This window comes from Butyrivibrio sp. NC2007 (assembly GCF_000421405.1).
Lineage (GTDB): Bacteria > Bacillota > Clostridia > Lachnospirales > Lachnospiraceae > Butyrivibrio.
The window spans coordinates 1-57,671 of the sequence record NZ_ATWY01000001.1 but is presented as its reverse complement, the minus strand read 5'-3'; the positions used below and the strand labels follow the sequence as shown (position 1 = coordinate 57,671).

The 57,671-nt window shown below is 42.0% G+C and carries 45 protein-coding genes, 1 rRNA gene and 1 pseudogene (1 of these 47 running past the window's edge); 5 read left to right on the top strand and 42 right to left on the bottom strand.

Annotated elements, in window-relative coordinates:
* The 9 genes from G632_RS0100235 to G632_RS0100195 all read right to left on the bottom strand — a co-directional run.
* On the bottom strand, positions 1–19 hold the 5' portion of the coding sequence (locus G632_RS0100235) for an ABC transporter ATP-binding protein (RefSeq protein WP_022767024.1). 1,730 nt of this gene lie to the left of the window's left edge; only the first 19 of its 1,749 coding nucleotides appear in the window; it begins with the start codon at positions 17–19; its stop codon lies beyond the left edge, outside the window.
* Positions 20–250: 231 nt separating this feature from the next.
* Entirely contained in the window at positions 251–4,855 is a 4,605-nt protein-coding gene (locus tag G632_RS20780) for a class B sortase (protein WP_022767023.1), read from the bottom strand.
* A 152-nt stretch (positions 4,856–5,007) separates the two neighbouring features.
* A complete protein-coding gene (locus G632_RS0100225) occupies positions 5,008–5,469 on the bottom strand; it encodes a cellulase family glycosylhydrolase (protein ID WP_155828824.1) in 462 nt (153 codons plus the stop codon).
* A 26-nt stretch (positions 5,470–5,495) separates the two neighbouring features.
* Complete coding sequence (locus tag G632_RS0100220; protein ID WP_022767022.1) at positions 5,496–6,113, bottom strand: regulatory protein RecX; 618 nt, start codon at positions 6,111–6,113, stop codon at positions 5,496–5,498.
* A gap of 85 nt (positions 6,114–6,198) precedes the next feature.
* On the bottom strand, positions 6,199–7,278 hold the full coding sequence (gene recA / locus G632_RS0100215; RefSeq protein WP_022767021.1) for a recombinase RecA: 1,080 nt from the start codon (positions 7,276–7,278) through the stop codon (positions 6,199–6,201).
* 213 nt (positions 7,279–7,491) lie between these two features.
* Positions 7,492–8,022: a hypothetical protein gene (locus tag G632_RS0100210; RefSeq protein WP_022767020.1), complete on the bottom strand. Its 531-nt coding sequence runs from the start codon at positions 8,020–8,022 to the stop codon at positions 7,492–7,494.
* Positions 8,023–8,049: 27 nt separating this feature from the next.
* The gene (locus tag G632_RS0100205; protein ID WP_022767019.1) at positions 8,050–8,448 is read right to left on the bottom strand and encodes a GerW family sporulation protein; all 399 of its coding nucleotides are present in this window, start codon (positions 8,446–8,448) and stop codon (positions 8,050–8,052) included.
* A 23-nt stretch (positions 8,449–8,471) separates the two neighbouring features.
* Entirely contained in the window at positions 8,472–9,443 is a 972-nt protein-coding gene (locus G632_RS0100200; protein WP_022767018.1) for a hypothetical protein, read from the bottom strand.
* A 15-nt stretch (positions 9,444–9,458) separates the two neighbouring features.
* A complete protein-coding gene (locus tag G632_RS0100195; protein ID WP_022767017.1) occupies positions 9,459–9,797 on the bottom strand; it encodes a hypothetical protein in 339 nt (112 codons plus the stop codon).
* A 137-nt stretch (positions 9,798–9,934) separates the two neighbouring features.
* Between G632_RS0100195 and G632_RS0100190 the strand changes: the two genes are divergently transcribed.
* Positions 9,935–10,996, top strand: coding sequence for an HD-GYP domain-containing protein (locus tag G632_RS0100190; RefSeq protein ID WP_022767016.1), 1,062 nt, complete (start codon positions 9,935–9,937; stop codon positions 10,994–10,996).
* A gap of 3 nt (positions 10,997–10,999) precedes the next feature.
* On the opposite strand, the gene G632_RS0100185 is transcribed toward G632_RS0100190, so the two are convergent.
* From G632_RS0100185 to G632_RS0100120, 14 genes and pseudogenes are all read right to left on the bottom strand, one after another.
* The gene (locus G632_RS0100185; RefSeq protein WP_022767015.1) at positions 11,000–12,439 is read right to left on the bottom strand and encodes a peptidoglycan D,D-transpeptidase FtsI family protein; all 1,440 of its coding nucleotides are present in this window, start codon (positions 12,437–12,439) and stop codon (positions 11,000–11,002) included.
* Entirely contained in the window at positions 12,420–13,793 is a 1,374-nt protein-coding gene (locus G632_RS0100180; RefSeq protein ID WP_022767014.1) for an FtsW/RodA/SpoVE family cell cycle protein, read from the bottom strand. Before G632_RS0100180 ends, G632_RS0100185 begins: the two co-directional genes overlap by 20 nt.
* Positions 13,794–13,801: 8 nt before the next feature.
* A complete protein-coding gene (locus tag G632_RS0100175; RefSeq protein WP_022767013.1) occupies positions 13,802–16,075 on the bottom strand; it encodes a peptidase U32 family protein in 2,274 nt (757 codons plus the stop codon).
* Between the two features lie 41 nt (positions 16,076–16,116).
* Positions 16,117–16,524, bottom strand: coding sequence for a cell division protein ZapA (gene zapA / locus G632_RS0100170; protein ID WP_022767012.1), 408 nt, complete (start codon positions 16,522–16,524; stop codon positions 16,117–16,119).
* Positions 16,525–16,717: 193 nt separating this feature from the next.
* Positions 16,718–17,749 carry a Holliday junction branch migration DNA helicase RuvB gene (ruvB, locus tag G632_RS0100165; RefSeq protein WP_022767011.1) on the bottom strand — a complete coding sequence of 344 codons (1,032 nt, stop codon included), beginning with the start codon at positions 17,747–17,749 and terminating at the stop codon, positions 16,718–16,720.
* On the bottom strand, positions 17,749–18,369 hold the full coding sequence (gene ruvA / locus G632_RS0100160; protein WP_022767010.1) for a Holliday junction branch migration protein RuvA: 621 nt from the start codon (positions 18,367–18,369) through the stop codon (positions 17,749–17,751). Before ruvA ends, ruvB begins: the two co-directional genes overlap by 1 nt.
* Before the next feature lie 56 nt (positions 18,370–18,425).
* Positions 18,426–19,298 carry an HAD-IIA family hydrolase gene (locus G632_RS0100155; RefSeq protein WP_022767009.1) on the bottom strand — a complete coding sequence of 291 codons (873 nt, stop codon included), beginning with the start codon at positions 19,296–19,298 and terminating at the stop codon, positions 18,426–18,428.
* A gap of 49 nt (positions 19,299–19,347) precedes the next feature.
* Positions 19,348–20,550 (bottom strand): ion transporter, encoded by a 1,203-nt coding sequence (locus tag G632_RS22560; RefSeq protein ID WP_022767008.1) that lies wholly within the window; start codon positions 20,548–20,550, stop codon positions 19,348–19,350.
* A gap of 623 nt (positions 20,551–21,173) precedes the next feature.
* Positions 21,174–22,487: pseudogene (locus G632_RS18345) on the bottom strand (DEAD/DEAH box helicase); the annotation flags it as partial.
* Between the two features lie 18 nt (positions 22,488–22,505).
* On the bottom strand, positions 22,506–23,048 hold the full coding sequence (pgsA, locus tag G632_RS0100140; protein ID WP_022767006.1) for a CDP-diacylglycerol--glycerol-3-phosphate 3-phosphatidyltransferase: 543 nt from the start codon (positions 23,046–23,048) through the stop codon (positions 22,506–22,508).
* A complete protein-coding gene (gene rimO / locus G632_RS0100135) occupies positions 23,032–24,399 on the bottom strand; it encodes a 30S ribosomal protein S12 methylthiotransferase RimO (RefSeq protein ID WP_022767005.1) in 1,368 nt (455 codons plus the stop codon). Before rimO ends, pgsA begins: the two co-directional genes overlap by 17 nt.
* 1 nt (position 24,400) lies before the next feature.
* A complete protein-coding gene (gene rpoZ, locus G632_RS0100130) occupies positions 24,401–24,700 on the bottom strand; it encodes a DNA-directed RNA polymerase subunit omega (RefSeq protein WP_022767004.1) in 300 nt (99 codons plus the stop codon).
* Between the two features lie 45 nt (positions 24,701–24,745).
* Positions 24,746–25,369 (bottom strand): guanylate kinase, encoded by a 624-nt coding sequence (gmk, locus tag G632_RS0100125; RefSeq protein WP_022767003.1) that lies wholly within the window; start codon positions 25,367–25,369, stop codon positions 24,746–24,748.
* Positions 25,362–26,249 carry a YicC/YloC family endoribonuclease gene (locus G632_RS0100120; protein WP_022767002.1) on the bottom strand — a complete coding sequence of 296 codons (888 nt, stop codon included), beginning with the start codon at positions 26,247–26,249 and terminating at the stop codon, positions 25,362–25,364. The genes gmk and G632_RS0100120 overlap by 8 nt, the downstream gene beginning before the upstream one ends.
* 226 nt (positions 26,250–26,475) lie before the next feature.
* Here G632_RS0100120 and G632_RS0100115 point away from each other — a divergent pair, with 226 nt between their 5' ends.
* Positions 26,476–27,975, top strand: a complete 1,500-nt coding sequence (locus G632_RS0100115; RefSeq protein WP_022767001.1) for a tagaturonate reductase — start codon at positions 26,476–26,478, stop codon at positions 27,973–27,975.
* A 107-nt stretch (positions 27,976–28,082) separates the two neighbouring features.
* On the opposite strand, the gene trpS is transcribed toward G632_RS0100115, so the two are convergent.
* Positions 28,083–29,084, bottom strand: a complete 1,002-nt coding sequence (gene trpS, locus G632_RS0100110) for a tryptophan--tRNA ligase (RefSeq protein WP_022765591.1) — start codon at positions 29,082–29,084, stop codon at positions 28,083–28,085.
* Positions 29,085–29,205: 121 nt separating this feature from the next.
* On the opposite strand from trpS, the gene G632_RS0100105 reads away from it, so the two are divergent.
* A complete protein-coding gene (locus G632_RS0100105; protein ID WP_022767000.1) occupies positions 29,206–31,008 on the top strand; it encodes an Rqc2 family fibronectin-binding protein in 1,803 nt (600 codons plus the stop codon).
* 61 nt (positions 31,009–31,069) lie between these two features.
* Here the strand turns inward: G632_RS0100105 and G632_RS0100100 are convergent, their stop codons facing one another.
* The 8 genes from G632_RS0100100 to G632_RS0100065 all read right to left on the bottom strand — a co-directional run bounded on the left by G632_RS0100100 (position 31,070) and on the right by G632_RS0100065 (position 43,578).
* On the bottom strand, positions 31,070–34,096 hold the full coding sequence (locus tag G632_RS0100100) for an InlB B-repeat-containing protein (protein WP_022766999.1): 3,027 nt from the start codon (positions 34,094–34,096) through the stop codon (positions 31,070–31,072).
* A 152-nt stretch (positions 34,097–34,248) separates the two neighbouring features.
* Complete coding sequence (locus G632_RS0100095) at positions 34,249–35,910, bottom strand: putative polysaccharide biosynthesis protein (RefSeq protein ID WP_022766998.1); 1,662 nt, start codon at positions 35,908–35,910, stop codon at positions 34,249–34,251.
* A 12-nt stretch (positions 35,911–35,922) separates the two neighbouring features.
* Entirely contained in the window at positions 35,923–37,368 is a 1,446-nt protein-coding gene (gene glgA / locus G632_RS0100090) for a glycogen synthase GlgA (RefSeq protein ID WP_022766997.1), read from the bottom strand.
* A gap of 60 nt (positions 37,369–37,428) precedes the next feature.
* Positions 37,429–38,634, bottom strand: a complete 1,206-nt coding sequence (gene cbiD / locus G632_RS0100085) for a cobalt-precorrin-5B (C(1))-methyltransferase CbiD (RefSeq protein WP_022766996.1) — start codon at positions 38,632–38,634, stop codon at positions 37,429–37,431.
* A gap of 285 nt (positions 38,635–38,919) precedes the next feature.
* Complete coding sequence (locus G632_RS0100080; protein WP_022766995.1) at positions 38,920–39,210, bottom strand: hypothetical protein; 291 nt, start codon at positions 39,208–39,210, stop codon at positions 38,920–38,922.
* Between the two features lie 307 nt (positions 39,211–39,517).
* The gene (locus G632_RS0100075; RefSeq protein WP_022766994.1) at positions 39,518–41,335 is read right to left on the bottom strand and encodes a C1 family peptidase; all 1,818 of its coding nucleotides are present in this window, start codon (positions 41,333–41,335) and stop codon (positions 39,518–39,520) included.
* Positions 41,336–41,346: 11 nt separating this feature from the next.
* Positions 41,347–41,976 (bottom strand): C39 family peptidase, encoded by a 630-nt coding sequence (locus G632_RS0100070; RefSeq protein ID WP_022766993.1) that lies wholly within the window; start codon positions 41,974–41,976, stop codon positions 41,347–41,349.
* A 12-nt stretch (positions 41,977–41,988) separates the two neighbouring features.
* The gene (locus tag G632_RS0100065) at positions 41,989–43,578 is read right to left on the bottom strand and encodes a hypothetical protein (RefSeq protein ID WP_022766992.1); all 1,590 of its coding nucleotides are present in this window, start codon (positions 43,576–43,578) and stop codon (positions 41,989–41,991) included.
* 107 nt (positions 43,579–43,685) lie between these two features.
* Between G632_RS0100065 and G632_RS18340 the strand changes: the two genes are divergently transcribed.
* Both G632_RS18340 and G632_RS0100055 read left to right on the top strand, forming a co-directional pair.
* Positions 43,686–45,584, top strand: coding sequence for a TaqI-like C-terminal specificity domain-containing protein (locus tag G632_RS18340; protein WP_196802255.1), 1,899 nt, complete (start codon positions 43,686–43,688; stop codon positions 45,582–45,584).
* A gap of 33 nt (positions 45,585–45,617) precedes the next feature.
* Positions 45,618–46,646: a 3-deoxy-7-phosphoheptulonate synthase gene (locus G632_RS0100055; RefSeq protein ID WP_022766990.1), complete on the top strand. Its 1,029-nt coding sequence runs from the start codon at positions 45,618–45,620 to the stop codon at positions 46,644–46,646.
* A gap of 40 nt (positions 46,647–46,686) precedes the next feature.
* Here the strand turns inward: G632_RS0100055 and G632_RS0100050 are convergent, their stop codons facing one another.
* The 10 genes from G632_RS0100050 to G632_RS0100005 all read right to left on the bottom strand — a co-directional run.
* On the bottom strand, positions 46,687–47,583 hold the full coding sequence (locus G632_RS0100050; protein ID WP_022766989.1) for a tyrosine-type recombinase/integrase: 897 nt from the start codon (positions 47,581–47,583) through the stop codon (positions 46,687–46,689).
* Positions 47,580–49,382, bottom strand: a complete 1,803-nt coding sequence (locus tag G632_RS0100045) for a DUF6020 family protein (RefSeq protein ID WP_022766988.1) — start codon at positions 49,380–49,382, stop codon at positions 47,580–47,582. The genes G632_RS0100050 and G632_RS0100045 overlap by 4 nt, the downstream gene beginning before the upstream one ends.
* A gap of 5 nt (positions 49,383–49,387) precedes the next feature.
* Positions 49,388–50,680, bottom strand: coding sequence for a diaminopimelate decarboxylase (locus G632_RS0100040; RefSeq protein WP_026512282.1), 1,293 nt, complete (start codon positions 50,678–50,680; stop codon positions 49,388–49,390).
* Between the two features lie 75 nt (positions 50,681–50,755).
* Positions 50,756–51,433 (bottom strand): uracil-DNA glycosylase, encoded by a 678-nt coding sequence (locus tag G632_RS0100035; protein WP_022766986.1) that lies wholly within the window; start codon positions 51,431–51,433, stop codon positions 50,756–50,758.
* A complete protein-coding gene (gene hisF / locus G632_RS0100030) occupies positions 51,424–52,188 on the bottom strand; it encodes an imidazole glycerol phosphate synthase subunit HisF (protein ID WP_022766985.1) in 765 nt (254 codons plus the stop codon). Before hisF ends, G632_RS0100035 begins: the two co-directional genes overlap by 10 nt.
* 11 nt (positions 52,189–52,199) lie before the next feature.
* Entirely contained in the window at positions 52,200–52,817 is a 618-nt protein-coding gene (gene hisH, locus G632_RS0100025) for an imidazole glycerol phosphate synthase subunit HisH (RefSeq protein ID WP_022766984.1), read from the bottom strand.
* Positions 52,818–52,859: 42 nt separating this feature from the next.
* On the bottom strand, positions 52,860–55,184 hold the full coding sequence (locus tag G632_RS0100020) for a hypothetical protein (RefSeq protein WP_022766983.1): 2,325 nt from the start codon (positions 55,182–55,184) through the stop codon (positions 52,860–52,862).
* Positions 55,181–55,999: a hypothetical protein gene (locus G632_RS20775; RefSeq protein WP_026512281.1), complete on the bottom strand. Its 819-nt coding sequence runs from the start codon at positions 55,997–55,999 to the stop codon at positions 55,181–55,183. The genes G632_RS0100020 and G632_RS20775 overlap by 4 nt, the downstream gene beginning before the upstream one ends.
* Before the next feature lie 102 nt (positions 56,000–56,101).
* Positions 56,102–57,004, bottom strand: a complete 903-nt coding sequence (locus tag G632_RS0100010; protein WP_022766981.1) for a chemotaxis protein — start codon at positions 57,002–57,004, stop codon at positions 56,102–56,104.
* Positions 57,005–57,342: 338 nt separating this feature from the next.
* Positions 57,343–57,671, bottom strand: a 23S ribosomal RNA gene (locus G632_RS0100005); the annotation flags it as partial.

Sequence of the window (57,671 nt, the reverse complement as noted above, 5' to 3'; positions counted from 1 at the left end):
TTTTATATGGCAATTGCATGTTATGCTCCTTATATAAGATCAAAGATGAGTATTAAAGAACATCTTTAATTCGATTTAAAATTATAACATGTTTTGTCACTTATCCGTATAGAAAAATATAATTAGATCTTATGCCATCCCAGATAATACGTATTAAAAAGCATTCTGTAAACAAAACACCTCTTGCCCAAAAAGACAAGAGGCGCATAACATAAGAGTATTTACCGATGTCAATACCAGCCAATCTCTACTATTCATAATCATATGAATCAGTTCTTACTCCGCAAACTATCAGTCTTGTATTCTCATCATCTGTACATGTTGACAGAGTTATAACGTGATCTGATTCGTTTGTCTGAATTCCCGTATCAATCAGCGAATCACGTTCAAGCTTTTTAAGAGTCTTCCAATAATTTGAAGGCTCTTTTCCAAATGTCCAGAATACATCATGGCTGTCAGCTACTTCTTCGCATGCAAAAATCTGATATCTGTAAACCGAATCATTTGTGAAAATCTGAAAATATTGATGTTCATCATAATATTCCGGATCTGTCTCATAATAGCGAAGTTTACCAAACATAGACATGTCTTTCATATTATGGCCGTAAACCAGGCTGTGCGGATCCGAAAAATCAGGTGACGACTCGCAATCAACAAAGATTGCGCCAGCCTTTGCTTTCTTACCGGTATATGCAGTAGTAACATATTTTGAATTATCACCGGAAAACATTATCGGATAACTGATATCCTCATTCTCGAAATAAATCCATCCAACTGCCTCAGGATACTTCTTTTGGAGTTCAGTCATATTAACATTTACATGCTTCCACTCTTCTCGTTCCTTTTTCACTCCTGCAACCTCGGGCCTTTCCTCCGGTTGATCAGGTGTTTCCTCAATATAAGTCTCCTCTGCTTCACTATAAATGTGCTCAGCTTCTTCATACTGATTTCTTGTAGTGAAAAGAGCTATTGTAGAACCAACTATTGCAATCGCACTGATAATGCATAAAATCTTAGCACTGTTTTCACGAATTTTGGTGATCAAAAACTTTATAGTTGTGCTTATTTTATCACCTGTGTATAATTCGTGAGCTGAAAATGCAAAAGTAATTAGACCAACTACCAAGATAATTACCCATAGCCATACTATAGGAAGTGTATCTCCGGTTTTAGGCGCTCTTGAATCACCATTAACATCCTTAGTATCACCCTTAGCCTCTTTTATAGCTGACCAGCCTGCTATTAGTGTAATATTTTTGGTTATCGGTGTATCAAAGTTATATGCAGACGCAGTGGTAGTATTCTTAGATGCTGATGTACCGGTTGTCGCAGACCCCTTCAGATACCATCCCTTGAATGTATATCCATCTTTTGCAGGATCGGAAGGTTGTGAAACCTTATCGCCGGATTTAACTTTAACTGTTGTTTTTTCTGTTCCGTTGTCAAAAGTTACAGTGTAATACTGAATTGATGACTGATATGCTACAGCGTAAGTCGAAAATTTATATGCATAAACAATTATCTTGCCGTTAGACTTATCTAATTTATAACGTTCCCCGGAACCACTTGTACTCATGGAACTTACAGTACCATCATGTTCCCTGAGTAAAGTTATGTTTTTCTTGTCACTGAAATCGTAGGATATTTCAAATGGAAGAAGTATAGCTTTCTTATTGTTATCAACAACCTCTGAAACATTGCTTTTACTTGAAGAACCATTAGTAGTAACCGTCTGATTTACATCAATTTCAATTATATCGGCGAAATATGCTGTTGTACTTCCTACATCTGATGAATCCTGAGAATCTCTGGTCAGATTCTTCTTTCCTTTAAACTCGTCAATGATTGAGTCCGAAAGTTCAGCAGAAGCAAAATTCATATTTACAACAACATCGTCATAAGGAGTACCAACTGTTTCAGCATAAGTCTGAAGCTTAGCTTTTCCTTCGTTATTGAGTGATACACCTTTTACATTTGTCTTTAATTCACTTGGCTTATAATATGAAGAATTGGATACTCTCTTATGTTTTTCAAGTGAGTATACATCCCATAAAGAATCAAGAGAAAAAGCAAACTCAACATTCGATCCGGAAGGAACATTAACCCATGACATCCCCAGTGATCCCTGTTTGTTCTCAAGCAAATTGAGTTCACTGCTTGTGTAAGCGAGTGGATGCGATGGATTTTGAATACCCATCCATACTTTTAGACCTGTTGTGGTTATCGGCAGAACAGCATATGCCGGTAACTGGATCGCTTCAGCCTTACTTTTCATCTTAGTAGATGCTGTTTGGATAGAATCAACAGCCATGTATGTGACGCAATCTATAGCGCCACTATTTTTATTTGCATAAATGGTACCGTTTGTTGCATAAGTTGCAATTGAATTATTGCCAATAGCAGTGTCTTCTCCAAATGCAAAAGAGCGGTAACCATCTGGCAGATTTGCTGAACCATACAAAATCGAAGGATCGTTTTCGTTAAACCTGAAATACAGCTCTTTCAAAGCTGCCCCAGCGCCAAAACCCGAACTTATTGGATTTGCCTGCTCGCTTGATAGAACTTTCCATCCTTCACCACTTGCAGTAGTTGTAAGCATATCATCTTCAAAGTCTCCGATTACATCGAAGGTCTGTACTACTCTTCCTGCCGAAGTTGTTATAGAATTGAGCGTATATGCCATAGTACCATTTGTAATATAGCACTGGTCTGAATCAGTATTTACACCAACCCAGTCTCGTAACATATCTGAGTTCTTGGTTATTACCTGAACAGCATTACTTGCCTGACCATTGATTCGACATCTGTACCATTTTCCTACAGCAGAAGAAGAACTAACGCCATATTCCTGAGTGTTAGCATACATGATAGGAGTAAAAGAGCTGTCGACATTTGTATCACTGCTCTCCCATTGATAAGAAACAGCTCCTTTTTCTTGTGCATTACTATTAATCCTTATAGGCATTTTAAGCTTAAAGGAATTTGTACCAAGCTCTATGCCGGATGGATAACCTCCATTTTCGAAGTCAACTGTTTCTGCGGAAATATCTCCAATGCTCAATGTGAGAGCATATGTAAATCCGCCGTAAGTTATATCTAATGTTGTCTCGATATTCTTTTGGGGCTTTTGAACAACCAAAAACCACTTACCCGAATTACTTGGCTTAAACAGACCATTATCATCAATTGTCGGTATTGTTTGACCACTTGAATCTATTTCATATTCCAGTGTATCAACGTAGATGTAATTCACTAATGAGTCGCCTGTTGAAATTGTATTTATTTCTTTTCCATCGTCATCTTGAGCAATCTGCAGTTCCTTGAGAACATCATCCAAAGATACTACTGACTGTTTAATCTCGTAATTAAGCTCTCCTTCATAGCTAAATCTAAGAACATACGTTGAGAAACCATATGTTACAGCTTCAATAGCCTTAGCATCTTCAACATCAACAACTACTGCTGCTAACTTTTCAACTACTATATCGTCTGAAGATGAATTGTCTTCGGACATACTACGAGTTGCTCCCAGAACAGCTGATTCAGAATCTTCCTTCTTCTTTTCATCCAATATATGATAAATATCTGCTTTAAGAGATTCATTCGTTACTTCTTCCGATTCAAATGATACAATTACTCTGCCTTTTTCAGTATCAGGCTCAATTTCTTTACCATTTTCATCAAGAATCTGTATGTCAAATGAGTATGATTTTACGACATTACAATCTGTCTCAATCTGTTCCGATAATACGCTATTTACTCTTTCTTCTTTATCTCCATCAAGCTTGCTTGCATTAACAGAAGCACCTAAAGGAAATACTCCCTTATCTGCTCTTACTCTTATTTTGACGCCGTCTACTTCTACAGTTTCATCAAACTCGAAGTACTCTTCTATAATCTTAACTGTAATGGTCGGGAGCTTGGCCTCAACATAGTAGAAATCCGGAATAAGCAATATCGGTGTAAATACATATTCCATTCCTACCATATTAGGATCATATTCGTCAGTTCCATTAAGGACAGGATCGAGTATCCACTTAATTCCTGATACCATCTCATGACTAATTTCATCGTCATTAACAGAATCAATTGCATGGACTCTGCTCATACCAAGTACATCTTTAATCTTGCCAATGAGTCCTTCTCCGTTTTCGGTTTCTTCCTTCTCTATCGGAGCTTCTGTTTCTTCAAAGAATGTAATCGAATCTCCATCTTCACTGACTTCTTCATCATTCGTTTCAGAATCAGCAGGTACTATGTTATCCGAAGATGAATTTGAACTATTGTCATAGACATCTTCAACGCTATCACTGCTTTCAACATCATTTATCTCATAATCATTTTCGCTTGAATTACTTTTATCTATAACGGCTGAAGATACCTCTCCTGTTTCTGAGTCAAAGAACATGATATCATCACTGGAGTCTTCTTCCAGTTCTTCATCTTCTGGTTCTTCATTTTCTAGCCCTTCAGTTTCTGACACATCTTCAGACTTATGGCTAGCGCGCTCACTCCCCAGCTGTTTAGCTATTCTTTCATCATGATCAGTATCAGCGACAACATCAATATTTAATGTGTCAGGAAAGAAAATATCTTCTAATGCAGTTCCTGCTTTTACCTCTTGATAAGCAATTTCTTCCGGCAATTCCTCAAATCCTGATATCTTGACATAGACCTGTTCATCAGAAATATCCGACTCATTAGATTCAACATCTTCCTCATATTCTTCCACTTGAGTATTTTCAGTTAAATCAGTACCATCATAGAAAACTGCATCTGAAATAAACGGAGCAAAAGCAACATTTGACACAAAAATAATATTTGCAATAAGGACAGATACAATCTTTTTTCTCATATTAATCTCCTGCACAATACTTCAAACAAAGAAAAACCCACAATTTTATTTTAACGAATTATTGTTACACAAAATCATAAAATTAAGAAATTTAATTTTTATTTTAGAATATTGTGCGACTATATAACGTCAAGCCAAATCACCTCAATACTCTATACGCTATATTTCTGATCAAATGTGAAATAATGCCGTACTCTCCCAGTATCTCGAACCAGTCCATAGCAGATCTGTAATCCCTCATGATGAGATGCTGTGTAGAAATGAAGAACATACATTACATTATCGTACGGAAGTGGCTTTCTTACGCATGGCGCGAGATTTCTGTCATAATCGGGAGTGCCGACAAGAATAAGGGAATCAGTATAATTATTACGTATAATTTTTATTATCTGCTCTGAATATCCATAAACATCATTCCAATCTGTGTCGCAATTGGGCTCATTACATATTTCGTAGATAATATTTGGAACAGATGAATATTCGGATGAAATCATCTCAAAGAAAGCCTTAGCTGCATCAATATTGATGTTTGGGTCATTGTCTTCTAGAATATGCCCGTCTACGATTACATACATATCGTTATCAACAGCATATATAAAAAAGAACTGATTCAACAATGTGAATCAGTTCTCTTTTTTGATTATTCATCATAAAGTTCCATGGCTCTGCGAATATCAGACATTTGAAAGCCTTTCCGCAAAAGAAACGCCATTATCTTCTGTTTCTCTTTATATTCTGTCTGTTCAGGATCATAGTGTTTCTTGGAAAGTAGCTTTTTAATCTGTTCAAGTTCTATTTCAGAATCCTCTTCTACATAAAGTTCCTCAACTATAGGCATAAAGACATCTTTACTGATACCCTTCCCTGAAAGATCCTGGATAATTCGGTTCTTAGACCTTATGGACATATGGTAAGAGATGTAATCTCTGGCGTATCGTTCATCATCTAAGTAGTGATATGCTTTTACATAATGAATTGCATCATCAGTGATTTCACTAGGATAAAGACCTTCTGACAACTTATCCCGTAGTTGTTTCTCAGTATAATCTTTCTTTTGCAAAAGATTCATAGCCCTTAGTTTACAGCGTTTAGGAAGAACAACATCCATAATCTCTTGGTAATTAGCCTCAGACAACTCCTGTTCTTCTCTTATACTGTAATCTCGTAGTTCCCCTTTATATAAAACAAATGAAAATTCACCATCCAAATATACTTTGCATCTCTTTTTATCTAATTCAACTATATTTGTGACTGTCATAATATCCCCACATAATATTTAAAGTAATCCCCTGATAGTTATATGAGCTATCAGGGGATAAAAAGTCAAATAATTATGATACTTATTACTCAGCCTTGGCTGCTCTGCCCTTCTTAGCCGGCTCTTTCTCAGCAGTCTCAGCTGCCTTAGGTGCTGCCTTGGCGCCGTCTACAGGAAGACCAAAGTGAGCTCTTACCTTGGCATCGATCTCTGCAAGTACCTGTGGATTGTTCTCAAGGTAGAGCTTAGCATTCTCACGACCCTGACCAATCTTCTCACCTTCGTACTGGTACCATGCGCCTGACTTGTTAACGATGTCAGCGTTTGCTGCAAGATCAAGGACATCGCCGGTCATGGAGATTCCCTTACCGAACATGATATCAAACTCAGCCTCTTTGAAAGGAGGAGCAATCTTGTTCTTAACCACCTTAACTCTTGTTCTGTTACCGATGTTCTCACCATTCTGCTTGATAGCTTCAATTCTACGTACATCCATACGAACTGATGAGTAGAACTTAAGAGCACGTCCACCGGTTGTGGTCTCAGGATTACCGAACATGATACCAACCTTCTCACGGAGCTGGTTGATGAATATTACTGTGCAGTTAGACTTGCTGATAACTGCTGTGAGCTTACGAAGAGCCTGTGACATAAGTCTTGCCTGAAGACCTACATGTGAATCTCCCATATCTCCGTCAATCTCGGCCTTGGGAACAAGAGCTGCAACAGAGTCAACAACTACTATATCGATAGCTCCGGATCTAACCATTGTCTCTGTGATCTCAAGAGCCTGCTCGCCTGAATCAGGCTGTGAAATATACAGGTTGTCAACGTCAACTCCGATATTCTTGGCATATACAGGGTCAAGGGCATGCTCAGCATCGATAAATCCGGCAATTCCACCCCTCTTCTGAACTTCAGCGATCATGTGAAGTGTTACGGTTGTCTTACCACTGGACTCAGGTCCGTAGATCTCAACGATTCTTCCCTTAGGGATTCCACCAAGTCCAAGTGCAATATCAAGGCTCAGAGATCCTGTAGGGATAGTCTCAATGTTCATTGTATCCGAGGAATCACCAAGCTTCATAACAGCGCCTTTTCCGAACTGCTTCTCAATCTGGCCAAGGGCTGCTTCCAATGCTTTTTGTTTTTCTTCTCTTTCCATATTTCCTCCTTTTAGAACATCCGTTCGTCTTGATAATATAAATATAAAACAGATGTTCGATTGTGTCAATAAATTTTTAACTACAAAAATGAAAATTCCGACAGATACGCCAGACGTTTAGTCCCCACTAAACACACAAGTCATTGCACAGACACTGCAATGACTTGGTTATAATATCATATTAAAATTTTAGTGTCAAAAGAATTTTCCTTATCACATGGACATGTCATAATGACTGCAGCGAACTCTGTACTCTTCGTTAATAAGCTGCACCATGTAGGAGTCACCACTAACATTATCCGGGTGGAACATCTTCATGAGGTCCTTATATCTCTTTTTCAAAGTAAGCGGACTGTTGACACCTCTAAAGAGCATATCAATGGCATCATACTCATCCTCTCTCTGATAAGCCTTTTCTCTCTCGAGTCTGATAAATTCACTCTCGAGCTTCTTCTTATCGGAGTTAAGCTGATCAAAGCCATTGTTCAATATCCTGAGTCTCTGATCGAATAATGCCTTTTCATTGTTGAGCTTTCTGGTTGCTGTCTCAAGTTTCTTCTCAGCAGCATCCATCCTCTCTTTAAAAGCCATTTCGTCTCTGTAGAGTCCCTCGTACTGCTCAGAAAGAGCACTTTCCTGGTTCTCGAGACGTACGCTTTCCTTGAAAAGCCATATTCTGAGCTCTGCAAGCTCGTCTTCTGTTCCGTTTAAAATGATTTCTTCGATATTTCTTTTTTCTTCCATAAGGAATCCCCCCGCCTTGTGGATTTATTACTTCTCCTCAGTGCCCTCAGGGAAAGCAATGTTTACTGCTTCATCATCATCCATGATTCCTTCGTTCTTAGCGCTGAACTTGTTCATGATGTCAGGAACCAGATCAAGTACCTTGGTAACTGCGTCCTGATTCTTGATGTTAACAAGTTTAGTTGAACCATTCTTTATAACAAGGACTGCACTTGGTGACATCTTGGCACCAAATCCGCCACATCCTCCATTCTTTTTATCGGCAGAAGTTGAGCCTGCCCCAACCCCAAATGAAACATCTACCAATGGAAGTATGATTGTATCTCCAACCTTAGTAGGCTCTCCGATCACTGTCTTGGTGCTCATTACTCTGTTCATACCGCTGAGTAAGGATTCTACAACACCGCCAAAATTATTCTCTGCCATGATACCCCTCCAAAATATATAAATTATGAATTGATAATCTTCTTAAATCTTTTTATTGTCTTCTTCACATCCTTGTTGAAATAGCAAACAGCTGCGCTGTAGACAATAGTAAATAATGTTATATGTCCTTTGATATGAGCATCAGTCATTATGACTTTCCGCTCGAAATCAGGTTCGAATCTGACCTTCTTGTACAGATAAGGATACAGTGCTCCATAGCCGGCCATGATCTCTGCTGTCTGGGCCGGATCTCTGGTGCCTAGCATTAAATCTATATCATATTTATCCGGCAGGATCATCTTGATTATCTTGATCAGTTTCTTCTTAACAAGTGCAAATGCTCTCTTGAAAATATCGTTTTCAAGGGTGCTTTTAATCATTTCTATCTTATCACAAACTCTAGATATTGTATATCGTATTTTTTCAAACACATTTAGTGGTGTTTTCAGAATATTGTCTATTTTATCTATAATATTCCATAAAACATCAAGAAAAGATTTAGGCTCTTCATCCTCGGTTTTCATTTCAAGATCTGAACCTGTTTCTGAAGCCACAGAATCAGTTACTTCTTCACTTGGTTTAACATTCTCCGGTTTCTCTTCTTCCTTCTTTTCCTCCGAAGTCATATCTTCTAACGGCTTCTCATCAGTATCTTTTTCCTTGTCCTTGTCTTTGTCCTTCTTTTTGCTTTCTTTTTCAGGTTTCTCTTTCTTTGGAAGGATCTTTATACCAAAGACTCTCAGCGTAAACTCTTTGTTCTTAGGGAACTCGATTCCTCCTCTTATAACAAACAGTAGCCAGTGAAAAGACACTTTGGCAAATACCTTCTCCATATCAAAGCCGTTATCAAGCTCCGTCTCCGGAACATTTGCATCTATCCTGTAAAAGATCGGTGCAAACAAAACCAATAACAGAAGTAAGAGAATAACTGCCAGTATCACCAGCAGCACAATTCCTATTATTTTTAAAACCGTCAAAACTCCAGTAAGTAACATAATACACTCCGGTAATTATTTTTTAGTATCCTTATCATCCAGGTAATCCAGAATTCTTCCCTCATAGCCGGCCTTTATAGCTTCATCTGTAATCTTAAGCACAAGATCAAGGGCTTCGTTATAACTTCCTGCAATCCCGTATATATATGCAGGATTGTCTCTGAAATATTTTTGCTGAAGGAATGCACTGTGGATAATATCAAGCTGATCACCGTCGGAATCAGCTCTTTTTAAACAATAGATCGTGAACTGTCCTCTTCCGTGAGAGAGTCTCCATTTCACCTGCGAATGCATCTTAATAGAATCACCCCAATAGAGGTTCTTATAGAATCGGCAAAAGCCTCTTGATCTCATACCCCAAAACATCTCCCAAATATCGTTTATCTGCATAAAAACAAATTGAATGTCGTCTTATAAACAGATATACTTATATTATCATATAGATTTAGATTTTTAAATTATGATTGCACTTCATTTATCGGAGGAGTCGTATGAAGTCTGTTGCTAGAATGGAGCTAAAACCGGGGATGGTTGTAGCTGAAGACGTCTTGAATTATCAGAATGAGATCATAGTTTCAAAGAACACCAAAATAAATGATACAATCATCGAGAAACTGGCAAGGCAGTCTATTTTGGTTGTTCCTATCAAGGAAGAAGCAGACTTTGCCACCACTCATTTCGAAAAGGTTCGTCTGACTGAAGGATTTAAGTCCTTTGAATCCACCTATAGGATTTATTTCCCTGTTTTCAAGAATCTTGTAGTAAGTGCCGTAACCAACAGAACTCCCATCAACATGAACCAGCTTATGGAGGTTTATCGCAATATCATTGTATGCGCAAAAAGTGGAGAACTACTTCTTGATTACCTCTACAATATGCTTCCCGGTGAGGATGACATGACTCACGCTCACTGCCTTAACTCCGCTCTCATCGCCGGCGTATTTGGCACATGGCTCGGTCTTTCCAATGAGGACATCAACCTCCTCATTCAGTGCGGATTTGTCTATGACATCGGCAAGCTCAGCATTCCTTATCAGATCCTCTGGAAACCCGAAAGGCTCACTTCTGAAGAATACAGGCTTGTAATGAGACATACCACCATCGGATACGATTTTTTAAAGAGCTATGGCTCTTTTGACGAGCATATTTTAAATGCAACTCTTCAGCATCACGAGAGGTGCGATGGTTCAGGCTATCCCAAATCACTTCAATCAAATGAAATCGATCAGTTCGCCAAATATATAGCAATTATCGATACTTATGAAGCCATGACTTCGCCAAGAACCTATCGTCAGAAGCTCAATCCATTCCAGATCATAGCTAACTATGAGAACGAAGGCTTCGTTAAATATGACTTTGCTGCCATCAAGTCCATCCTGTCACATATAGCAAACTCTCAGCTTGGCTTTAACGTACAGCTTAGTAACGGCCAGATCGGAGAAGTCATATTAATAAATGAGAAGGCGCTCTCACGCCCTCTCGTTAAACTTAGTGACAATTCACTTATTGACCTTTCGACCAACATGCAACTGGCCATTGTTTCAGTATTCTGATGCTCACTCCACTCCGAAGTATGCATCGAAGATTCTCTTAGCAATAGGTACTGCGAAGCTTCCGCCGCTTCCTGCGTTCTCCACGATAATTGTCACGCAGATCTCCGGATCTTCAGCAGGTGCAAATCCTGTAAACCATGCATGAGAATCAGTTGTAGTATTGGTAAATTCAGCAGAACCGGTCTTTCCTGCCGCTGTGTAGGAAAGGCCTTTTAATTTGCTGGCAGTTCCTGACTCGACAACCTCTTTCATCATGCCCTTTATTGTATCGGCCTCGAGGGCTGTCATTAGTCTCTTATAGGAATCCGGCTCATAATTCTTAACAGTCTTTCCATCTACGCTCTTAATTGAATCCACCAGATAAGGCTTCATCAGAACACCTTCATTGGCAATTGCACAGGTGATCATATTCATGTGCATAGGCGAAACTGAAGTTGCTCCCTGACCGATAGAGAGCTGCATTACATCTCCCACGCTTGTGCTCTGGTCAACTTTGGCACTGCTCTTTGCATACAGGATATCTATTGGAAGCTCCTGGTTGAACAAAAGCTGGTTTATTGTTTCGGAAAAGACCTTTCGATCAAGGCTTACACCTATGTTGGCGAAGGATGAGTTACAGGACTCAGCAAATGACTTTGTAAGATCCACACTGCCATGTACCTCTCCGTGAAAGCACTGAATGCTCTCTCCCTCAGCCTGAAACCTTCCATTACAGCTAAACTTATAATTTGTATAATCCTTTGGATGCTGCTTTAAATATGCAAGGGTTGTAATGATCTTAAAGGTAGATCCCGGAGGATACATTCCCTGTGTTGCTCTGTTTAAAAGCTTGGCATCAGGAGATTTGTCCGCAAGAAGGCTCTCCCAGTCACTCTGAATGGTGTTTGGGTCAAAGTCAGGCTTAGACACCATGGCAAGGATTTCTCCGGTCTTGGGATTTGTTACAACTACCGCGCCTTTTCTGGCTGAAAGCGCATTGTAAGCAACCTCCTGAAGATTCACATCAAGTGTTGTGATGCACATATCTCCGGGATACTTGCTTCCCTGTGTATCCAGTGCAACCTTATCAGGCAGATCAATACTTGTATTTATCAGGTAATAGTTGGCAAGGGCTTCTATACCTGCCTTTCCGTTTGTTGAATAACCTACCACGTGAGCAAACTCTTTCCCATAGGGATAGACACGGGCATCCTTGCCGTTTGCATCGGTCTCTGAGTAAGCCAGCACATCTCCGTTTCTTGAAAGTATCGATCCGCGAAGGTTTTGATTCAAAAGGATCTGCTGTCTGGTGTTGTAGCTGTTGTTCATAAGAACCTGTCTGTTGTTATACGCATAAACACTGATATATCCCAGCATCACACAGAAAATCAGAGCATAAAACGCAGAGATGACAAGTATTGGATATGATCGTATTTTCTTTTTCTTAGGCTTTTGTTGTTCCATTCTGTCTTCTTTCCTGCTCGCGTTTTTGTTTTCGCCTCTCCATGGCTTCGAATCTCTCGTCTGTCCTTATCATGCATATGCCTTCTGCTATCATGATCATAACAATTGTGACAAGGACTGATGTTCCTCCATAGCTCACAAGAGGCAGTGTTACACCGGTCAGAGGGATGAACTTGGCACCTCCTCCGATGGTAAGAAACGTCTGGAATATGTATGCTACGCCTATTCCGCAAACCACCATTCGGTAGTATTTATCCTTGATATAATATCCCTCGTACATGAGCATAAAGAATGTGCTGACACAGACAAGCGCCATAAGAACAGCATAAATCACCCCCATTTCCTCAGCAATTGCCGAAAAAATGAAATCCTGCTCAACATAAGGAATTGATCTGGGAGAACCACCATATAGTCCAAGGCCAAACCAGCCTCCACTACTAATACCGAACAGAGATTGCGAGAGCTGATAGCCGGAAGTCTCTATATCTCCGAAGGGATCAAGCCAGGCCTGAACTCTTAGTCTTATATGGGAAAAGAGCTTGTAAGCAACCACGCTGGCTACCGCCCCCAGTCCAAGGCCTATGAAGAGATATCCGATGTTCTCAGTAGAAATATAGATCAGTGCCAGATATATGACAAAGAATATAAGCGCACTACCAAGGTCCCTTGAAAGAACAAGAATGATCACATGTCCGGCTGCTACGACTGATGCAAGAAACAGCTGCCAGATATTCTCCGCCTCAAGAAGCGCTCCGGCCATAAAAAATAAGAACAGCACCTTAACTGCCTCAGACGGCTGGAATGTAATTCCCGCAAGGGTAAAAGAAATCTTGGAACCATTAGTAACAGCGCCATATAAAAGCACCGCTCCTATGGCAACAATCCCGGCTCCTGCGTATATCCAGGTCAGTTTCTTCAGATAATCAAACCTAAGGATCACCTCCGGAATAAAAAAGCCAATGATAAAGGAAGCCGTTACGATAAAGAACTGCTTGACGGCCTTATCGTAGGAAAGTCTTGTCAGGATTATCATTCCGATCATCAGAAGAAGGCAGGTGTTGTTGATAAGTAGCCTGTTGCCTTCAGGATAGATAACATAAAACAGCATCAGCACCGATGCGAAGATGATTATCTGAAACGCAAAGAAAAAGAGATAAACAGGCTTACCGGTCCTTGCAATTATCTGGATAAAGCAGGAAACCTGCATGGCAAACATACAGATGATCTGTCTTATGTATAAGCCTTTTCTCTTCTTCTCTGTCTTGTATCTAAAGGCCATGAAAGCCTCTATCACATAGATCAGCATAAAAATATCTATGACATATTTTGATATCTCAGTTACGTATAATTCCATTTAAGTTCTTATTCTGCTCCGCGTTTAAAATGTCCTGTGGTAAAGCTGCCACTTTCAAATATATCTGACGCATCTGCTCCGTTATACAGATCCGTGTAATAGTCTAAAACTTCTCCGCATCTCTTTGCACTCTCAATAGTAAAATCAATGCGGTAGTGATCAAAGCTCTTTTCGTTCATGATCTTGCCCATTCTTCCATGAAGAGATGTTGGATGGACGTTCCAGATCACGTTATAGCAATGTCTGCAATTGCAGGTTACAGGCAGCACATTGCCGAGTCTGTCTATAATGGTGGTGTCCTCAGTGTAGAGCTCATGAACACGTCCACTGCATCTGTCTGTTGTCTTCTTGATGCAGCCTGCACTTACCATCATAGGCATATGGCCATAGAGATTGTAGGATACAGGGATATCTACAGTCTTCTTGAGCTCTCCGGCCATATCTCTTGCTTCACCAAAGTTAAGCTCATAAGGCACAGTTACTTCCTCAAGTCTGAATCCATCCTGTTCATTACAGTCTATGAGTTCCATTGCTGCTTCTTTATTCCAGGTATATACGCTGTAATCAGAGACAGCTTTGCCGGTAAAACCTTTATCGCATAGATAGCCCAGCTGCTCGAGATTTCTTACAAGAACACCTGTATATCCCGATTCCGGGAGCTTATCAAGTACTCTCTGAACTTCCTTGCAGCCGTCAAAGTCTTCCTTCCTTGTGACATAAGGAAGTGCTACAAACATCTCAAGATTCGAAATGTTAGTCGAAAGTTCTTTTACATCAACAGATAAAAAGATATTGCTGTCTACATATATTCTACCAATATCGGTATTATTCTCAGCTCTCTCAAGTACAGTACTTAACTGCTCTTTAGTGTTGCAAAGGATATGTAAAGGTCCTCTCTTAGCATCTACAGATTTATATGAATCAAGGTCGGTAAAGTGCCTTACATTCTCATAAGAGTTTAGTTTCTGAGCGTTCTTCTTGATCTCGTAAAGCCTGTCGGTTACCTTGGCAACAAGCGTTCTTCTGAGCTCATTAAGTTCACTTACAGCGATGAATATACCTGTTCCACTGCCATTATCATCAATAGTGATCTCGATGTTCTCGCACTCAAAAGGTGTTCCGCCTAGCTTAAGGAGCTGTTTTCTTACATTCTCCTCTTCGAGAGGCCTCTTGGATGCAGCCTGTACCTCACTACCCGTGCACTCCTCGTAAATAACATCGTCACCAAAAGAAAGCGACATTGCAATCTTAGCAGCCTCTCCAACCCTAAGCTCACAGAAAATGTCACACTTTAGCTTAAGTTCTGATGTAAGGAACTTCTCATGAACCTCTGACAGAATCTCCTCCGATGTTGGGTTATAGGCCGGTGAAACTACAGTTACCATAGCCTTGTCATTGTGTCTGTGATAATATCCGTCGCTGATACCGGTCCTCTGATAGAGGTTTCTAAGTATCTCCATATCCTCTTTGGATACGCTGTGATCCCCCTTTGGATTCTCGTAGTATTTATCAATATATTTCCTGTAAAGAGCCGTTACACCGGCAGAGTACTCCGGTTTCTTCATTCTTCCTTCGATTTTAAAAGAGTCTATTCCTGCCTCGATAAGTTCAGGAATAATGGCAATCGTGCTCATATCCTTAAGACTTAGTGGATACTGCTCTCCTGACTTGCCATTCATTCTATACGGAAGTCTGCAGGGCTGAGCACATCTGCCTCTGTTACCGCTCCTGCCCCCAACAACGCTGCTGAAAAGACATATTCCGGAATAACAGTAGCACATTGCACCATGAATAAATGCCTCTACCTCGATGTCAGCCTCATCTCTAATGGCCTTCATCTCAGATAGACTAAGCTCTCTGGCTGGCACAACTCTGGTACAGCCCCTCTCTTTAAGGAGTTTGGCACCATATACACCGGTCACTGTCTGCTGAGTGCTGGCGTGAAGCTCTATCCCGGGGAATTCCTGCCTTATAAGACGCATAACACCAAGGTCCTGAACTATTACTCCATCAAGCCCTCTGTCTGCATATGGAAGCATAAAGTCATAAAGCTCGCCATACTCGTTTTCCTTGACCAGCGTATTGACCGTCATATATATCTTTTTATCATGGAGATGGGCGTAGGAAATAGCGTCAAGGACCTGATCTCTGTCAAAATTGTCAGCATAGGCTCTTGCACCAAATTTGGATCCGCCCAGATAAACGGCGTCAGCACCCGCATTGAATGCTCCCACCATTGTTTCATATCCACCAGCCGGTGAAAGAAGTTCTACTCTTTTCATACGCTTAAAAAAAGGCTGTCCTGAGACAGCCTTAAAAATCCTTACTTCTTGTTACCCTTCACCTGAGCTTCAAGCTGAATGATCTTCTTGGATGAATCATCGAGCTTGGTCTGAAGGTTCTTGCTATTCTTCTCAGTGTTCTCAAGCTTGATCTGAGTTGCGATAAGCTCATGCTTGAGGTCATAGAGCTCTTTCTCCTTCTCGGAGAGCTGCTCTTCCATAAGCTCTATCTGCTTCTTGGACTTAAAGTAGTCGTCAGCGATATTGAGCTGAAGAAGCACATTCTGAGTATCGATGGGCTGTCTCTTAAAGCCGTCGATCTTGTTGTATTCAGCAATCTTATTGTTGATATAAGAAGCTACCTTCTGAAGGTATTCCTCACTCTCATATCCGCTTAATGTAAAAACCTTGCCCCCGATCAATACTTCGGTATCTGTCTTGGATGCCATACGATTCTCCTCTAGAGTGTTAGTGATATAGATTTGCTCCATGTCATAGACATTTTCGCAAATCTACATAAATTCGGAAATTGATACGCTCATACTTCGCGTATCTTTCCTCATTTCTGTTACGTCTTCAAGGTCCCAAAATATTTTGTGCAAGCACAACATTTTGGGACTTTGAATCCGCATATCACTAACATTATAATTCGTTATCAGTAGGCATTTCAAGCCCTAAATGATGATATGCAGCTTCTGTTACCACTCTTCCTCTGGGTGTTCTGTTCAGGAACCCGTTTTTGATAAGAAATGGCTCGTAAACATCTTCAATAGTACCCGGATCCTCTCCTATAGCAGCTGCCAGAGTATCAAGTCCGACCGGTCCACCTGAGAACTTATTGATCATGGTCAGGAGCAGATTTCTATCAGTGTGATCAAGGCCCATCTTGTCGACATCCATGAGATCAAGAGCTGTTATTGCAACATCCTCTGTGATCTTACCATCAAACCTTACCTGGGCAAAGTCTCTTACTCTCTTAAGCACTCTGTTGGCAAGACGCGGAGTTCCACGGCTCCTTCTGGCCATCTCGATAGCGCCTGCGTTATCAACCTCAACATCAAGTACTCTTGCAGACTGAAGGATAATGCTGCAAAGCTCCTCTATGTCGTAATACTCCATTCGGTGAATCATTCCAAATCTGTCTCTTAAAGGTGCTGACAGCATTCCAGCCCTGGTGGTTGCACCAATAAGAGTAAAGTGAGGCAGGTCAAGTCTTATGGACCTGGCTGTAGGTCCCTTGCCGATCATGATATCTATGCAGAAATCCTCCATGGCAGGATAAAGGACTTCCTCTACCTGTCTGTTAAGTCTGTGGATCTCATCTACAAAGAGAACGTCGCCTTCCTTAAGATTATTGAGGATGGCTGCCATATCTCCGGGTTTCTCAATAGCAGGGCCTGATGTGATCTTAATGCCGACGCCCATTTCATTTGCAATAATGCTGGCAAGTGTAGTCTTACCAAGTCCGGGAGGTCCGTAGAAAAGCAGGTGATCAAGGCTCTCGCCTCTTCCCTTGGCAGCCTCGATGTAAATCTTAAGGCTCTCTTTTATCTTCTTCTGACCTATGTAGTTATCTAAAGTCTTGGGGCGAAGTGAACCTTCAATCTTGACATCTTCAGGACTAAATTCCGCATCCATCCCTCTGGCAGTGGTTACAATCTTACGCTTCTCCATCAGAACATCTCCTTAAGCGCGAGTTTAAGCAGCATCTCAGTATCACCGGATGCAGAATCATTCTCAGCAAGAACTTTCCTGACAGCCTTCATTGCATCGGATGAGTTGTAGCCAAGTGCTACAAGTGCAGCAACTGCCTCATCTCTTGCTGATGAAGCCTCACCTGTAAGATCATCAAGTGTAACGGCAGATGAGCTGCGAAGCATATCATCCTCCGTAGCCTTGATCTTGTCGCGAAGTTCAAGAGTTATCCTCTCGGCAGTCTTCTTGCCGACTCCCGGAGCCTTGGAGATAGTTCCTGCATCTCCCGCCATTATTGCAAATCTGAGATCATCCGGTGTCATGACCGACAGAATGGAAAGACCTCCCTTGGGGCCTATTCCGTTGACAGAAATGAGCATCTTGAATAAGGAGAGCTCATCCCTTGATAGAAATCCGTATAGAGTAAAAGAATCCTCTTTTACCGAGGTATATGTATAGAGCTTAACAGCCTCGCCGATGCCGGGCATTCTGTCCATTGTTGAGCCTGAGATAAATACATTCATCCCGACTCCGCCCACATCTACGATGGCAAGCCCCTCTTCAATACTCTCTAAAATGCCGTTAACATAAGCTATCACAGCAATTTCCCCCACAAACTGATTTTCTAAAGAACATTATAGAACATTTGTTTGCTTTAATCAAGGAGTTCTCCCATCTCCTTGATCGAGTCAAATATAACAGTGGGTTTAACCTCAGAATCCGGCACTTCTTCAAGCTTGCACTCACCGGTCAGAACCAGCACTCCCATTGCCCCATTATTAACACCTGTGGCAACATCAGTATATATGCGGTCTCCGACAAAAGAAATCTTAGAAGCATCTACTCCTGTCGCGTCAACTACCATATCTACAGTCTCTTTAAATGGCTTGCCTACAAACTTAGGACTTACCTTGGTTGAGAGCTCGATTGCAGCACACATTGCTCCGCAGTCAGGAATAAAGCCTTCTTTCACAGGGCAGTTAATATCAAGGTGTGTTGCCAGGAATTTAGCACCCTTCATGATATAAACGCAGGCGTTTGAAAGCTTCTCATAATTTAAAGTCTTATCAAAGGCCACAACCACGATATCCGGTATATTCTCGCAGATTGCATGGCTCATAGCTGCCTTTTCATCTCGCTCAGATTCAAAGAGATTGACCCCTGCCTCTCTAAAGCTCTTTTCCAGTTCAGGTGTTCCAAGCAGGTATACACTCTTGTCAGGGTACTTACTCTTTAAAAATCTGATCATCACATCTCCACTGGTCATGATCATGTCCCTGGAAATGTGACAGTTCATCTTTTTTAGTTTCTCAATATAGTTCTCTGATGACACTGATGAGTTGTTTGTAAAAAAGATATATTTCTTACCGGCTCTTTTAACAGATTCAAGGAAATCAAGAGCTCCGTCAAGGATCTCATCTCCCAGATAAAAAGTGCCATCCATGTCAAGCACAAAGAGCTCTGTATCTATTAAAATTTTCTTCTTTAATTCTATATCCTGTAAGTCCTTTAAAATATTCTCACTCACGGTTCTACCTCAAATAATTATCGCTAGTACGTGACATATTTGTCACAATTTAGATTATCACTCTCTTATACTTATCCTGCAGAAGAACAACGTCTCCGGCATTTATGACAACACTGCCACGAGGAATGATTGCCTCTCCATTTCTCCTGATAAGGAAGATATGACTCTGCCTTGAAATATCCAGATCTTTTATGGCAACACCATTCCAAGAATGCCCTTCGTTTATTGTGATCTCTCTTAGCTCAATCGGCTGGAGGTCTTTTGCCTTCTCGGCACAGAGTGCAACGACGTCTCCTTCCCTAAGGACAACATCTCCCCTTGGAATTATGGTATCATTCTCTCTCTGAATGGAAACAACTATCATGTCCTTAGGAAAACCGATCTCAGAGATTCTTTTTCCATTCCATGAATCCTCTTCACCAAGCTTGATCCTGATAAAGTGAATATTTTCTTCCTCTGCGAACTGTCCTACTGCCTTAAGCTTCTGATACTGCTCGACGAATCCGGCACTTATGATACCGGTAGGGATAGCTACCATACCAACACCCAGAAAGCTTATGAGGATTCCCAGCATCTTACCAGCTATGGTCACCGGATAAATATCGCCATATCCGACCGTCAAAAGCGTAGATACAGACCACCAGATTCCGGAGAAAGCATTCTGGAATACTTCAGGCTGAGCTTCGTGCTCAACACTGTACATGCAAAGACTCGAAGCCATCATGAGGATCAGAATGATAAATACTGATGCTGTGAGCTGCTGCTTCTTGGACGAAAGGACTTCTGTGATGACATTCAATTGATCGTAATAGGAATTGATCCTAAAGAGCCTCAGTATTCTTGCCACTCTAAATAGCCTGAACACTGTGGTTCCTGCAGGGAAGAATACAGGCAGGTAATATGGCAGGAAAGATAAAAGATCTACCAGACCTGCGAAGGAAAAGATATATTTTATTACCGAATCTTTTTCTGAAAGTTTTGGATACAGCTCTTTTGCTGTAAAAAGACGAAGCACGTAATCAACAGCAAAGGAAAATGTCGTCACTGCTTCAATAGCAAGGAGGAGCCCTTTATAGTGCTCCTCCATATAATCAAATGTTATTGCGAAAGCCGCAAAAAGATTGAGTATCAGGGCAATAATACTCAGGATGTCGTAAAGTTTGTTGATTGGCTGATCAACAACGCCGGTACTGACCATATTAAAGACTTTAGCTCTTACACGGTTTAGATTACGACCCCCAGTTTTTGTCATTTCTTATCCCCGCTCTCCCTGTTCTTCCTTTTTCCGAAGCTCTCCATTACAAGATCGCTCATATCCTGAAGATAATCAAGGCTCCTCTTTTTGTTCTGAGCTTTTACAGACTTCTTTTTGGACTTTGACAGGTTCATGGTGTCTTCGTCCTGTCCGACATACCAGGCCTTGGTTGAGCCTTCACCCTTGATGTTGATACGTCCTACATTTTCGAATGCATCTGATGAACGCTTTCTTGCAGGTCTGTCGTTTGAAGGCTTGCGAGTTTTATCAGCTGACCTGCTCTCTTTCTTTTTGTAAATATCCTTGAGTTCGTTAAGATCGCCAATATCCAGCTTGTTCTCAGGCTTTTTCTCAACTACTCTCTCAGGTCTCTTCTCTGATTTTCTTGAAGGTCTTCCGGAAACGCTCCTCTTATCGGACTTCTTGTCAAATCTCTTTTCAGTCTTCTCAAATCTGTCCTTCTTATCGGAGCGTCTGTCACGTGAAGATCTCTTTTCATCATCAGATCTTCCGCGCCTTCCGCCCTCGTCCTCGCGCCTTTTTAGTCTTTCACCGGTTCTTCTGTATCTGTCTCGCTTGGATTCTCTCTTTTCAAAAAGAACTATATCCTTAATGTCAGCGCCCATCTTGAGCTTCATGAATCCGGCTGCCAGCTGCTCAGCTGTGTACTCGCCCTCATCAACCTTGCTCTTTACATACTCAAGAACCTGAGTGATGTCGTCATTCTCAATGATATCGATAACTTCGGCAAAGACCTTTTGAGACTTGGCCCTTGTTATCTCTTTTGCACCTGGAACTCGTCTCTCCTCGATGGTTGTGTGGCAGATCTTCTCAATCTCGCGAAGCTTGTACATCTCTCTGCCGCCGACGAGGGTAAAGCTCTTTCCGCTCTTACCTGCTCTTCCGGTACGTCCGATTCTGTGAACGTAATACTCAATATCCTCGGGAATATCGAAGTTAAATACAGCCTCAACTCCGCTTACATCAATTCCTCTAGCAGCTACATCTGTAGCAATGAGGATGTTGATCCTGCCACTTCTAAAGAGATTCATTACGGTATCGCGCTGGTTCTGAGAAAGATCTCCGTGGAGCCCGTCACACAGATATCCCTTGCCCTTAAGGCTCTCAGAGAGCTGGTCTACCATTCTCTTGGTGTTGCAGAAAATAAGGCTTCTTGCAGGATTATAGTAATCCATGAGCCTTGTGAGCACCTCTTCCTTCATCTTCTGAGGAACTCTGTAATATGCCTGTTCGATGGCTGCCACGGTTATTTCCTTGGGAGTCATCTTGATGAACCTTGCATCCTCTTTCTGATACTTCTTGGTGATCTCGAGGATGGGCTTGGGCATTGTTGCTGAGAAAAGAGCTGTCTGGCGCTCCTCTGGCATTCCCTGAAGGATGGTCTCAATGTCATCTCTAAAGCCCATGTCGAGCATCTCGTCAGCTTCATCAAGCACGAGAACTCTGACATCCTTCATCTTCATGGTATGCCTTCTCATATGATCCATGACACGTCCCGGGGTTCCGACTACTATCTGAACGCCTGCAGAAAGTGCCTTTATCTGTCTTGAAATATCCTGTCCGCCATATACCGGAAGAACTTTAACTCCCGACATAAACTTGGCAAAATCTCTGATATCGTCAGCTGCCTGCATCGCAAGCTCTCTTGTAGGACATAAAACCACTGCCTGAAGGTGCTTGTTGTCCGGATCTACTTTCTGAAGAAGAGGTATTCCAAATGCAGCTGTCTTGCCCGTTCCGGTCTGGGCCTGACCGATGATGTCAACTCCCTCCATCATCACAGGGATTGCAGCTGCCTGAATGGGTGACATGTACTCAAATCCCATCTCGGTCACTGCTCTGATAATTCTCTCGTCAAGACCTGATTCGTCGTATCTGATCTTAACTTCTTCTTTTACTTCTTTACTACTCATTAATACTCCTAAAATCGCTTAAAAGGGACCGCTCATTACGTCCTTATTCTTGATAAGGTAGTCCACAAGTGAAACGATAGTCAGGACAAGAGCTATCCACTTGATGATCTGTGTTATAAGCGGAAATGGTGTCATTCCGATATTGGCAATCATAAGGATTACCATGAACATCTGGAATGTAGTCTTAAATTTTCCCCAATAGCTTGCTGCGATAACTCTTCCGTTATCTGCCGCAATAAGTCTGAATCCGCTGATGATGAACTCTCTTGCGATGATCACGATTACGATCCACGCCTCGATCCTGCCAAGTTCAATAAGGCCGATCATTGCGCTGCAAACAAGAAGCTTATCAGCTAAGGGATCCATGAATTTTCCAAAATCTGTTACAAGGTTATACTTTCTGGCAATCTTGCCGTCAAGAAGGTCAGTAAGGCTCGCAACAATGAAGATTGCAAGCGCAACCCACTTAAAGTTAGGGTTCATAGAATCGTTTAAAAGGAAAAACACAAAAAACGGAATAAGAATTACTCTTGCTACAGTTAACTTATTTGGTAAATTCATCTTTCAGCTCTCCTATCAAATCATATTCGTTCGAGCCGGTAATAAGGACATCAACATAATCCCCTGTCATCAGCTCCCTCTGCACTCCTGTTATAAAAAGATATCCATCGATATCCGGTGCATCCTTGTAAGTTCTTGCTACGTATGAAAGGCCATCGTCATCATCAGCATCTGTGATCCTGCCTTCCACAACTGCTCTTACAGTTTTTCCTACCATATCCTCCGCAGCTTCAAATGCGATCTTCTGCTGAATTCGCATAAGTTTGTTTCTGCGAGTGTTCTTTACCCTCTCAGTAACCTGATCCGGCATTGTGGCAGCCGGTGTGTCCTCTTCCTGAGAGTAAGTAAATACCCCTAATCTGTCGAATCTAAGATCACTTACAAGGTCTTCAGTCTGCTTGTGATCCTCGGCAGTCTCTCCCGGGAATCCGCTTATCAGCGTAGTTCTGATGCAGATGTCCGGAATCTCTTCTCTAAGGTGCGTAACCAGCGCTCTTATCTCGGCGCTGTTCGTCCTTCTTCCCATCAGCTTAAGGATCCTGTCAGACCCTGACTGAATGGGGATGTCAAGATAATGACATATCTTGGGCTCTTCCTTCATGACTTTTATCAGTTCATCGTCAATCTCTTCAGGATAACAGTAAAGTACTCTTATCCACTTAAAGCCCTCTATCTTACAGAGCTTTCGTAAAAGCTCCGGAAGCATCTTTCTTCCGTACAGGTCTGTACCGTAGATGGTGGTCTCCTGAGCAACTACGAGAAGCTCAGTAACTCCGCCCTCCGCCAGGTCTTTTGCCTCAATAAGAAGCTCATCCATGGGAATACTGCGATACCTGCCTCTTACCTTGGGGATGATGCAGTAGGTGCAATGCTTGTCACAGCCTTCCGCAATCTTGAGATAATCAAAGAGTCCTCCTGTGGTGATAACTCTCTGATATCCGCCCTTAGCGGGCTTATCGATATCCTCGAAGTAGTTTTCATGGGAAAAGAGCTTGTTCCTCTTAACAGTAGCTTCGATAGCATCAACTACCTTGTCCATGGATGTAACTCCAAGGATTGCATCTACTTCTGGAATCTCCTTCTGTATCTCATCCTGGTATCTCTGGCCGAGACAACCTGTAACTATGAGTGCCTGAAGCCTGCCATCTTTCCTGCGCTCGGAGAGCTCAAGTATAGTGTCGATACTCTCCTGCTTGGCATCATTTATAAAGCAGCAGGTGTTTACAACTGCTGCTTTTGCTTCATCCTCATCATCTGTAAAGCTGTATCCGCGTGCCTGGAGCATTCCAAGCATTACCTCGGTATCAACTCTGTTTTTGTCGCATCCTAGCGAAACAAAAAATATTTTCATATTATTCGTTCTCTGCTGTCTCCTCAGCTGCGGCTGTCTCTTCGTTCTCTGAAAGAAGGGCTGCCTTCTCCTCATCTGTAAGAATACGAAGCTGTGCCTGGTTCATCTCGTCTACTGCAATTGAAAGAGGCTTCTGCTTGTCCTTAACCTTAACCATTGGCTCGTCACCGGCAATGATCTGTCTTGCTCTCTTTGCAGTAGCCATAACTACTGAATATCTGGAATTGATTACAGGCTGCTCGCCCTCTTCAACTTCCTTATTTACTACGTTCATAAGATCTACATAAGAAGGGTGTATCATTTTATTCCTTTCCTGCGATAATAACCGCATATACAAGCTAAAGGTTTATAACCTGTTAAGCTCATCTCTGATGGTTTCTATAAAATCAAGATTTCTTGATGGTGCTCCGTGAGCTGCTTCTATTATACTATGAAGCCTCTCTGTGCACTTTTCAAGATCATCATTGATAACAAGATAGTCATACTTCTCGATTCCTACGGACTCTTCCTTAGCTCTCTTTAGCCTCTGAAGAATTACTTCCTCAGTCTCTGTTCCGCGTCCTCGAAGTCTCTTCTCGAGTTCTGCCACTGATGGCGGCATTACGAAAAGAAGTACCGCGTCAGGATACTGCTCTTTTATCTGAAGAGCTCCCTGAATCTCTATTTCAAGTATAACATCTATTCCCTGTGAAAGCTTATCTTCTACAAACTTTCTGGGAGTTCCGTAGTAATGATCTACGTAACCTGCGTGTTCTATGAGGCCGTTCTCGTTAATAAGCTTCTCAAACTCCTCATTTGTTACAAAGAAATACTCTCTGCCGTTAACTTCTCCGGGTCTTGGGTTTCTGGTTGTAGCTGATACTGAAAGCGCGTAATTGTCGTATTTCTTGGTCAGCTCCTTCATAAGTGTGCCCTTACCGGCACCGGAAAATCCTGAAACAACTATTATTATACCTTTACGATTACTCAATGTTCTGTATTTGCTCCCTTACTTTCTCAATATCAGTCTTAAGTGCGATTCCTCTGTCTGAGATCTTAAGGTCTGTAGACTTTGAAAGAATTGTATTGGCTTCTCTGTTCATCTCCTGCGCCAGGAAATCAAGCTTTCTGCCTATTCCGTCCTTGTCATCGCCTGTAGAAAGAGCTTCCTTGGTAGCAAGAATGTGGCTTCTAAGTCTTGTAAGTTCCTCATCAACGCAAACCTTGTCAGCGTAGATGGTAACTTCCATCGCAAGCCTGTTCTCATCAACCTGCTTGTCATCTAAGAGATCTGCTATCTTCTCTCTGAGTTTAGCCTTGTACTCTGTTATGATCTCAGGCGATCTCTCGGTGATATATTCTACATTCTCAAACATACCATCAAGCTTGGCATTTAAATCCTTGGAAAGGAACTCGCCCTCTCTTGTCCTTGACTCTAAGAACTGCTTGCCTGCCTCATCAAGAGCCTTCTTGATTCCGCTCCAGACCTCTTCTTCGTCAAGTTCCTCTTCTTCCATAGTAAATACTTCCGGAAATCTTGAAAGTACTGAGATACGTACATCATTATCAAGTCCGAAATCATCCGCCATTTCTTTCAGGTAATTGAAATACTCTTCAGCGATAGCCTTATTATATTTTACTCTGGATTCTGATTCTGAAAAATCCTCATAACTAATGAAAACATCGACCTTGCCACGCTTCATAAAGTTCTTAAGTTCAGCTCTTATAGCTGACTCAAAAGAATTGAACTTCTTGGGCATCTTTATATTGATATCAAGGTACCTGTTGTTAACAGACTTAAGCTCAACAATATACTTGCGCTGACCTTCTGTGACTTCACTTCTGCCAAAACCAGTCATACTGCAGACCATATCTAGTAATCCCCCTTATTTTGGGTATAAATTTACACAAGTTATTATAATATAACGCAATTTCAAGGTCAATGTCAACGAAATCCGTAACTGTGCCAAAAGAAGCATTTGAAAATTATTAAAATTTTACTATTGTAAACGCTTACATAATTTGATATAACAATATTTAGAAAAGAAATTAAGCGCTAATAATTGTAAGCGGTTACATTACAGGAGGTAAATTCATATGGAGTTATTAAACTATGATGTACTTGAGAAATCAGGTTACAAGGGGTACGTTTTAAAGGATGCTCCTATCAGGGTTCTTCAGTTTGGCGAAGGTAATTTTATGCGTGCTTTCGTTGACTATTTCTTTGACATCAGCAATGAGAAGGCCGGTTTCAACGGTAAGGTTGCTCTTGTACAGCCTATTTCAATGGGACTTACAGAGCTTGTAAATAAGCAGGAAGGTCTTTATACCCTTTACTTAAGAGGTAGTGAGAACGGTCAGAAAGTTGATGCAAAGAGAGTTATCTCCGCATGTGACTGCTGCTTAAATCCATACGATAAAAGCGATTTTGATAAGATTATGGAAATTGCAGAAAGCGACGATCTCGATATTATTGCTTCCAACACAACTGAGGCAGGTATTGCTTATGATCCTTCCTGCAATTTCGATGATCAGCCTGCAGCCAGCTTCCCCGGAAAGCTCACTCAGGTACTTTACAGAAGATTTAAGGCAGGCAAGAAGGGTATCGTAGTTCTCTCCTGCGAGCTTATAGATAATAACGGAAAAGAGCTTTTAAAGTGTGTCAATCAGTACATAGACCAGTGGAAACTTGAGGATGAGTTTAAGAACTGGGTAAATAATGAAAACATCTTCTGCTCTACTCTTGTAGACAGAATTGTTCCCGGAAGGATCCGTGATCCTAAGGAAGTTGAGAAGCTCGAAGCTGAGAACGGATATCACGACGAGCTCATCGATGTTGGTGAGATCTTTGGAGTATGGATCATCGAAGGACCTGAAGGTCTTGAGGACAGACTTCCTTTCAAGAAAGCCGGTGTAAATGTACATGTTGTTCCTGATGTAATGCCATATAAGCATCGTAAGGTTCGTATCCTCAACGGTGCTCACACAGGATTTGTACTCGGAGCCTATCTTGCAGGATTTGATATTGTTCGTGACTGCATGCAGGATGATGCTGTTGCAGGCTTCATGAACAAGATGCTCAATGAAGAAGTTATTCCTACTCTCGTTGATCACCTTGATGAGAATGACCTCAATCAGTTCGCAGCTGCTGTTAAGGACAGATTCAACAATCCTTTTGTAAACCACGAGCTTATGTCAATCTCACTTAACTCAACAAGTAAGTGGAAGGCAAGAAACATGCCTTCATTCCTTCAGTATATTGATAAGAACGGCAAGCTCCCTGTTTGCCTTACAATGTCACTGGCAGCATATATAGCTTTCTATTCAAATGATGTTCAGGAACTTACAGATGCAGGACTTGTATGTAAGAGACCTGCCGGAAACACCTACACTGTCAACGATGACAGATGGGCACTTGAGTTCTTCTATGACCACAAGAATGATTCTGAGGAAGACCTTGTAAAGGCTGTCCTTGGCAATGAAAAGATGTGGGATCAGGACCTCAATAAGATTGATGGTCTTACAGATACAGTTATTGCTGATCTTAAGAAGATCCACACAGAGGGTGCTAAGGCTGCATACCAGAGCTGCCTTTAATCCTTAAATACAGTAATTCTATTTTTCATTTCAACTCCTAATCCTTTTAAAAAACGCCGCTTTCATTTTATTGAAAGCGGCGTTTCCCTTTATATCATCATATTAAATCAGAGCTGATAAAATCCGATTTTCTTATAAACCTTACGAAGTGTCTTGTTTGCAATATAAGATGCTCTCTCAGCACCCTCTTTATATACACTCTCAAGATAAGCCTTATCAGCAATAAGTCTCTTAGCTTCCTCACGAATAGGATTAAGTGTCTCAAGCACAGCCTCTCCTACTGCAGGCTTAAATGCACCATAGCCCTGTCCTTCGAACTCTTTCTCAATCTCTTCAAAGGTCTTGCCTGTAATGGTTGAGTAGATATTCATAAGGTTAGCTACGCCCGGCTTGTTCTCCTTGTCATAGCGAACGCAGTTCTCTGTATCTGAGTCTGTTACTGCTCTCTTAAACTTCTTCATTACAACATCAGGCTCATCCATAAGGAATACACATCCGTTAGGCTCTGACTTACTCATCTTGGATCCCGGTGTTGTGAGGCCATAAATACGAGCACCTGTCTTGGCAATATAAGGCTCAGGAATTCTAAATACGTCACCATAGATGTTATTGAAACGCTCAGCAATATTTCTAGTAAGCTCAACGTGTTGTTTCTGGTCTTCTCCTACAGGTACGTAGTGAGGCTGATACAGAAGAATATCTGCAGCCATAAGAGAAGGATATGTGAAAAGACCGGCATTGATATTGTCTTTGTGCTTCTCGGATTTGTCTTTAAACTGAGTCATTCGGCTAAGCTCGCCGAACATTGTATAGCAGTCAAGAACCCATCCAAGCTGTGCATGAGCAGGAACATGTGACTGAAGGAAAAGAGTGTTCTTCTCAGGATCAAGTCCGCATGCAATATAAAGAGCAAGCATCTCAAGAGAACGTCTTCTGAGTTCCTTGGGATCCTGTCTTACTGTGATGGTGTGCATATCTGCCATAAAGTAATAGCACTCAAAATCATTTACCCTGTCTGCCCAGTTCTTGATGGCTCCAAGGTAATTTCCCAAATGTAAATCTCCGCTTGGCTGAATGCCGGAGAGCATTATCTTCTTTTCGTTTTCCATAGCTAATCCTCCAAAATGTATACTAAAATACTATATCAGCAATTTCAAAAAATCTCAACCAAATATGCTATTTTACTGTATAATAGTCATGCATTTATTATTTGAAAAGGAAATATTTGAAATGGCATTTGACGGAATTACAATCGCAAACCTTACAAAGGATTTCTCCGACCTGCTCGTCGGAGGACGTATATACAAGATAGCTCAGACAGAAAGTGATGAGCTTTTTATCACTGTGAAACTCTCTTTTGAAGCAGCAGATAAATTCGGGATCAAGCAGACAAAGCTGGTGCTTTCAGCAGATGCTACGCTTCCACTTGTTTATCTTACGGATGAAACAAAAGCATCTCCTATGACTGCACCCAACTTCTGCATGCTCCTAAGAAAGCATATACAAAACGGAAGGATCATATCTATAACACAGCCCGGCGGTCTTGAGAGAGTCATCCGCTTTGAGGTAGAGCATTTAGACGAAATGGGCGATTTACGCCATAAAACTCTCATAATCGAGATTATGGGCAAATACAGTAATATTATCTTTACCGATGAAAATGACGTTATAATTGACTCTATTAAGCATATTCCGGCATCTGTAAGCTCAGTAAGAGAAGTTCTTCCCGGAAGAACCTATTTTATCCCATCACAGGAGAAAGCAAATCCTCTAACGACTACAGCTGATGAATTCTCTTCCCTCGTTCTCAGCAAAGGAATGCCTGTGTTTAAAGCAATTTATTCCAGCTATACAGGTATATCTCCGATCATTGCACAGGAGATAAGTTTCAGAGCCGGAATTGATGCTGATAAATCGGCAATCGCCTTGGATACCAGGGAATCTACTTCTATCTACAGACATTTTGGAGATATAGTTGAGTGTATCAAATCAGGCAACTATAATCCGGCAATTTACTATGAAGGAAATGCTCCTAAGGAATATTCTTCCATACCTCTTACACTTTATGGTTTCGGAAAGGAACTTTCTGAGTCTGATAGCTCATGGATGGTAAAAGAATGTGATTCTATCTCTTCGCTTATTGAACAGTATTATTCTGAAAAAAATACTTTCACAAGAATCCGTCAGAAATCTGTTGACCTCAGAAAAATCGTTCAGACAGCTTTGGAGCGTAATGTCAGAAAATATGATCTTCAATCCAAGCAGATGGCAGATTCGGAGAAGAAAGATAAATACAGAGTATATGGAGAACTTCTAAACACCTATGGTTACAATGCTAAGGAAGGCGATAAATCCATCACCGTCAATGACTATAACACAGGAAAAGATATTACTATTCCTTTGGATCCTACTCTCACGCCCAATCAGAATGCCAAAAGGTATTTTGATAAATACACTAAACTCAAGAGAACTCAGGAAGCCCTGGAAGAACAGATGAAAGAAGTAGCTGAAGCAATTGAACAGCTCGAGTCTATTGCTACTTCTCTTGATATAGCTCAGAAAGAAACTGACCTGGCTCAGATAAGGCAGGAACTTGCAGAAAGCGGATATATTAAATCCCATGTATCAGGTAAAAAAGGACGGAATGACAAGGTAAAGAGTGCTCCTTTCCACTACCTCTCCAGCGATGGCTTTGATATTTATGTAGGAAAGAATAACATTCAAAACGATGAACTTACATTTAAGACAGCAAACGGAGGCGACTGGTGGTTCCATGCTAAAAAGATTCCCGGATCACATGTAGTTCTTTTAACCGGAGGAAAAGAAGTTCCTGACAGAGCCTTTGAGGAAGCAGCTGCTCTTGCCGGCTTTTATTCAAAGGGTAAGAATCAGGAAAAGGTTGAAATAGACTATCTGCAGAGAAAAGATGTAAAGAAACCAAATGGTGCAAAACCCGGTTTCGTTGTATATTACACAAACTACTCTATGGCTATTTCACCTGATATATCATCACTTAAACTAATCAGTGATTAATACTAAAACTAAGACGCCTGACCGCCAAAGCGGCCAGACGTCTTTCTTTTATGTAGTAGGCTTATTCTTCTTTTGTCTTTCTTTTAATGAATACCATTGTGAAGCCGATAGCAGCTGCTACGATAATTGTAATTATTCTTCCAAAAGTATCGGTAGAATCCTCTGTACGTCCTCTTCTTGCACCAAGGACTGCTGCTCCGTCAACCGGTCTTGTTGCACCAAGAACCTGACCTTCTGTAGGAGGTGTTATTGTAGGCGGATCATCTGGCGGAGGATTATCATCACTTCTAGGCGGTGTAACAGTAAGTGTTCCAAAATTAGTTGTGATGTTATAGTTACCGGCAAAAGTATTCTCACTCTTAAGAGTGTAAGTAAACGGATTACTACTACTACCAACTGCCGTCTGAGATCCGGTTACGTTATATGTAGCGCCTTCCTGACCTCTTTCTTTTCCATTTGCCCATCCATCACCTGAAACGCTTACGCCATCCTTTGTAAGAGGAGTTCCGTCGTAAACCTTACTATCGCTGCCTGATGTAAGAACAACATTTCTCTTAACAATCTCAAGATTAGCAATCTTGGTGGTTTCTTTCATTTCAGCTTCTGTAATAGAAATGGTCTTAGTTTCTTCACCATTTTTCAGCTCAACTTCTACTTCGAATAAATCCTTGACGTCAACATCACTACCATCTACCTTGGTAGTAATTTTAAGCTCATCATAATGAAGATCTACAGGATAATTACCTACATTCAAGCCCTTTCCACCGGTAGTATAAAGTCCTTCAACAGTTACATCCAACCCATCGATGAGCTCAGTCACAGGGTCTACAACTCTCTTGTTATTATCTGCATCTTCATCAGCAGCATATACAACCAGTGTTCCAAGACTAAGAACCTTATTTACAAAGTCAGAAACTGCCTTTCTGAAAAAGACGCCATTTGTATTATTCTGGTCGACATCATGTCCAAGCATTTCAGCTTTAACATTTACATTAAGATCATTTGTAAAATATATACCACTGTATTTTTCTACAACATCTAATTGCTTGCCATCAGCATCAACCTGAATCTTTATCTTGTACTTCTTTGCTTTTTCCCACTGTGCGTAAAGAACAATCTTCTTATCAACTACAATTTCATCAGTAGCTGAATATGCTGTTCCGGAGCCATCTCTTTCTGTGTTCCATCCGATGAATTTATAAGGGTATGATGTAAACATGTTGTCTTTGACTGCAGTTTTATCATCAACCTTTATCTTTGCATCTTTAATTCTTGTCTGATCTTCATCCTTAGTATCGAAGTAGTTTGAATCATAAGTTACATAAGCGGTAACATATCCATCAATATGATTCGCAACTGCGGCTGCTCTTTCACTCTTATAGACATACCATCTAATATCATCCAAAGTGAAACGCTCATCATCAGCATCAAGATAAGCATTATAATCAGCATCAAGGTGTTCCTGAATTCTTGAAGTTGTTCCCGATTTAAATCCAAAACCGATTTCGCTCTGGTTAATACCGTTATACCAATCAAAAATAGCCTTGTAATCGTAATCATCAGGCTTTGGATATGTTATCTTATCAGCAAGTTCTTCTGAATCAATATTCTTTGCATAACCTGCCCAGTAGCCTGAACCTTCAGGGAAATAACCATTGTCAGGCTGATGATCCTCGCCTAATGGGTCATCTTCAGTAAATATAAGTGTCTCTCCACGCTTTAACAGGAAGAAATATGCATCAACAATATCTCCTTCCAGATTTAATGGCAGATACTTAACATATACAGTCTTGTCTTCTTGTATATTACTAAATCCGACGTAGTCTTCAGCATCCTCACCATTTAATGTGAATATAGCATTTACCGCATATACTACACCTTTAAAAGTCTTCTTATATGCGATCAGAGCATTTGAGTCAGAAGCGTGAACATCATTTCCTGGTAAATACTTAATTTCTCCAATAGTTCTTTCTATAAATTCGCTATCTTTATTTTCAAAATAACGAGCTATAAAAGTAACTGTCTTCGTATCAATATCAGAGATATTAATAACAAGCTGATATCCTGCTTCCTCAGTATTCACAATAATATAATCAAAAGTCAGCTTATCGACATTATCAGCAACAGTATTATTTGCATTTGCATTAAGACCGTCTGTATTGAGTTCTGTAAAAATACCTTTGACAGTATCGTTATCAGAAGCTTCAGCCTTAACAAATTCCTCAGAAATGCTTGCGCTACCAATAGCATACTGGCCTTCGTTAGCTTCTTCCAGACCTAAAAGCTTTTTAAATTCTTTTTCTGTAACGTCATTTGTACTATTCCTTACAAATACGTCTATATCAACCTTATTTTCTTCTACATCGAATCCTTCTTCGTTAGATTCTTCAGCCTTTTTCCAAGTAGCAGTAACTTCTCTGTAATCAGCATTATTTAAAGTCAATACTTCCAGAGATTGGTTATTTTCATCTTCCCATCCGTCAAAGGTCTGATCTTCAAAACTTACGTTTTTAAAGATTTCATTAAATGAAGGTAAAGTGTAATCATATTTTTCACCATCTTCATCAGCATCCCAGGAAACAGTTTTGACTTCTTTATTTGTTTCGCCATTGGCATCGACATATGAAAACTTAATAGTAGCCTCAAACATATTTGCTGAATCGTTTTCTGCATTCACTGCCTGACTAGTTTCACCTTCAACAGGCTTTTTATCAGCATTATCTGCATCAGCCTTTTCATCTTTAACAGTGCCTTCTTCGCCCTGGCCATCCTTAGTATTGTCCTTTACAGCATCAGGATCATTAATAATAGTCTCAGCAGGCTTAACTTCATCAGCTGTCAAAACAGTTACTGGAACAACCGATTCTACCGGGACTTCATCAGTTTTGACAAAGATTGGTGGAAGCTCCGTCTCTTCTTTCTCTTCCTCTTTCTTTTCTCCAACTTCATCTGTCTCCGGAGCATCAACGGTGATTGCATCTTCTTCACCGGCAAATACTCTTAAGCCGTTGAAATCACTTTTAAAAGTTGTGATTACAAGAACCAGAGCCAGAAGAAAAGCCAAAATTCTATTGCATTTCTTCAACATACAATCCTCCTCCTACATAAGAAAAAAATAAGATGTGAAATTTTTATGAATTTTTTTCACACCTTATTGTAATATTATATCAATCATAATGTCCATCATAATTTATATTTTTTTTGTAATTTTTTTGTATTTTTTTCAAAAGTATAAAGAAACTATAATATTTTAAATTTCTTTAGTATTCTTGCTATACTTGCGCCTTTCGGAAAACGCTTGATATCCTCCTCTGAAGCACCTCCGCTCTTGATCAAAACTGTAAAATAAACCACCACAGCAGCTACAACTGCGACCATTGTTGCAATAAGATTAATAAAATATTCTCCTCTTTCAAGATGTCCGAGCAATAGCATAAACACAAAATGAATTCCGTAAGCTACAGCACCCATGACTATTGCAGAAAATGCCGGAAGTACAAAGGTCTTTTTAATATCCGTAGCAACATCCAGGCTTCTCTTCATAAAGAAGTTATTGAGAACGCACATCATCAGTGAATATGTGATTGTCACGATACAAAGCGCTATATCGTTCAGATTAGTATACAGAAGCAATAAAACCAGTAAAGCTGCCTGAACAATCAGTGATATACCGGCATTTATTACAGGAATATACACCTTGCCAATTCCCTGCAGAACAGCATTAGTCACAGTTGAAAGCGAATAGAATACAACAGTTATTGCAAGGAACATCAGAAGCATCGACGCCTCATCAAGAGAAGCCTTCTGTGGGAACAGTATCATCATGACAGGTTTAGCCAGTGCAAATAGTCCTACAGCGCAAGGAATAGAGATCATCAGAATAACTCTGTTGACCCTCGCTACAGTTTTGGCCGCCTCATCCATGCCATCCTTAGCAAGAGTCGCGGATATCTCGGGAATCATGGCAGCTGCAGCTGCGCTTGCAAGAGCAATCGGAAGGTTTGTGATGACCATGGCCTTACTGGAAAAGATTCCGTATTGATAGGCCACAGTGCTCTCTTCCATTCCCTTTACATTTATAAGAATTCTTGTAAAGAAGGTTGAGTTCAGCGTTGTTGATACATTATAAATAAAAGTGCTCAGGATAAAAGGCGTAACGACCATCAGAATCAACAAGAAAGCCTGACCATAGCCCATATCCTCGCTCTCATCGCTCTCAATTCTTCTATGAATATTGCTGCTGTTAAACTTATAGACAACAAACATAAAGATCAAAGCAACCAGAACGCCTGAACCTGTTCCCAGGGCACTACCTATAGCTCCGTAGACAGCTCTTTTAGATGGGTCGCCTTCGCCCACCATTCCGGTCAGTATAACAGCGCCGGTAATACTTACTATAGCGTTAAAGACCTGCTCCACCAGCTGGGAAATTGATGTTGGCACCATGGTTCTGTGAGCCTGGAAATAACCTCTAAGAACACCTAAGAATCCAAAGAAGAAAATTGTGGGTGCAAAGAACCTAAGGACAGTCGCACTTCGTCCCACAACAAGGAAGTCTGCGCCAAAGAAAAGAATCAGTGCGCCTAAAAGGCCTACGATTGAAACATAGACCAGAGCTGCCCTGAATATCTTATGGGCGTTTCTATATTCTTTTACTGCCAGTTTGCCTGAAAGGATCTTGGAAATAGCTGACGGAATACTATAAGAAGAAATAAGAAGGACGATGCTATAAAAATTATAAGCCGTCGAGTAATAGCCGTTACCTTCATCTCCGATAACAGCTGTGAGTGGGCTTCTGTAAAGCAGGCCGATAATTCTTGATATCACGCCTGCAATAGCAAGAATCCCGGCCTGTACAAATAGTCCTTTTTTAGAGTTTTCGCTTGTCTTGTTACTATCCATTTAGAAAAACTGTTATGGCCTGAGCCAGTCGTACATCTCCTGATATTTTTCTGCGGAAACCTTCCATGAGAAGTCCACAGCCATTGCTCTGTCGATCATCTTGTTCCATTCGCGCTTCTGATCATAGTAAACATGCTCAGCTTCACGGATGGTACCAAGCATCTCATGAGCGTTGTAGTTAAGGAAGCCGAAGCCTGTTCCTGTTCCCTCAAACTTGTTGTAAGGCTCAACGGTATCGATAAGACCACCGGTCTGTCTTACAATCGGAATAGTTCCGTATCTGAGAGCCATGAGCTGTGAAAGTCCGCAGGGCTCAAAGAGCGAAGGCATCAGGAACACATCAGATGCTGCATATATCTTGTGTGACATAGGCTCTGAATAGTAGATATTGGCAGAAACCTTATCATTGTACTTCCAGTCAAAGTGTCTGAAGGAATTCTCGTACTGCTCAGAACCTGTTCCAAGAACTACCAGCTGGATCGCATCCTGGCAGAGCTCATCGAGAACGTAGTTGATGAGGTCAAATCCCTTCTGGTCGGTAAGTCTTGAAACGATACCGATCATCATCATCTTGTCATCTTCCTTAAGGCCAAGCTCTTTCTGAAGAGCACGTTTATTCTTAACCTTCTCCTTACGGAAGTTGATCGCATTGTACTTGTAAGGTATATACTGGTCTGTCTCAGGATTGAACTCATCGTAGTCAATACCGTTGACAATGCCTCGAAGGTCATTAGCCCTTGCTCTTAACAGTCCGTCAAGCTCTTCGCCGTAGAACTCAGTCTTGATCTCCTCAGCATAGGCCTTACTAACTGTTGTAATGGCATCTGCATATACGATACCGCCCTTAAGGAGGTTGGCATCCTTGTAAAGTCCCAGTTTATCCGGTGTGAAGTAGTAATCCGGAAGTCCTGTGATCTCCTGAACCTTCTTAATATCCCACTTGCCCTGGAACTTCAGGTTGTGGATGGTCATGATGGCCTTGATTCCTCTGTAGAACTCACTGCCCTGGAATCTCTCTTTGAGGTAAACAGGGATAAGGCCTGTCTGCCAGTCGTGACAGTGAATGATGTCAGGTCTGAAATCAATTGCCGGAAGAATTGACAGCGCAGCCTTTGAGAAGTAAGCGAACTTCTCAATCTCAAAGATAACATCATCACAATAAGGCTTCATGCCATTGAAATAGAATTCATTGTCGATGAAGTAATATTTAATACCATCAACCTCAGCCTTAAAGATACCTACGTACTCATTCTTCCAATGGAAATCCATGTAGAAGTTGGATACGTACTCCATCTTATCCTTCATCTGCTGATTGATGCACTTATATAAAGGCAAAATAACCCTTACATCAAAGTATCTCTTGTCGATATTCTTGGGAAGTGATCCCACAACGTCGGCAAGTCCGCCTGTCTTAATAAAAGGTACTCCTTCTGAAGCCACAAACAGGATGTTTTTCATTAGCTGTCATCTCCTAACCTATGCAGAATATTTAACTAATTTATATAATAATAGAATATCTTATTTCATCTTAAGTGACAATGCATATTGTTCCTGAGAAACTTTCATCAGGACATTTCTTGTATCCGAGGTCTGACCCAATAGCCCAAATTGTTCGGAAAACAGTGCAACTCCAAACTGCATCTTTCCACGGCACCTTCTTCTGACGCTGTTTTCTATCTGAACCATTATGCTCTGCATAACCATGTCTCGAAGTCCCCATTTATCTAAAAGAGATAACATCTCATCGACAGTTACACAGCCCATCAAAGTCTTGGCTTGAGCGGAAGTTCCGCCAACAAGGGCTACATGCGCTGCAAAAATCTCTCTCCTTGCATCCGAAGCGGATGAATTGGTATTCATGATGCCTGCAGCGAGTTTAACCAGCTTGCCTGCATTTCCTACAAGAAGGAAGTTCTGTACTCCCTCAGCAACCGCTTCATCAATTGCTTCTCCTGGGAAGTTATAGCAGAAAATACTGGTCTTGAGGTCAACATGCAGGCTTTGATTTATCTTGTCTGCGCAGTATCTTCCGGGACTTACCAGAATTGATCTGATGCCCTGCCTCGTCTGGAAACGTATCTGCTCATCGATGGAATTGGAAATCTCCCTCATATGGATTGGAGGAATGCGTCCGTAGCTGCCCATAATGGTTATTCCGCCCGAGAATGCACTCTGTCCCATTGCCTGTTTGGCAGCAATCATCATTCCTTCAGGACAGGATACCGTTATCATCAGAAGCTGATAACCGTCTGAAGCCTCGCACACATCAGCAACTGCGTCAAATATCAGCGCTCTGCACTCCTTCTCGATAAGAGGCTGACCTTTCTTTATTCCGTTCATATCTACAGCTGCAGTTCCAATGCCTTCTCCGCCTCGTAAAAAGAGATTTGGATAGCGAAGGTCTATATGAGAGTTATCTGCAGTTTCATTTATATCTTTGATCCTGGAAACACATACATGAATGTTGGCTCTTTCTCTGATATCGGGAGCCATTCCTCCCTCCATCAGGGCCACATACTCAGACTGGTCATTGTCACACTTATCATCTACGCGCTGCAACATATAGGTCCTTGAAGCACCGTGTGAATGATTTATCGTTACATTTTCATTGTTAATCTTAAAGATAAGATCCGCAGCAGCAGCTCTTGCAGCTGCAGCAGCGCAATCTCCCGAAGTTATCTGACTTAGCGAAAATCCCATGTCTCTTGCAGAAAACCTGTCCATACAAATCCCCTCGCAATCGATGATGTCCTATAGTTATATTATAAATTATACTATATATCGTTAGACAATTATTTATTATTTCGAATTACTTTATGTTTTCTTTATAAATCGTCCATAATTTGTCCAAATTTAGCAAGTAAGATATTAACATATCAGAAGTAACAAACTTCTGACTCCCCCAACAAAACTTTTTTCATACCGGGTCGATTGGCTCCCCACTAATCGACCCCTCCTCCCAAAATCATGGCACCTGTTTAACAGGTGCCTTTTTTATTGGAAAGTTCGTTATGCGGGGATTGCTTCGCCCTCTTCCTTCTTCTCGGAAACCTCTTCCGTTGAGATCTGGTCTGACTTTCTTGGTCCTCTTACGCCGAAGCTTCCGTTGTAGCGAAGTTCCTTAAGAATCTTCTTAACATTCTTGATCTCTTTATCAATATCAAGTGGTGATACGCATACAACAGTAGGGACTCCGCTTCCGCTCATCTCAACGCGAAGGCCGGCATCCTTAAGAGCTTTAAATGCCTTTAATTTGTCTGTTGTGCTGATCTGTTCCAGTTCTTTCTCGTTCTTGTTCATATATCTTGTGCCTTTCTTTATTCTAAACACAATATAACATACTTTTTCACATATTTCAAACGTTTGTTCCTACAATATGCACAAATTAGTATTCGATATTTCGTTTATATTTATTTAAAATCAACTATAAAGAATAAACTAAGTTCACCGATATATATTGTGAGAACAAAATTCTCACTCCCCCAACAAAACTTTTTTCATACCTGGGCAGTTTAACTCCCCATTAAACTGCCCTCCTCCCAAAAAAATCTTGTGAAACCATTAAAAAAGAAGACTCTCCCTAAGTCTTCTTTTTTAGTGTCTTTATTTATTTGTTATTGGTGTAGGCCTTAACAAAGAAGTCCTTGTCATCCTGACTTACCATGTAGTTTCCATCATCTGAAATATAGTAGCTTCTCCCACTGGCTGCATAGGTGTTATGAATGTTACCGGTCAGGTTATTCCACTCATCATAACATGGGTCGCTCATTATCTCTCCGGCTTTCTCGAATACCAGCCTTCCTTTGGTATTTGGCTTTATCAGGATAAAGAACTCATCCCCTGCCTTTAGAGAAACTGGCTTTTCAAGTTCAAAGGAGTGATATCCTCCGCTTATTGCCGATACCTTCTGGGTAGTCTCAGGCTCTTTTCCTGCAAAAGAAATTCCCTCATCCGTAACTTCCGGATTAAGATAAACGCTTATCTCGTACTGCTGGTACAGGTCAAAAGCCATAATGCCTATTGCCTTAAGCTCTTCATCAGAATGAGCCTTGTACATCATTCCGTAAGGGTTTGATGCTGCCGAATAAGCCTTAGCTGTATTAAGTGAATCATCTAGCGTACTTACTGCATTTGTAATAAATCCGGCAACCTGATAGTTATTGTCATACCAGTTATCATCGCTCTTAAGAGCCACATCATAGGAAGCAGCATTACTTATAGCTGTGGTCTCGTCATAATATGAAAGATAAAAGCAGCCTTTCTGTCCTGAGCCCTCTCCCCAGCTGTTTCTGCATAGCCACGCTCCGTCTCCCTCAGGCGTATACTTAAAGTTTGATGCGCTGTAGTCATCGTCCCATCCGATGATCAGAACCTCATGATCAGCTGTCAGCGGAGTCTCGCCGCCAAAGGTTGAGTAGAGATTGCTGCTGTGATCCTTGAAGAACTTGCCATCTGCGCAAACACCGACAGTTGCTGCGCCGTGTTCCATTATCATCTGCTTGATCAGAGTGTTGTTGTTAATATTTGACGGCATCTGAAGCACGCTCTGCACATGATAATCTCCGCCGTACGCATCCGAAGGCTTATCCGTGTTATCGGTAAAGAGATAATAGCTTCCGTACAGGCTCTTAAAGGAATCTGCGTCTTTATCATCAACAGGGCCCTTCCAGGCGCTCAGAATGCTTATAACGAAATTGGTAACACCGCCGCAGGCAAGATATCCGGTATCTGCATCTACGACAAATGCATCTGCCTCACCCACGTCATTTACAAACTCTCGGTAGTCGCTATCAATCCCGCCGTCCAGCGAGCCTGTTGCTTCATGCATATTGTAATAGGCAAGATGCTTCTCGGAAAGGTTGATATCCTCGTAGCCGATATCCTCATGATGCTTTAATATATCGCTCTCGCAGGCGCCCATGGCTGCAAAGCTCCAGCACAGATAAGAATATCCCTGATCTTTAACAGGAGTAACATATCTCTTGCCATCTACATCTCTTGAATCGTATTTGGACGGAATGTCTGATGCGGAAAAAGAGCTGATGTCAACCGGAACAACATCCTTATACTCTTCATCACCGTAGAAAGTTCCTATATCACCTTCGCCCATGACAACAGCTTCGTTGAGGCTGATCTCTCTGACTGTCTCAACATCATCGCTAAGGGGTTTATTGGCATCCTGTTCAACGATGCTCTCTGTAAGCCCACCGGTATTATCCTTTGGCGTCTGTGTAGCTGCCGGCGTCACTTCATCTCCCGTAACTGCCGACAGATCTTCATCCGTAACAGCTCCGGCGAGCTGCGCATCATCGCGCCTTGAAGGATTTGCGCTTCCTGACGGTCTCATCTTCACGACAACAAGAGCGCAGATCGCTGCTGCAAGCAAAAGAACAACTGCCAAAATAATTCCGGTTTTCTTCTTCATTTCAAGCCCTCTTAAGAAATCCTGGTGGTGTTAAAAGAACCAAAAATTGACTGCGATATATCTTTTGAAAATGCTTCGTAATCTATGTAGTGGATGCCCTTCTTCCAGCCGTCTATAACTCTTAGCATGGGATAGAGCTTATCCCCAACCTTCCATATACTGTAACCTGCCACAACAATTGTGTGGTCTTTATAGAACCCCCTTGCGATGTTCATGATCACCGGTCTTCCTTCCGATATCTCACGAACTACATGTTTTTCAAAACTCCAGACGTAAACGCCTCTGCATCTCGCCTTGACTCCATACTCTTTAAAGGTCTCCCTTGTAATACCTGCGATAAAGAACGGCATTGTTCCTCTCTTATCTGTATAGCCGTAGGCTTCTGCCACCTCTTCCACGAATTTGTAAAGCTCGTGAATATCCTCAGGAATTCCGGGGAGCTTCAGCTGCTGGCGATAATAATCAACCACTCGCGTAACTGCCACTACTGAACAGTTCCTTGTAACTCGGCCGCTTATCTGCTCCATGGACATCTGATTCATAAGGATGGATCTGCCTCTTTTGACCAGAATTCCTCTCTGTCCATATTGCTCCATCAGATATTTAGATACGTTTGTTATGCCCCCATACGGCTTTTTCATCAGAAAAATCCCTTATCGCTCGTATACTTTATCATTGATGATATAGAACAATTTACCGCTATTATCCTTAAATCCCGGGACTGCATCCCTGGAAAACACATAGTCAAATGAGTCACAATCACTTGCTATGAGCTTTGTTTCACCGGTCTTTATACTTAAGCTGTAAATATTACCATCACTTATATAATAGCATTTTTTAAAGAATTTATCCCACCTAATGGAATCAATATAATTCTTACCGCATTCAGCCACAAACTCTTTTGTGCCGTCTTCTGCTAAGCTGTAGAGATTATAAACGTATTCGTCTTCCACTTTTTCACGTATGAGCATAACTCCTTCGCTCAGATCATCATTCATTGAAACGTAGGCAATATGTTCTGTGTCCTCATACAGTGTAGTTTCTAAAACCTCACCACCGGTATATACCGCCTTTACAATGGCATCCTCTCTCTCGAAAACGCAGCCCGGTCCTTCCTTGGATAAGCCAAAGTTATTGCAATAGCCTTCTGATAAAAGAACAGCTTCCGGAATCACACCATTTGTGCAATATACACTCCTGTAGCCTGTTATTATTACATTTTCTTCAAAATTCGATGCATCAAGGACCATTGAGTAGTATGAATCATTCATTACATAGTTATAATCTCCGAAGCCTTTAAGCTCGCTGATATCATCATCAATGCTCAGGTCCACAACAGAATCGGTAAACACATCGTAATACCTTATCCTTTTGTCGTAATAAAACAGAACCTTCTGGCAATTTCTGTCAAAAAGAAGTGTCCTGGTATAGTTTTTGCTGAGCTTCATTCTCTCGCCGTTATTGGAGCACATAAGCCCTGTTCCAATGGATGTATCATTTGCTTCATAGAAAGCATACTTGCCATCGTCAGATACTACATAAGGATGATAAAATCCGGAATCAGTCATATCTATACACTCCGGCTCCTTGTCAATTCCGGCAATATAAACTGCTGTATCTCCGCCGCTTTGATATTTAACATAACAAAGCATCTTACCGTCAGGTGATATGCAGGCGTCAAAGCCGCTATCATCTATCACAATTTCTTTCTTATTTTCAATTTCATAGAGGCAAATTCCGGAATCTGATGTATAAAAAGCGTATGTTCCCTCAAAATTTATTCCGCAGTAAACACAGTCCTCTGCTATCTTGGTGTAGTTAAGATTGGAATCTATCAAATAGCAACTGCCCTTATTCTGAAGCACTCCATACTTTCTGTCAGCATCAAAGCGTATAGGAAGTCCGTAGCTGTCCTCCTTAAAAAAGTCAGTAAGAACATCTCCCCTGTCATTAAAGATATAGCTGTTGCACTCATATATCCTTGCGCCCTGATAGTTTCTCTTCTCCTTCTCTTCATATCCCAGGAGCTTCGTCTCATCAATGCCCAAATGCTGATCCAATGAAATGCCGAGTTTCTCCTTGCTTGCAGACTCGATATTCTTGGAAACCTCATCAAAGCGCTTCTTGGCGTCTCTGTTAATGGTCGTAATAAACTTATATCCCGCAACCAGTGACCCTGTAATTATGGCTGCCATGACCAGCACCAGTAATAATCCTGTTAAAAGACCTTTTCCCTTTTTCATTACACTTTCCTTACCTTAATTTCTCTAAACATCAAACCATGCCATTATACAGCATGGGAGTAGGTTTTGCACTTGCAATTTTGTTTGCGCCCATTAATAATGTAAATATGGGCACAAAAGATTTAAACAACGAGACAATCAGCATATCAAAGGCCTCCGAGATCCTAGGAATTTCAGAAGCTACCGTCAAGAACTGGGTGAAGCTTGGAAAGCTCTCCTGCATCTCAAGGCGTCCCTATGTCTTTTTAAGGGCTGATATCATGCGCCTTCACAAAGCCCTGGATACTTCCGAATACTTAAAAAGCCGTCGCAACAAGACCCGGAATAGTGAAAACTATATACCAAAGTCCTACATCGACAGCAATTCACCAAATTATCCAATTATAAAGGCTCTTATCAATGAGCTGACCGGTAAGCACATCAACATCCGTGACATTATCCATGCCTACGCGCGCTCTTTTTGCATGTCAAAAGACATTCCGGCGGGCGTTATAGATTCCCTTTTGGGAAAGGCTCCTAAAGCCCTTCCTGTCACTCTTTTGGACGAGTATCCTCTAAATTATATTGAGGGGGAGGATACCCTGGGCATGCTCTATATCTCGCTCCGCCGTCTTCAGGAAAAGAAATCCACCGGCTCTTACTACACCCCATTCTACGTGGTGGACAAGATCGTAGATGAAGCGTTCCCAAAAGATCTGCCTACCGATATGAAGCTGATAGATCCCGCCTGTGGCACAGGAAATTTCCTTCTTCGTCTTCCAAAAGGTCTGCTACCAAAGAACGTTTATGGCTCTGATATCGACCCGGAAGCTGTCGCCATAGTCAGGATCAATCTGGTCCTTAAATACAACATTAGAACCGCTTCTAATTTAGATACAATCAAGAGTCACATTTTGTTGCAGGATTTTTTAAAAAATAATTCGGGCAATCATTATGACCTGATAATCGGCAATCCCCCCTGGGGATTCGTGTATTCTAAAAATGAGCAAAAGGTTCTAAAAGAGCTCTTTGTCTCCTATACCGGCGACAAGAATCCCGAGTCTTTCTCATTATTTATAGAAAAGAGCCTTGAAAGCCTTGCAGATAACGGAGTAATGTCTTTTCTCCTACCGGAATCCATCCTGGATGTCAGGCTCCACACTGCAATTCGCAGCCTCATGCTGGGAAAAGCACAGGTTCTGTCAATCCATTACCTCGGTGAGGTATTTGATAAGGTCCAGTGCCCATGCGTGATACTGACACTGAAAAAGACATCCAAAAAAGCTAAAGACTATAAAACCGAGGTCTCTTTTTCGAAATCAAGAAAATCTGAGCTCATAACCAGAAAGAGCTTTACTGCTGACTCGGGACGCCTTGCATCATCAAGCTTCCAGCTTATCTGCGACGATACGGAATATGCTCTTTTGAAAAAGATTGAGTCAGTGCCACATTTTACCTTGGAAGGCAATGCAGACTTTGCCCTTGGCATTGTAACCGGCTCCAACAAGACTCTGCTCTCCGATACACCGCTTCCCGGCTACGAACCTGTAATTACGGGAAAAGAGCTGACGAAGTATTCACTGCTTCCGGCTAGGAAATATCTGCGATTCAACCCGGAGAGCTTTCAGCAATGTGCTCCGGAGAAGTTCTATAGGGCAAAGGAAAAGCTCTTTTACCGATTTATAGCTGATGAGCCGGTAATTGCCATTGATGAAGAGGGGCTTGTTTCCCTGAACAGCGCAAATATCATCATTCCGCATATGAGCGGTTATAGCTCAAGATACATAATGGCAATCCTGAATTCCTCAGTCATGAGCTTTTATTATAGGCACAGGTTCAGAAACATGAAGGTTCTGCGCTCTGCCCTTGAAATGCTCCCTATCGCAAAGTGCTCTGAAGCTGACCAAAAGAGGCTTTCTGAGCTTACAATGCAGCCGGATCCTGCTGAGATTGATAAAATAGTCGCTTCGCTCTATGATATTACTGATGAAGAATTAGCTTTACTTTTACGGTTTAAAGTGCTATAGTGAAACTCGACTATTAAATTTGGAGGAATAGAAATGTCTTTTGAATATATACAGAAGCTCCCTACTCCCGAGGAGATCAGACATGAGTATCCCCTTGGCAAGGAGCTGACAGCTCTCAAAAAAGAGAGAGACGCCATGATCGCTGACGTATTCACAGGAAAGAGCGACAAGTTCCTGGTTGTTGTAGGCCCATGCTCTGCCGACAACGAGGACGCTGTCTGTGATTACGTATCACGCCTTGGCAAACTGAACGATAAGGTCAAGGACAAACTGATCCTTATCCCCAGAATCTATACCAACAAGCCACGTACAACAGGCGATGGCTATAAGGGAATGACCTCTCAGCCCGATCCAGAGGGCAAGACAGATTTCAGAGCAGGCCTTGTTGCCATGAGACACATGCAGATTAAGGCCATCGAGGAATCCGGCCTTACAGCAGCTGATGAGATGCTCTACCCCGAGAACTGGGGCTATGTTGCAGATATCCTCTCCTATGTGGCCATCGGTGCCAGAAGTGTTGAGGACCAGGAGCACAGAATGACAGCCAGCGGCTTTGATGTTCCTGCCGGAATGAAGAATCCTACCAGTGGAACCTTAAGCGTCATGCTCAACTCCGTTTATGCAGCTCAGCAGCCTCACACCTTCGTTTACAGAGGCTATGAAGTTAATACCAACGGTAATCCTCTTGCACACTGCGTACTCAGAGGCTCCAGCAACAAGCATGGCCAGTCACTTCCAAACTACCACTACGAGGACTTAAGCCTTCTGCTTAAGCTCTATGAACAGAGAGAAATCGTTAATCCGGCTGCCATCATTGATGCCAACCACAATAACTCCAACAAGCAGTTCAAGGAACAGATCAGGATTGTAAAAGAGGTCCTTCACTCAAGAAACCACAACCCCGACATCAAGAAGCTTGTAAAGGGCGTTATGATCGAGAGTTACATTGAAGAAGGCTGCCAGAAGATTGGCGAGGGAATCTACGGAAAATCCATCACAGATCCATGTCTTGGATGGGACGACACAGAGAGACTCCTTCTTGATATCGCAGAAATGTCATGACATTGAAATGAGCCCTGGGGACGGAGTCAGTGGTTCATTTTTAGTTTCTGATCCTTGCCCAGGCGAATGGGTCTTTTGAATTATCTTTCTTTTTGATATATCTGGAAATCGTGTTACTCTCCGAATATCCCATCAGTTCCTGAACCGATGACACATCTGCTCCGTTATCAACCAGGTGCACAGCAAACGAGTGCCTTAGAGTAAACGGCGTAATATCTGAGTTGATCCCCGCCTTCTTAACATATGTCTTTATCAGCTTCCAAAGTCCCTGTCTGCTCATAGGTGTTCCGCTGCAGTTAAGGAAAACCGTCTCGTCATCTTCATCCCCTTCAAGGAGCTCTGCTCTTGCCTTTAAAAGATAGCTCCCTAGGGCATCCTTGGCTTTCCTGCCGTAAGGCACGAGCCTTTCCTTGGCATTCTTGCCACTTCCCGTAATTCTGATGCAGCTAAGGCTCAGGTCAACGTTTGAGAGCTTAAGCCCTATAACTTCAGATGCCTTAAGACCTGTCGCATACATAAGCTCAAGTATCGCTCTGTCTCTTATTCCCTTGGCATCGCTGCCAAAGTCCTGGCTCAGAAGGTCCTCAATTTCTACCGTAGTCAGTACTCTTGGTCCCTTCTTCTCTATCTGTGGGCTCTTTAGTGTCTCCGCAGGGTTATCATCAATATTACCATTCTCAAGCATATAGCGGAAAAAAGCCTTGATCGAGGTGTAGTGCCTTGTTATGGATGACGCAGCAAAATGCTCATCCTGAAGGCTACCAGCGTAGTCCAACAGCCGATCCTGAGTTATGTCCTTAACATCGGTTATCCCTCTTCTCTCCATGTAAGAAACCATTCTCTCCAGGTCTCTTTTGTAGGATATAACGGTGTTATCGGAGGTCTTTTTTACACTTTTGAGATACCTTGTAAACTCCTGTATCTGAGTGTCCATCATAACTTTTCTTCACTCTCCTTGTTTTTTCCAAAAAGCGCTAGCACTGTCCAAATGGGCATAGTAAGCACGTATGCATATCCATATCTGAAGTCCACCACAGGCGATGCAATAAGAAGTGTAGCCACAATAAGGAGCATCAGTATATGAAGCGTGATGTTCCTCTTCTTCCTTACAGCTACAATAAGTGTTATCAGAAGTCCCCAAAAATATGCACCAATGCTGAATAACATTCCATATATAGGCATGAAATCCCCGAGTTTAAGAAGGATCTCTTTTACCTTGATAAACCTTCCACCGATAATAGGGCTTGCATAGAGTCCCATATCGTTAGACATGATTCCGTCCACATCTCCTACGCTGTAGGCCACATCAGGATATATATAGCCGCCGGTTAAGTCATACCAGGCCTTTACGTACAACCCCGGATTCTTTAAAAAAAGCTTAAACCAGAGCCCAAAATACTGACCTTTATTTGCTTCCAGAACCTCCGGATGTCCGGCCCTTACGAGTTCTTTTATGTTATCAGCGTAATTTGCTGCATAAAGCTCTTTTACATAAGTTCTGTCAATTACGGCATCGATAAGCGCAAGTTCTTCATCTGAGACATTTCCATCCTCCACAAGGACTCTGGCCACCTGCTGAAGCGGCACAGAAAGAGACTCAGTAAAGTCCGGACTTGCCACATTGAAGGCCTCAAATACAGGTCCTTTGATGACAACGACTACTGCTATCGACAATATCGCTGTAACCAGAACCGGCACAAGCTGCTTTTTAAAGAGCATTACGAATATTACAAGGAACGGTATCATTGCAAAAAATGCATTGGATCTAAATAGCATCAGAAGTACAGAGAGCACAAAAAACAGGATATAATCAGTAACTTTAACCCCCGTATCCCTTCTGGTGTACATCTCTGCAATAAGGCATCCAAAAAGAACTGCAAGGCCTGCAAACGGAACATCCTTCCATACAGTCACGGCAAATACAGCATTAAAAGGCACAAAAGCAAAGAAAATGACAGCCGGTACAACATGCTTTAAATTGACATGCTTCTCAATCCTGACAATCTCTCTTACCGCAGCAGCATTACACAGACACATAAACACCATCTGAAACTGCGTGTAGCAGGCAATCCCTGCAATCTTATCCTGTGTCAGTATTACACCGATCCGGTAAAAGAGCTTTATGAGAAGCGTATGGATTACCGGGTGATGGTTAGAGAATCCTGTTATTCCCACAACCTGCTGATACTGAACCAGAGAATCGGCGGTCATTATTCCGGGAAACTCATATAAGAAATACGGAAGATATCCCAGAAGGCAAATTGCGGCTGTAACAAGGAAAACCTTGTTCTCCAAAGCTTTGGTTGCTTTCTTATACTTTACGTCATCAGCTTCTGCTACCTTTTTCTCAAATTTGTCTCTCTTAAGGAGCATACTAACAGCCATGTACAGGAGCGAAAACAGGATAAAAAGTCCGCAGCACATGATAATTACAGCAAGAGCTTTAAACATCCCACTGGAAAACTGCGCCGTGATCCTTCTATAGACAAGGCGCGTTATAAGAAGAGACAAAGCCGTAGGCAAAATTCCCCATCCCAACAGCATTAAAACAGGTGGCTTTTCCTTATATTTTGAGCCAAGCACCCATTTATTCAGGAAATAAATACACGCAAAAAGAACTACCGTAAGTGGATTTCTTACGGTAATTCCCATTAGCAGCTGAATTGCCCAGCATCCCATTAGTGCCGGGATATATTTAAAGATTTCTTTTTCTATGCGCTCTAAATGCACTTTCATAAATTTCAAACGCCTTCGTTATCCATGATCTCTTTTAACTTATCATACACCTTAAGGCCATCGAAAGTAGCAAAATAATCTCTTGGAGTCTCGGCTCTTCTGATAAGCTCTACGCTTCCGTCCTTCCTAAGAAGAAGCTCTGCGCTCTTGAGCTTGCCGTTGTAGTTGTAGCCCATTGAGAATCCGTGAGCTCCCGTGTCGTGGATAAAGAGATAATCTCCCTTGTCGATCTTAGGTAACGCTCTCTCAATTGCAAATTTATCATTGTTCTCACAAAGTGAACCGGTTACGTCATATACGTGATCAAGAGGTGCATCCTCTTTGCCAAGGACGGTGATGTGGTGATATGCGCCGTACATTGCAGGTCTCATGAGGTTTACAGCGCAGGCATCAACACCGATGTACTCCTTGTAGATGTGCTTCTCATGAATTGCCTTTGTAACAAGAGCGCCGTAAGGAGCCATCATATATCTGCCCATCTCAGTGAAGATAGACACATCTCCCATTCCAGCGGGAACAAGGATCTTTTCAAACTGCTCGCGAACGCCTCTTCCGATTGCAGCGATGTCATTGCTCTCCTGGTCAGGCTTATATGCAACGCCTACGCCACCTGAGAGGTTGATAAATGCCACCTTGGCACCTGTCTTATTCTGAAGCTCTACAGCAAGCTCAAAGAGCTGTCCTGCAAGTTCAGGATAATAGTCATTGGTAACTGTATTGCTGGCAAGGAATGCGTGAATACCAAATCTCTTGGCACCTTTCTCCTTGAGGATCTTGAAAGCCTCAAAGAGCTGATCCTTAGTCATTCCATACTTGGAATCTCCGGGGTTATCCATGATCTGATTGGCCATGGTGAAGACTCCGCCGGGATTGTATCTGCAGGAGATGGTCTCAGGGATCTTGCCAATTGTCTTTTCAAGAAAATCGATGTGAGTGAAATCATCAAGATTTATGATTGCGCCAAGCTTATCGGCATATACGAACTCCTCCGGGGGAGTGTCGTTTGATGAGAACATGATGTCCTCTCCTGCTGCTCCGATAGCATTGCTGAGCATAAGCTCTGTCATTGATGAGCAGTCAAAGCCGCATCCAAGGCTCTTTAAGATCTCCATTAGTCTTGGGTTAGGTGTTGCCTTTACTGCGAAATATTCCTTAAATCCCTTATTCCATGAAAAAGCCTCATATACTGCCTTGGCATTCTTGGTAAAGCCCTCTTCGTCATAGATGTGAAAAGGTGTCGGGTAGGTTTTAACGATCTCCTGGACTTTCTCCAGGGTTACAAAAGGTTTTTTCATAATATCCTCCTGGTACTCATACAATAAAAACTTACCTCAAACTTTAACACGTTGGTGTGCTATATTGCAAGAGTAAACTTAAATATTCTCTATCTGCCAGTCAATTGGCTCAACACCATTGGCTTTCAGGAACTCGTTAGCCTTGCTGAAATGCTTGCAGCCAAAGAATCCTCTGTAGGCAGATAAAGGGCTTGGATGAGGCGCTGTAAGGACCAGGTGCTTGGGGTTATTGAGCATTGATCTCTTCATCTGTGCAGGTCTTCCCCAGAGCATATAGACAACAGGCTCGTCTTTCTTATTAACAGCCTGGATTATGGCGTCAGTAAACTGCTCCCATCCTTTTCCCTGATGAGAATTGGCAGCATGTGCTCTGACCGTCAAAACAGTGTTCAGCATAAGAACGCCCTGATCAGCCCATTTCTTAAGATATCCGTTGTTGGGTATATAGCACCCGAGGTCATCATTAAGCTCTTTATAAATATTCTGAAGTGACGGCGGTGTATCAGCCTTGCCAGGGAGCACGGAAAATGAAAGGCCATGTGCCTGCCCCGGCTCATGATACGGATCCTGCCCAAGTATCAGCACCTTCACGTCCTTAAGAGGCGTAAAATGCAGAGCATTAAATATGTCCTCAGATGGTGGATATACCACATGAGTACTGTATTCGTTTTTTACAAATTCATAAAGGTTCTTATAATACGGCTTTTTAAACTCGCCGCCAACTGCTTCAAGCCAGTCGCCTTCTATCATCCCCATCTGACCGGAACTCCTTTCCCAGCAAGGTACTCTTTTACCTGATTGATCTCAAGCTCTTTATAATGGAAAAGAGATGCAGCAAGAGCCGCGTCAGCTCCGCCTTCTGTAAGTGCATCATAAAAATGAGACAGCTCTCCTGCTCCGCCGGAAGCTATAACAGGCACTGAAACTGCATCTGCTACCGCTCTTGTAAGCTCTATATCATATCCGTTCTTGGTTCCGTCGCAGTCCATGCTTGTAAGAAGAATCTCGCCTGCTCCAAGCTCTACGCCCTTTTTAGCCCATTCTACGGCATCAAGACCCATATCTATTCTTCCGCCGAATTTATACACGCTCCAGCCATTTCCGTCCTCTCGCCTCTTGGCATCGATGGCAAGAACAACGCACTGGCTTCCGAACTTCTCCGCAGCCTCTGCAATAAGCTCCGGTCTGTCTATGGCAGCAGAGTTAACAGCTACCTTATCGGCGCCTTCTCTAAGAATTGCCCTGACATCGTCAACAGTCCTGATTCCTCCGCCAACGGTAAACGGGATAAAGACCTTTTTGGCCACTTCCCTTACCATGTCGGCTACGGTAGCTCTTCTCTCATTGGAAGCAGTGATATCAAGGAAAACCAGCTCATCGGCTCCAGCCTTTGAATAGGCCTCACCGACAGATACCGGATCTCCTGCATCCTTAAGATTTACGAAGTTTATTCCCTTTACAACCCTGCCATTGTTTACATCAAGGCAGGGAATGATTCTCTTTGTAAGCATACTTTTTGCTCCTATATGTGTAAAAAGTTATCCAGTATCTGCATTCCTACGTCTGCGCTCTTCTCGGGATGGAACTGGCAGGCAAATACATTACCGCACTCTACCGAGGCATCTATTGTTACCGAATAATCCGTAGTTGCTGCTACAATAGACCTGTCTGCAGCCTTTAGATAATATGAGTGAACAAAATATACATAAGGTTCACCTGTTATTCCCTTAAAGAGCCTTGCGCCTTCTGTGATCTTAAGATTATTCCAGCCTATCTGCGGAATCTTGTATAAGTTTCCCTTATCATCCTTATCCGGAATATCTATTATCTCACCACGCAAAATGCCCAGGCCACGAGCTCCCTCCGACTCCTTACTGGACTCGAATAAAAGCTGCTGACCCAGGCATATTCCCAAAAAGGGTACTTCCTTTTTTACAACTTCATTTATTATGTTCTCAAGACCATACTCCCTGATCCGGTCCATGGCATCGCCAAACGCACCAACTCCCGGAAGAACAACATGGTCTGCTCTGAAGATAGTTTCAGAATCTCTGGTAACTTCTGTGTCAGCCCCAAGATACTCAAAGGCCTTCTCCACACTCTTTATATTTCCTGCATCATAGTCGATAATTGCTACCACTTGGCATCTTCTCCCTTCCCAGGTATCGATGCCTCAAAGCAGTTACGACTCCAGAGTTCCTACAATCTCCATGAGCCTGATAGTATAATCTCTATCCTTCTTGATCGAGTTAATCTCCTCAACGTCTGCCTCTGACAGACCATAACTCTCTGAAAGCAACGATTCTATACTATCGTACACGCTCTTAACTTCAATTTCAACACTATACTTTTCAGCTTCCGCTAAAAGAACTTCCTTATTCCTCTTGGCCATAAGAAGCATATCAAGCGCTTCTTCCTTCATATTCATTGCAGTGTAATTATCATATCCGTCGAGATACCTCTGTGCCCAGGCAAGAACTCTCGACTGCTCATAGATAACAGTCTCCTTCTCCGTCATATCTTTTCCGTAGAGCATCTTGTAGGCTGTGGTATATTCTCTGTGGGTATACGCTGTCTCTGCTCTCTCTGAAGCAATCCTGTCAGGAAGAACAAGAGCAGGTATCATGATCAGAATACCAAGGCTGGCTGCAAATATTCCGGAAATAGCGATCTTCTTAGGTGAAATAGCCTTTTCAGGCGCTCCGGGTTCCTTAGGAGGTTTTGGCTTTTTCTCCTTCTTGGGCTTCGGAGGCTTCTTTTCCTTCGGTGGCTTTTCCTTCTTTGGCTTCTTCTCTTTGGGCTTCTTTTCCTTCTTTTCTTTCTTTTTCTTGCCCTTTGGAGCTCCGCCTTCGCCAAGCTCATCAAGAACCTGCTGGTTTTCCTCAGTCAGGCTTGCAAGACCCTCATTCTCTGGTTCTTCATCCTCTTTAGTCAGAGCCTGCAACAGTCTTGCAAAAAATCCGGGCTTCTTTTCTTTATCGCCTTTATCGCCCTTCTTTTCTTTCTTTTTCTTACCTTTTGAGGGCTTTTCATCCTCTTCTCCGGAGTCTTCCTTGCTCCTCTCGGGTATTGATGCAAGTTCTTCAAGAGACGGCTCTCCTGCTCCTTCATCACCAAAGCCATCCTCTGTCAGCGCATCAAGTATATCTTCCTTAGGAATCTCAGATTCCTCTGCATGTCCTGTCTCTTCGTCCTTGGCAGCTGTGCTCTCTATGTCCTCAATCTCATCATTTGCGAGAGAGTTCATAAGAGCATCAAGATCCTGCATGGATACTTCTTCACCGCCTGATTCCTCGCCGGCAGCGGCGTTGGATTTCGCAACTTCAGCAAGTGCTGCTACTTCACCATCAGTAGCGCTTGTATCTCCTTCATCAGCCCCAAGAAGATTATCAAGGCTGGCCTCTAAGGTTTCCAGATTAAAGTCATCCTCAGATATAGAATCCAGGGAAACATCACCGCTATCTTCAGCAGGTGCATCAGCTGCAGGTGCTTCTGCGCTCTTTTCATCACTGCCTGCATCATCGGGTGATTCCAAAAATGAATTTAGGTCGATTTCTATGGGTGGTGCATCAGCTTCTTCTGGGGCAGCTTCAGGTGCTGCCTCAAGATTATGCTCCTCAGGCTCTCCTCCATCCAAAGTAAATCCTGAAAGATCTATATCATCTAATTCATCTTTTGGCTCTTCCGGCGCACTCCCTACATCTGCAGCAGGCTCTTGTGCCTCAGCATCAGCGCCGACCATCTCATCCATAGCGTTTTCAAGATCATCAAGTGAAAGGTTATCTACATTTAATTCTTCCGGATTTGCCTCCGGCTGCCCAGCTTCATCCTCGCCCTCTTCCTTCATATTATCGAGGACTTCGCTGAGACTGTCCTGCATATCCTCTTCGCCAGGATTCGTCAGCGATCCGTCAGGCATATCATCCAAAAGATCTGTCAGAATCTCTTCAGGAGTCTGATCAGCGTCAGAACTTCCGTCTTTTTCCAAAATAACCTGATTATCCTCCGGAAGCGAAACCTCCGGAGCCATTTCTAAAAGAGCGTCGTCGCCCTCCGTGGTATCAACAAGAGGTGCCCCTGTGTTAGCCGGCATTCCGTCAAATTTGCCGCTCTGGATCTCTGCATCCATTCTCTCGGCATCGGCAATAGCTTCATCAAGGGCTATTTCCTCAGGGTCTCTTACGTCATCACTTGTGGGATCTGCGCCAACTCTGAACACCGGAACAGCCGGATCTGTAGGAGATTCAATATCATCTATAAGATCTGCCATCCTGTCATCTACAATCTCATCAGCATCAAGCTTACTGAGGAGACTTCCGATCTCATCCAGATCTTTATTGCCATTTGAATTATTTACAAGCGCGCCAATATCCCCTGATCCACTTGGTGAACCGGAGGAATTACGCATAGAGGACATTCTGCTGAGTGCAGACTGAGGGTTGTTGCTATTCGATTTTTGAGCGGAATTCAGTAAACTGTCGAGATACTCCTCGTTGTTCGAATTCATAGCCCTTCACTCTCCTGCAAAATATAATTAACCGAATTCATCTGTATAGAATCGGTTTTTACTTTTATTTCGGGGGTATGATGAAACAGCTTTTCGTGTACTCTGATAAGGTGAGCCTTCTTATTTATAAAAGTAACCTTCTCAAAAGGCCATCTTATAACAGTGGGATAATCCAGGGAAACACCCAGCTCAAGAATCAGCAGGTTTTTACCCAGGGTACTTGAAAGATATTGTTGATACTTATCCCAATAATATAAATAAGCTCTCTCGTTATATTTAATTTTACTATATTCTTCGCGTTTTTGGTTAAGATATAATAATTTTCCGTCAAAAAATGGTTTATAAAAGGTTGCTTCCTCTCCGAGTTTGCCATTTTTCTCAGTAATTATCTTATGTATCCTGCTTACTAACCCCTGAAAATCTTCTGATTTTGTAACTTCTATCAGTTCTTCCTCAGGGTCATTGCTCTGAAGATATCTGTAATTACCGCATGGATAAACACAATTTTCTTCTTCAAAGCCATTTAAAAAAGCGTCCTGAATAAAAATATCAGAAACAAGGAAATAGCTCTTTTGCCCTACTAATTTTCTAAGGCCTTTATAAGCTTCGTCTATTCTCTCATCATTATTGTAATAGCCATACTCAAACTCAACTATTGGCCAAAGCCAGGCGTTTTCTTTTTCATCGCAGTATTTACGCAGTTCCTGGTATCGCAGGTCTTTCTTAATACCCTTTTTTATCCAGTCCCATTCACTGCCGATTCCAATAACAAGCATATCGCTTTCGTTTATATATTCAGACAGGCTCTTTTCCATAATCATTACCCCGTTTAATAAAAAAATCTCCCTTTACCAAAGCAGTCATTGAAAACATGTTTTCATAACTGAGTTAGCAAAGGGAGTTGGGATCAGTTAATATCAGCCATCCGTTGCATTAACTAGTTCATCAATTACAGATACGAGATTTCCAATCTCAGGTTTTGATAACTGTCTGTCAGCTCCAAGGGATTCTCCCTTTCTGCGCATTTCCTCATTAACAAGGGATGAGAAAATGATAAGAGGTATATCCTTGGTAGCATCATCGCTCTTAATGAGCTTTGTAAGCCTGTGTCCATCCATGATAGGCATCTCAATATCAGTTATGATACATTTAACCTTATCAAGCTCATTTCTGTCCTTACAAGCTTTGATATAGTCATACGCAAGCTTTCCGTTTTCGAAATGTCTTACGTTGTTGTATCCTGCCTTGTTAAGGGAATCAACGATAAGCTTATTAAGAAGCTGTGAATCCTCAGCAAGAACAATAGGAACCTCATTACGAGGACGGGATCCGATGTCACCGAGAGCATCCATATTAAGACCGGTATTAGGATTGATATCAGATACGATCTTCTCAAAATCGAGGATAATGATCAGCTGATTCTCAAACTTGATGATACCTGTTGAAATACTCTCTTCAGCCTTTGAAATTGTAGCATTAGGCTTAATAATATCAGCCCATGATACTCTGTGGATACCAACTACAGAATCAACATGGAACGCAATATCAAGTTTGTTGAAGTTTGTGATAATGAATAATCCGCCAGCCTTAGAAGCGCCGCGCTGCAAGCAGTTTCTAAGATCGATAGCCGTGATCATAGTATCACGAGGCATAAATATACCTTCTATACTAGGGTGGGCGTTGGGTACAGGCGTCACTTCCTGATAAACAATAATCTCTTTAATCTTTGCAACGTTGATACCGTAGCAGTGATCATCGATTTTAAACTCAAGTACTTCTAACTCGTTGTTGCCGCTTTCAAGCAGGATTTTTGATTCCATTCGCTCACCTCACGTAAGAAATTTAAGTTAAAAACTAACATAAAACCGATTGAAAATTATTTAAATATCCTCATTAAGTATATCATAATTTTTTACAAATAAATACAAAAAAACAAAAAAGACGGGCAGTTGTCCGTCTTTTAAGATTTGATTTATAAGTTTTTTATAAATTTTGTATTTCGTTTAAAAATGCAATAAAAAATTGCACCCTCAAAACCGAATACTGAAATCTCTGTTACATCGAAGTTCTGCTCTCGTGCTTTGCACGAGCCAGAACACGCTCGAACTAGCTTCGTGAAATACCTCAGCAAGTTCTCACAGCCCTAATCTTTGCTTTTTTGGATAAGCCCTCGACCTATTAGTACACATCAGCTGAACACGTTACCGTGCTTACACCTTGTGCCTATCTAACCTCGTACTCTCCAAGGGGTCTTACTCCATAAAGGAGGGATATCTCATCTTGAGGGGGGCTTCACGCTTAGATGCCTTCAGCGTTTATCCCTTCCGGACGTGGCTACCCAGCCTTATGCACCTGGCGGTGCAGCTGATACACCAGCGGTCCGTCCATCCCGGTCCTCTCGTACTAAGGACAGCTCCTCTCAGATATCCTACGCCCGCGCCGGATAGGGACCGAACTGTCTCACGACGTTCTGAACCCAGCTCGCGT

Excerpts from the sequence above, each read along its gene's own strand:
- G632_RS20780 (WP_022767023.1), bottom strand. The coding sequence starts at position 4,855 with ATGAGAAAAAAGATTGTATCTGTCCTTATTGCAAATATTATTTTTGTG.
- G632_RS0100220 (WP_022767022.1), bottom strand. The coding sequence starts at position 6,113 with ATGACAGTCACAAATATAGTTGAATTAGATAAAAAGAGATGCAAAGTA.
- recA (WP_022767021.1), bottom strand. The coding sequence starts at position 7,278 with ATGGAAAGAGAAGAAAAACAAAAAGCATTGGAAGCAGCCCTTGGCCAG.
- G632_RS0100210 (WP_022767020.1), bottom strand. The coding sequence starts at position 8,022 with ATGGAAGAAAAAAGAAATATCGAAGAAATCATTTTAAACGGAACAGAA.
- G632_RS0100205 (WP_022767019.1), bottom strand. The coding sequence starts at position 8,448 with ATGGCAGAGAATAATTTTGGCGGTGTTGTAGAATCCTTACTCAGCGGT.
- G632_RS0100200 (WP_022767018.1), bottom strand. The coding sequence starts at position 9,443 with ATGTTACTTACTGGAGTTTTGACGGTTTTAAAAATAATAGGAATTGTG.
- G632_RS0100195 (WP_022767017.1), bottom strand. The coding sequence starts at position 9,797 with ATGAGATCAAGAGGCTTTTGCCGATTCTATAAGAACCTCTATTGGGGT.
- G632_RS0100190 (WP_022767016.1), top strand. The coding sequence starts at position 9,935 with ATGAAGTCTGTTGCTAGAATGGAGCTAAAACCGGGGATGGTTGTAGCT.
- G632_RS0100185 (WP_022767015.1), bottom strand. The coding sequence starts at position 12,439 with ATGGAACAACAAAAGCCTAAGAAAAAGAAAATACGATCATATCCAATA.
- G632_RS0100180 (WP_022767014.1), bottom strand. The coding sequence starts at position 13,793 with ATGGAATTATACGTAACTGAGATATCAAAATATGTCATAGATATTTTT.
- G632_RS0100175 (WP_022767013.1), bottom strand. The coding sequence starts at position 16,075 with ATGAAAAGAGTAGAACTTCTTTCACCGGCTGGTGGATATGAAACAATG.
- zapA (WP_022767012.1), bottom strand. The coding sequence starts at position 16,524 with ATGGCATCCAAGACAGATACCGAAGTATTGATCGGGGGCAAGGTTTTT.
- ruvB (WP_022767011.1), bottom strand. The coding sequence starts at position 17,749 with ATGGAGAAGCGTAAGATTGTAACCACTGCCAGAGGGATGGATGCGGAA.
- G632_RS22560 (WP_022767008.1), bottom strand. The coding sequence starts at position 20,550 with ATGACAAAAACTGGGGGTCGTAATCTAAACCGTGTAAGAGCTAAAGTC.
- pgsA (WP_022767006.1), bottom strand. The coding sequence starts at position 23,048 with ATGAATTTACCAAATAAGTTAACTGTAGCAAGAGTAATTCTTATTCCG.
- rimO (WP_022767005.1), bottom strand. The coding sequence starts at position 24,399 with ATGAAAATATTTTTTGTTTCGCTAGGATGCGACAAAAACAGAGTTGAT.
- rpoZ (WP_022767004.1), bottom strand. The coding sequence starts at position 24,700 with ATGATACACCCTTCTTATGTAGATCTTATGAACGTAGTAAATAAGGAA.
- G632_RS0100120 (WP_022767002.1), bottom strand. The coding sequence starts at position 26,249 with ATGGTCTGCAGTATGACTGGTTTTGGCAGAAGTGAAGTCACAGAAGGT.
- G632_RS0100115 (WP_022767001.1), top strand. The coding sequence starts at position 26,476 with ATGGAGTTATTAAACTATGATGTACTTGAGAAATCAGGTTACAAGGGG.
- trpS (WP_022765591.1), bottom strand. The coding sequence starts at position 29,084 with ATGGAAAACGAAAAGAAGATAATGCTCTCCGGCATTCAGCCAAGCGGA.
- G632_RS0100105 (WP_022767000.1), top strand. The coding sequence starts at position 29,206 with ATGGCATTTGACGGAATTACAATCGCAAACCTTACAAAGGATTTCTCC.
- G632_RS0100100 (WP_022766999.1), bottom strand. The coding sequence starts at position 34,096 with ATGTTGAAGAAATGCAATAGAATTTTGGCTTTTCTTCTGGCTCTGGTT.
- G632_RS0100095 (WP_022766998.1), bottom strand. The coding sequence starts at position 35,910 with ATGGATAGTAACAAGACAAGCGAAAACTCTAAAAAAGGACTATTTGTA.
- glgA (WP_022766997.1), bottom strand. The coding sequence starts at position 37,368 with ATGAAAAACATCCTGTTTGTGGCTTCAGAAGGAGTACCTTTTATTAAG.
- cbiD (WP_022766996.1), bottom strand. The coding sequence starts at position 38,634 with ATGGACAGGTTTTCTGCAAGAGACATGGGATTTTCGCTAAGTCAGATA.
- G632_RS0100080 (WP_022766995.1), bottom strand. The coding sequence starts at position 39,210 with ATGAACAAGAACGAGAAAGAACTGGAACAGATCAGCACAACAGACAAA.
- G632_RS0100075 (WP_022766994.1), bottom strand. The coding sequence starts at position 41,335 with ATGAAGAAGAAAACCGGAATTATTTTGGCAGTTGTTCTTTTGCTTGCA.
- G632_RS0100070 (WP_022766993.1), bottom strand. The coding sequence starts at position 41,976 with ATGAAAAAGCCGTATGGGGGCATAACAAACGTATCTAAATATCTGATG.
- G632_RS0100065 (WP_022766992.1), bottom strand. The coding sequence starts at position 43,578 with ATGAAAAAGGGAAAAGGTCTTTTAACAGGATTATTACTGGTGCTGGTC.
- G632_RS18340 (WP_196802255.1), top strand. The coding sequence starts at position 43,686 with ATGGGCACAAAAGATTTAAACAACGAGACAATCAGCATATCAAAGGCC.
- G632_RS0100055 (WP_022766990.1), top strand. The coding sequence starts at position 45,618 with ATGTCTTTTGAATATATACAGAAGCTCCCTACTCCCGAGGAGATCAGA.
- G632_RS0100050 (WP_022766989.1), bottom strand. The coding sequence starts at position 47,583 with ATGATGGACACTCAGATACAGGAGTTTACAAGGTATCTCAAAAGTGTA.
- G632_RS0100045 (WP_022766988.1), bottom strand. The coding sequence starts at position 49,382 with ATGAAAGTGCATTTAGAGCGCATAGAAAAAGAAATCTTTAAATATATC.
- G632_RS0100035 (WP_022766986.1), bottom strand. The coding sequence starts at position 51,433 with ATGGGGATGATAGAAGGCGACTGGCTTGAAGCAGTTGGCGGCGAGTTT.
- hisF (WP_022766985.1), bottom strand. The coding sequence starts at position 52,188 with ATGCTTACAAAGAGAATCATTCCCTGCCTTGATGTAAACAATGGCAGG.
- G632_RS0100020 (WP_022766983.1), bottom strand. The coding sequence starts at position 55,184 with ATGAATTCGAACAACGAGGAGTATCTCGACAGTTTACTGAATTCCGCT.
- G632_RS20775 (WP_026512281.1), bottom strand. The coding sequence starts at position 55,999 with ATGGAAAAGAGCCTGTCTGAATATATAAACGAAAGCGATATGCTTGTT.
- G632_RS0100010 (WP_022766981.1), bottom strand. The coding sequence starts at position 57,004 with ATGGAATCAAAAATCCTGCTTGAAAGCGGCAACAACGAGTTAGAAGTA.